The organism is Pseudoduganella ginsengisoli, from assembly GCF_009720865.1.
Lineage (GTDB): Bacteria > Pseudomonadota > Gammaproteobacteria > Burkholderiales > Burkholderiaceae_D > Rugamonas > Rugamonas ginsengisoli.
Window position 1 is genome coordinate 57,672 of the sequence record NZ_WNLA01000016.1, and the last position, 57,303, is coordinate 114,974.

General features: G+C 60.6%; 50 protein-coding genes and 1 pseudogene (2 of these 51 running past the window's edge). 24 read left to right on the forward strand and 27 right to left on the reverse strand.

The window, feature by feature from the left end:
- From xdhB to GM668_RS20930, 6 genes and pseudogenes are all read right to left on the reverse strand, one after another.
- Window positions 1–1,233 carry the 5' portion of a xanthine dehydrogenase molybdopterin binding subunit gene (xdhB, locus tag GM668_RS20905; RefSeq protein ID WP_155440893.1) on the reverse strand. The gene continues 1,119 nt to the left of window position 1, outside the view, so 1,233 of the gene's 2,352 nt are visible here — the first part of the coding sequence; its start codon is at window positions 1,231–1,233; its stop codon lies beyond the left edge, outside the window.
- Between the two features lie 10 nt (window positions 1,234–1,243).
- Complete coding sequence (gene xdhA, locus GM668_RS20910) at window positions 1,244–2,728, reverse strand: xanthine dehydrogenase small subunit (RefSeq protein WP_155440894.1); 1,485 nt, start codon at window positions 2,726–2,728, stop codon at window positions 1,244–1,246.
- 49 nt (window positions 2,729–2,777) lie between these two features.
- Entirely contained in the window at window positions 2,778–4,079 is a 1,302-nt protein-coding gene (locus GM668_RS20915) for an NCS2 family permease (RefSeq protein WP_155440895.1), read from the reverse strand.
- A gap of 191 nt (window positions 4,080–4,270) precedes the next feature.
- Window positions 4,271–5,503: pseudogene (locus GM668_RS20920) on the reverse strand (allantoate amidohydrolase); the annotation flags it as partial.
- Between the two features lie 198 nt (window positions 5,504–5,701).
- Window positions 5,702–8,479: a carboxypeptidase-like regulatory domain-containing protein gene (locus GM668_RS20925; protein ID WP_155440897.1), complete on the reverse strand. Its 2,778-nt coding sequence runs from the start codon at window positions 8,477–8,479 to the stop codon at window positions 5,702–5,704.
- Window positions 8,480–8,629: 150 nt separating this feature from the next.
- A complete protein-coding gene (locus tag GM668_RS20930; RefSeq protein WP_155440898.1) occupies window positions 8,630–9,565 on the reverse strand; it encodes a LysR family transcriptional regulator in 936 nt (311 codons plus the stop codon).
- 321 nt (window positions 9,566–9,886) lie between these two features.
- Here GM668_RS20930 and GM668_RS20935 point away from each other — a divergent pair, with 321 nt between their 5' ends.
- The 6 genes from GM668_RS20935 to GM668_RS20960 all read left to right on the forward strand — a co-directional run bounded on the left by GM668_RS20935 (window position 9,887) and on the right by GM668_RS20960 (window position 16,052).
- Complete coding sequence (locus tag GM668_RS20935; RefSeq protein ID WP_155440899.1) at window positions 9,887–11,158, forward strand: urate hydroxylase PuuD; 1,272 nt, start codon at window positions 9,887–9,889, stop codon at window positions 11,156–11,158.
- 65 nt (window positions 11,159–11,223) lie between these two features.
- Window positions 11,224–12,849 carry an HAL/PAL/TAL family ammonia-lyase gene (locus GM668_RS20940; RefSeq protein WP_155440900.1) on the forward strand — a complete coding sequence of 542 codons (1,626 nt, stop codon included), beginning with the start codon at window positions 11,224–11,226 and terminating at the stop codon, window positions 12,847–12,849.
- 108 nt (window positions 12,850–12,957) lie between these two features.
- Window positions 12,958–13,713 (forward strand): substrate-binding periplasmic protein, encoded by a 756-nt coding sequence (locus GM668_RS20945; protein WP_155440901.1) that lies wholly within the window; start codon window positions 12,958–12,960, stop codon window positions 13,711–13,713.
- Between the two features lie 120 nt (window positions 13,714–13,833).
- Complete coding sequence (locus GM668_RS20950; protein ID WP_155440902.1) at window positions 13,834–15,267, forward strand: GGDEF domain-containing protein; 1,434 nt, start codon at window positions 13,834–13,836, stop codon at window positions 15,265–15,267.
- Between the two features lie 57 nt (window positions 15,268–15,324).
- Complete coding sequence (locus GM668_RS20955; protein ID WP_155440903.1) at window positions 15,325–15,777, forward strand: hypothetical protein; 453 nt, start codon at window positions 15,325–15,327, stop codon at window positions 15,775–15,777.
- A gap of 20 nt (window positions 15,778–15,797) precedes the next feature.
- On the forward strand, window positions 15,798–16,052 hold the full coding sequence (locus GM668_RS20960; protein WP_229499626.1) for a hypothetical protein: 255 nt from the start codon (window positions 15,798–15,800) through the stop codon (window positions 16,050–16,052).
- 20 nt (window positions 16,053–16,072) lie between these two features.
- Here GM668_RS20960 and GM668_RS20965 read toward each other — a convergent pair whose 3' ends face one another.
- From GM668_RS20965 to GM668_RS20975, 3 genes are read right to left on the reverse strand one after another with little or no spacing between them, the layout of a single operon-like run.
- A complete protein-coding gene (locus GM668_RS20965) occupies window positions 16,073–16,534 on the reverse strand; it encodes a YaiI/YqxD family protein (RefSeq protein ID WP_155440904.1) in 462 nt (153 codons plus the stop codon).
- Window positions 16,535–16,587: 53 nt separating this feature from the next.
- Window positions 16,588–17,391 carry an alpha/beta hydrolase gene (locus GM668_RS20970; RefSeq protein ID WP_155440905.1) on the reverse strand — a complete coding sequence of 268 codons (804 nt, stop codon included), beginning with the start codon at window positions 17,389–17,391 and terminating at the stop codon, window positions 16,588–16,590.
- Entirely contained in the window at window positions 17,343–17,948 is a 606-nt protein-coding gene (locus tag GM668_RS20975; RefSeq protein ID WP_155440906.1) for a YdeI/OmpD-associated family protein, read from the reverse strand. Before GM668_RS20975 ends, GM668_RS20970 begins: the two co-directional genes overlap by 49 nt.
- 116 nt (window positions 17,949–18,064) lie before the next feature.
- Here GM668_RS20975 and GM668_RS20980 point away from each other — a divergent pair, with 116 nt between their 5' ends.
- Window positions 18,065–18,820, forward strand: coding sequence for a substrate-binding periplasmic protein (locus GM668_RS20980; RefSeq protein ID WP_170305741.1), 756 nt, complete (start codon window positions 18,065–18,067; stop codon window positions 18,818–18,820).
- Window positions 18,821–18,883: 63 nt separating this feature from the next.
- Here GM668_RS20980 and GM668_RS20985 read toward each other — a convergent pair whose 3' ends face one another.
- Window positions 18,884–19,714 (reverse strand): outer envelope protein, encoded by an 831-nt coding sequence (locus tag GM668_RS20985; protein ID WP_371868744.1) that lies wholly within the window; start codon window positions 19,712–19,714, stop codon window positions 18,884–18,886.
- A 201-nt stretch (window positions 19,715–19,915) separates the two neighbouring features.
- Between GM668_RS20985 and uraH the strand changes: the two genes are divergently transcribed.
- Window positions 19,916–20,269, forward strand: a complete 354-nt coding sequence (gene uraH / locus GM668_RS20990; RefSeq protein ID WP_155440908.1) for a hydroxyisourate hydrolase — start codon at window positions 19,916–19,918, stop codon at window positions 20,267–20,269.
- Between the two features lie 50 nt (window positions 20,270–20,319).
- On the opposite strand, the gene purF is transcribed toward uraH, so the two are convergent.
- Window positions 20,320–21,708: an amidophosphoribosyltransferase gene (purF, locus tag GM668_RS20995; RefSeq protein ID WP_155440909.1), complete on the reverse strand. Its 1,389-nt coding sequence runs from the start codon at window positions 21,706–21,708 to the stop codon at window positions 20,320–20,322.
- A gap of 186 nt (window positions 21,709–21,894) precedes the next feature.
- Between purF and guaD the strand changes: the two genes are divergently transcribed.
- A complete protein-coding gene (guaD, locus tag GM668_RS21000; protein WP_155440910.1) occupies window positions 21,895–23,214 on the forward strand; it encodes a guanine deaminase in 1,320 nt (439 codons plus the stop codon).
- A gap of 118 nt (window positions 23,215–23,332) precedes the next feature.
- Window positions 23,333–24,097 (forward strand): alpha/beta fold hydrolase, encoded by a 765-nt coding sequence (locus tag GM668_RS21005; protein WP_155440911.1) that lies wholly within the window; start codon window positions 23,333–23,335, stop codon window positions 24,095–24,097.
- 138 nt (window positions 24,098–24,235) lie between these two features.
- Here GM668_RS21005 and GM668_RS21010 read toward each other — a convergent pair whose 3' ends face one another.
- Window positions 24,236–24,793: a DUF1003 domain-containing protein gene (locus GM668_RS21010; protein WP_155440912.1), complete on the reverse strand. Its 558-nt coding sequence runs from the start codon at window positions 24,791–24,793 to the stop codon at window positions 24,236–24,238.
- Between the two features lie 151 nt (window positions 24,794–24,944).
- Between GM668_RS21010 and GM668_RS21015 the strand changes: the two genes are divergently transcribed.
- The 5 genes from GM668_RS21015 to GM668_RS21035 all read left to right on the forward strand — a co-directional run bounded on the left by GM668_RS21015 (window position 24,945) and on the right by GM668_RS21035 (window position 30,311).
- Entirely contained in the window at window positions 24,945–27,608 is a 2,664-nt protein-coding gene (locus GM668_RS21015) for a bifunctional acetate--CoA ligase family protein/GNAT family N-acetyltransferase (RefSeq protein ID WP_155440913.1), read from the forward strand.
- 117 nt (window positions 27,609–27,725) lie between these two features.
- Window positions 27,726–28,778: a zinc-dependent alcohol dehydrogenase family protein gene (locus GM668_RS21020; protein WP_155440914.1), complete on the forward strand. Its 1,053-nt coding sequence runs from the start codon at window positions 27,726–27,728 to the stop codon at window positions 28,776–28,778.
- A complete protein-coding gene (locus GM668_RS21025; RefSeq protein WP_155440915.1) occupies window positions 28,775–29,179 on the forward strand; it encodes a carboxypeptidase regulatory-like domain-containing protein in 405 nt (134 codons plus the stop codon). Before GM668_RS21020 ends, GM668_RS21025 begins: the two co-directional genes overlap by 4 nt.
- Window positions 29,180–29,256: 77 nt before the next feature.
- Complete coding sequence (locus tag GM668_RS21030; protein WP_155440916.1) at window positions 29,257–29,706, forward strand: Hsp20/alpha crystallin family protein; 450 nt, start codon at window positions 29,257–29,259, stop codon at window positions 29,704–29,706.
- An 8-nt stretch (window positions 29,707–29,714) separates the two neighbouring features.
- Window positions 29,715–30,311 carry an NAD(P)H-dependent oxidoreductase gene (locus GM668_RS21035; RefSeq protein ID WP_170305742.1) on the forward strand — a complete coding sequence of 199 codons (597 nt, stop codon included), beginning with the start codon at window positions 29,715–29,717 and terminating at the stop codon, window positions 30,309–30,311.
- Between the two features lie 12 nt (window positions 30,312–30,323).
- Here the strand turns inward: GM668_RS21035 and GM668_RS21040 are convergent, their stop codons facing one another.
- The 5 genes from GM668_RS21040 to gcl form a co-directional block, all read right to left on the reverse strand.
- Window positions 30,324–32,492 carry a putative bifunctional diguanylate cyclase/phosphodiesterase gene (locus tag GM668_RS21040; RefSeq protein WP_155440918.1) on the reverse strand — a complete coding sequence of 723 codons (2,169 nt, stop codon included), beginning with the start codon at window positions 32,490–32,492 and terminating at the stop codon, window positions 30,324–30,326.
- A 151-nt stretch (window positions 32,493–32,643) separates the two neighbouring features.
- Window positions 32,644–34,074, reverse strand: a complete 1,431-nt coding sequence (gene pyk / locus GM668_RS21045) for a pyruvate kinase (protein WP_155440919.1) — start codon at window positions 34,072–34,074, stop codon at window positions 32,644–32,646.
- A 51-nt stretch (window positions 34,075–34,125) separates the two neighbouring features.
- Window positions 34,126–35,088, reverse strand: a complete 963-nt coding sequence (gene glxR / locus GM668_RS21050; protein WP_155440920.1) for a 2-hydroxy-3-oxopropionate reductase — start codon at window positions 35,086–35,088, stop codon at window positions 34,126–34,128.
- 62 nt (window positions 35,089–35,150) lie between these two features.
- Window positions 35,151–35,930 (reverse strand): hydroxypyruvate isomerase, encoded by a 780-nt coding sequence (gene hyi / locus GM668_RS21055; protein WP_155440921.1) that lies wholly within the window; start codon window positions 35,928–35,930, stop codon window positions 35,151–35,153.
- A gap of 71 nt (window positions 35,931–36,001) precedes the next feature.
- Window positions 36,002–37,744 (reverse strand): glyoxylate carboligase, encoded by a 1,743-nt coding sequence (gene gcl, locus GM668_RS21060; protein WP_155440922.1) that lies wholly within the window; start codon window positions 37,742–37,744, stop codon window positions 36,002–36,004.
- Between the two features lie 131 nt (window positions 37,745–37,875).
- Between gcl and GM668_RS21065 the strand changes: the two genes are divergently transcribed.
- Window positions 37,876–38,787 (forward strand): LysR family transcriptional regulator, encoded by a 912-nt coding sequence (locus GM668_RS21065; protein ID WP_155440923.1) that lies wholly within the window; start codon window positions 37,876–37,878, stop codon window positions 38,785–38,787.
- A gap of 97 nt (window positions 38,788–38,884) precedes the next feature.
- Window positions 38,885–40,795 carry a methyl-accepting chemotaxis protein gene (locus tag GM668_RS21070; RefSeq protein WP_155440924.1) on the forward strand — a complete coding sequence of 637 codons (1,911 nt, stop codon included), beginning with the start codon at window positions 38,885–38,887 and terminating at the stop codon, window positions 40,793–40,795.
- Between the two features lie 17 nt (window positions 40,796–40,812).
- Here the strand turns inward: GM668_RS21070 and GM668_RS21075 are convergent, their stop codons facing one another.
- On the reverse strand, window positions 40,813–41,247 hold the full coding sequence (locus tag GM668_RS21075; protein WP_155440925.1) for a helix-turn-helix domain-containing protein: 435 nt from the start codon (window positions 41,245–41,247) through the stop codon (window positions 40,813–40,815).
- Between the two features lie 79 nt (window positions 41,248–41,326).
- Here GM668_RS21075 and GM668_RS21080 point away from each other — a divergent pair, with 79 nt between their 5' ends.
- Genes GM668_RS21080 through GM668_RS21090 form a run of 3 tightly spaced genes read left to right on the forward strand, consistent with a single transcriptional unit; the run spans window position 41,327 to window position 42,616 of the window.
- On the forward strand, window positions 41,327–41,803 hold the full coding sequence (locus GM668_RS21080) for a DUF2938 domain-containing protein (RefSeq protein WP_155440926.1): 477 nt from the start codon (window positions 41,327–41,329) through the stop codon (window positions 41,801–41,803).
- Between the two features lie 19 nt (window positions 41,804–41,822).
- The gene (locus GM668_RS21085; protein ID WP_155440927.1) at window positions 41,823–42,392 is read left to right on the forward strand and encodes a flavodoxin family protein; all 570 of its coding nucleotides are present in this window, start codon (window positions 41,823–41,825) and stop codon (window positions 42,390–42,392) included.
- The gene (locus GM668_RS21090) at window positions 42,389–42,616 is read left to right on the forward strand and encodes a DUF2798 domain-containing protein (protein ID WP_155440928.1); all 228 of its coding nucleotides are present in this window, start codon (window positions 42,389–42,391) and stop codon (window positions 42,614–42,616) included. The genes GM668_RS21085 and GM668_RS21090 overlap by 4 nt, the downstream gene beginning before the upstream one ends.
- A gap of 60 nt (window positions 42,617–42,676) precedes the next feature.
- On the opposite strand, the gene GM668_RS21095 is transcribed toward GM668_RS21090, so the two are convergent.
- Window positions 42,677–43,360, reverse strand: a complete 684-nt coding sequence (locus GM668_RS21095; protein WP_155440929.1) for a hypothetical protein — start codon at window positions 43,358–43,360, stop codon at window positions 42,677–42,679.
- Between the two features lie 388 nt (window positions 43,361–43,748).
- Here GM668_RS21095 and GM668_RS21100 point away from each other — a divergent pair, with 388 nt between their 5' ends.
- Window positions 43,749–45,428, forward strand: coding sequence for a tetratricopeptide repeat-containing serine protease family protein (locus GM668_RS21100; protein WP_155440930.1), 1,680 nt, complete (start codon window positions 43,749–43,751; stop codon window positions 45,426–45,428).
- Window positions 45,429–45,615: 187 nt separating this feature from the next.
- On the opposite strand, the gene GM668_RS21105 is transcribed toward GM668_RS21100, so the two are convergent.
- The 4 genes from GM668_RS21105 to GM668_RS21120 are packed head-to-tail and all read right to left on the reverse strand — an operon-like array spanning window position 45,616 to window position 49,277.
- The gene (locus tag GM668_RS21105; RefSeq protein ID WP_371868745.1) at window positions 45,616–46,884 is read right to left on the reverse strand and encodes an FAD-dependent oxidoreductase; all 1,269 of its coding nucleotides are present in this window, start codon (window positions 46,882–46,884) and stop codon (window positions 45,616–45,618) included.
- The gene (locus tag GM668_RS21110) at window positions 46,881–47,141 is read right to left on the reverse strand and encodes a 2Fe-2S iron-sulfur cluster-binding protein (RefSeq protein ID WP_170305745.1); all 261 of its coding nucleotides are present in this window, start codon (window positions 47,139–47,141) and stop codon (window positions 46,881–46,883) included. Before GM668_RS21110 ends, GM668_RS21105 begins: the two co-directional genes overlap by 4 nt.
- Window positions 47,142–47,197: 56 nt before the next feature.
- A complete protein-coding gene (locus GM668_RS21115) occupies window positions 47,198–48,343 on the reverse strand; it encodes an NAD(P)/FAD-dependent oxidoreductase (protein ID WP_308506836.1) in 1,146 nt (381 codons plus the stop codon).
- A gap of 4 nt (window positions 48,344–48,347) precedes the next feature.
- A complete protein-coding gene (locus GM668_RS21120) occupies window positions 48,348–49,277 on the reverse strand; it encodes a 4-hydroxyproline epimerase (protein ID WP_155440934.1) in 930 nt (309 codons plus the stop codon).
- 115 nt (window positions 49,278–49,392) lie between these two features.
- Here GM668_RS21120 and GM668_RS21125 point away from each other — a divergent pair, with 115 nt between their 5' ends.
- Window positions 49,393–50,118, forward strand: a complete 726-nt coding sequence (locus tag GM668_RS21125) for an AraC family transcriptional regulator (protein ID WP_229499630.1) — start codon at window positions 49,393–49,395, stop codon at window positions 50,116–50,118.
- A 56-nt stretch (window positions 50,119–50,174) separates the two neighbouring features.
- Here GM668_RS21125 and GM668_RS21130 read toward each other — a convergent pair whose 3' ends face one another.
- From GM668_RS21130 to GM668_RS21140, 3 genes are read right to left on the reverse strand one after another with little or no spacing between them, the layout of a single operon-like run.
- A complete protein-coding gene (locus tag GM668_RS21130; RefSeq protein ID WP_229499632.1) occupies window positions 50,175–51,146 on the reverse strand; it encodes a hypothetical protein in 972 nt (323 codons plus the stop codon).
- On the reverse strand, window positions 51,143–52,000 hold the full coding sequence (locus GM668_RS21135; protein WP_155440936.1) for an ABC transporter ATP-binding protein: 858 nt from the start codon (window positions 51,998–52,000) through the stop codon (window positions 51,143–51,145). Before GM668_RS21135 ends, GM668_RS21130 begins: the two co-directional genes overlap by 4 nt.
- The gene (locus GM668_RS21140; protein ID WP_155440937.1) at window positions 51,997–52,368 is read right to left on the reverse strand and encodes a GntR family transcriptional regulator; all 372 of its coding nucleotides are present in this window, start codon (window positions 52,366–52,368) and stop codon (window positions 51,997–51,999) included. The genes GM668_RS21135 and GM668_RS21140 overlap by 4 nt, the downstream gene beginning before the upstream one ends.
- A gap of 120 nt (window positions 52,369–52,488) precedes the next feature.
- Between GM668_RS21140 and GM668_RS21145 the strand changes: the two genes are divergently transcribed.
- Window positions 52,489–55,893 (forward strand): DUF4214 domain-containing protein, encoded by a 3,405-nt coding sequence (locus GM668_RS21145; RefSeq protein ID WP_155440938.1) that lies wholly within the window; start codon window positions 52,489–52,491, stop codon window positions 55,891–55,893.
- A gap of 66 nt (window positions 55,894–55,959) precedes the next feature.
- Here the strand turns inward: GM668_RS21145 and GM668_RS21150 are convergent, their stop codons facing one another.
- A complete protein-coding gene (locus GM668_RS21150) occupies window positions 55,960–56,718 on the reverse strand; it encodes a DUF72 domain-containing protein (protein WP_229499634.1) in 759 nt (252 codons plus the stop codon).
- Window positions 56,719–56,808: 90 nt separating this feature from the next.
- On the opposite strand from GM668_RS21150, the gene GM668_RS21155 reads away from it, so the two are divergent.
- On the forward strand, window positions 56,809–57,303 hold the 5' portion of the coding sequence (locus GM668_RS21155; protein ID WP_155440940.1) for a DUF1439 domain-containing protein. It continues 93 nt past the right edge of the window; the window shows 495 of its 588 coding nt (coding positions 1–495); it begins with the start codon at window positions 56,809–56,811; its stop codon lies beyond the right edge, outside the window.

The window sequence follows — 57,303 nt, forward strand, 5'->3', positions numbered from 1 at the left end:
GACCTTCTGGCCATATTGCGTAACGTTGCGGCCTTCTTCGTCGTTGCGGCCGTAGAAGTTCACCTTGCGTACGTCCAGCTGGTCCATGCCCAGATTGCGGGCGATTTCATCGACGATGTATTCGATGCAGATCGCACCCTGCGGGCCGCCGAAGCCGCGGAATGCGGTGTTCGACTGGGTGTTGGTCTTGCCGGCCATGGCGCGGATGTCCACGTCCGACAGGTAGTAGGTATTGTCGAAGTGGCAGACCGCGCGGGTGGCTACGGGCGCCGACAGGTCGGCCGAGAAACCGGCGCGCGATACCATTTCCACTTTCGCGGCGGTGATCAGGCCATTGTCGTCGTAACCGATTTCATACTCGTAGTAGAAGCAGTGGCGCTTACCCGTGACCATCATGTCGTCGTCTCGGTCGGCGCGCAGTTTCACCGGCTTGCGCAGCTTGGCGGCGGCAACCGCCGCGCAGGCAGCCCACAGCGCCGATTGCGACTCTTTGCCGCCAAAACCGCCACCCATGCGGCGGCATTCCACTTGCACGGCGTGCGACGGGTAGTGCAGCGCGTGGGCCACCACGTGCTGCATTTCAGTCGGGTGCTGGGTCGAGCAATACACGTGCATGCCATTGCCTTCTTTTGGCAGCGCGTACGAAATCTGGCCTTCCAGGTAAAACTGTTCCTGGCCGCCCACGTGCAAGGTGCCTTTCAGGAAGTTCTTCGACTTCTTGAATGCTTCGGCCGCATTGCCGCGCTCCAGGCGCATCGGCGGCACCACGAACGATTGCGCGTCGCGCGCCGCTTCCGGCGTCAGGATGGCCGGCAATTCTTCCCACTGGATTTCCGCCTTGCGGGCAGCGTGGCGGGCCTGGTCGTGCGTTTTGGCGATGACGACGAACATCGGCTGGCCCACGTATTCAACCTTTTCCTCGGCCAAAATCGGGTCGTCATGGATGATCGGGCCGCAATCGTTGGTACCGGGGATATCCTTGTACGTCAGCACGTCAACCACACCTGGCATGGCGCGCACCGGGTCCAGGTTCATCGAAATAATGCGCGCGTGCGCTTTCGGCGACGTGCCCAGCGCGGCGTGCAAGGTGCCTTGCGCTTCAGGGATGTCGTCGGTGTAAGTGGCTTCGCCCAGCACGTGCAGGATGGCCGATTCGTGCGGGTGGTTTTGTCCAACTTCAGCCCAGCCCTTCGCTGCGCCGATGGTCATGAAGGCTTCGGATTTGCTGTTCATGAATGGCTCCTTAAGCGAATGCGAAAGCGTTGACGGAAGATGCTGGCAGGGCGCCGTCAGGACGGGTCTCCAGCCAGAAGCGCTGCACCAGGTTTTGCGCGGTTTTCATGCGGTATTCGCTTGTTGCGCGCATGTCGGTCAGCGGCGTGTAGTCGGTTGCCAGTGCTGCGTGGGCTGCCTTCATCGTGGCTTCATTCCATGGCTTGCCTTCGATGGCGGCTTCCGCGTTCGGCGCGCGCTTGGACGTGGCGGCCATGCCACCATAAGCGATGCGCACGTTGCGCGCAATGCCGTTGTCCAGTTCCAGCGAAAACGCTGCGGCCACGGCGGAAATATCCTGGTCGTAGCGCTTCGACAGTTTCCACGTGCGGAATTGCTGGTTTGCCTTTGGCAGCGGGATACGCACAGCTTCCACGAATTCGCCCGGCTGCCAATCCTTCTTCATGTAATCCAGGTAGAAGTCTTGCAGCAGCATCGAGCGGCGGCCTTGCGAGCCATTCAGCACGATTTCCGCGCCCAGCACAATCATCCATGGGGCCGAGTCGCCGATCGGCGAGCCGTTGGCAACGGAGCCGCCCAAGGTGCCGGTCGAGCGGATCGGCTGCGACGCGAAGCGCTGCCACAGTTCGTGCAGCGATGCATCCTTGTAGTGTTCCAGTACAGCTTTGTACGCGTCATCCAGCGACACGCCGGCGCCGATTTCCAGCATGCCATCGACGATGCCCAGGTTGTGCAATTCCTTGACCATGCGCACGTAGATCACGTTGCCCAGGTTGCGCATTTGCTTGGTGACCCACAGGCCCACGTCGGTGGAGCCGGCCAAAATGGTGGCGGTCGGCTGTTCAGCGCGCAGTTGCGCCAGTTCCGCCAGGGTGCGCGGCGCATAGAACGTTTGGCCGCTATGGGTGTAGCTGAACATTTTGTCTCGTTGAATTTCTTGCAGGGCGGCTGCCAGCGCTGCCTTGTCGAAGTCCACTTTCGGCAATTCCAGCATGCGCTGGGCCGAATCGAGGATAGGACGGTAGCCGGTGCAGCGGCACAGGTTGCCGGACAGGGTTTCATTGATGGTCTTGCGGCACACCGGCTCGGTTTGGCCTTCCTGTTTCAGGTACAGGCTCCACAGCGACATGGCAAAGCCTGGCGTGCAGAAACCGCACTGCGAACCGTGACATTCCACCAGCGCTTCCTGCACCGGGTGCAGGCTGCCGTCTTTTTGCTTCAGGTCTTCCACCGTGAAGACGGCTTTGCCGTCCAAGGTTGGAACGAACTGGATGCACGAGTTCACGTTGCGCATTTCCAGTTCGCCGTTGACCAGGGAACCGATCACCACGGTGCAGGCGCCGCAGTCACCCTCGGCACAGCCTTCCTTGGTGCCGGTGCAGTGGTGGTCTTCGCGCAGGTGCTGCAACAGCGTGCGGGTTGGGGCGACGTCCGTCACTTCATGGACTTTGCCCTGATAGAAGAACCGAATCGGTTGAGACTGCTCTTGGGACATTTTCTAGACTCCTCTATTAATTTTTATATCGGACAATCGCTAATGATGATCAGCCGGGTAAGTAAATTGTTTTGAACAGGAAAATACCCGCAATTCCCCACAGCATATAGCTGACTTCACGATGTTTGCCAGTCAAGAGTTTCAAACCAGCGTAGCTGATGAAACCGAGGGCCAGGCCATTGGCAATCGAGTAAGTGAAAGGCATCACCAGCGCGGTCACAACGGCCGGGATACTTTCTGTGGTTTCCGCCCAGTTAATCTCCGTCAGCTCGCGCAGCATCAGGCAGGCAACGAAGAACAGGGCAGGGGCGGTTGCATAAGCCGGCACGACGCCGGCCAGGGGAGCAATGAACAGCGACAGCAGGAACAGGGCGGCAATCGTCACAGCCGTCAGGCCCGTGCGGCCACCAGCCTGCACGCCTGCTGCGCTTTCAATGAATGCCGTGGTGGACGACGTACCCATCATGGAACCGGCAATAATGGCGCCGGAATCGGCCAGCAGGGCCTTGTTCATGGCGGGCGGCATTTTGCCGTCTTTCATCAGGCCGGCGCGCTGCGCCACGCCCATCAGGGTGCCGGTGGCGTCAAACAGTTCAACCAGGAAAAACACCAGCACCACATTCAGCAAACCATGCGACACGGCCGACACAATGTCCAGTTTCAGGGCGGTGGCGGCAATCGATGGCGGGGCCGACACGATGCCGTGGAATTCGTTACCGGCAAAGAAGAACGACAGCACGGTGACGGTCATAATGCCGATCAAAAGGGCGCCGGTGACGCGCAGGCGGTCCAGCGCGACGATCACCATGAAGCCGACGATGGCCAGCACGGGCGCAGGTTTGTGCAAGTCGCCCATGGTGACGAAGGTGGCGGGGCTGGACACGACGATGCCGGCGTTTTTCAGTGAAATCAGCGCCAGGAACAAGCCCACGCCGGCAGGAATGGCCGTGCGCAGCGATGGCGGGATCGCATTCATGATTTTTTCACGGATGCGCAGCAGCGATACCAGCAAGAAGCAGCAGCCGGAGATGAACACGGCGCCCAGCGCCGCTTCCCATGCGAAGCCCATGCCTTTCACGACGCCATAGGCGAAATATGCATTCAAACCCATGCCCGGCGCCAGGCCGATAGGGAAATTCGCATACAAGCCCATAATCAGGGTGCCGATGGCGGCTGCCACGCAGGTGGCGACGAAGACGGCGTCTTTCGGCATGCCCGCATCGCCGAGGATGGACGGGTTGACGAAGATGATGTACGCCATCGTCAGGAAGGTGGTAAAGCCTGCCAGCACTTCGGTGCGCACGCAGGTAGAGTTCGCACTAAGCTTGAAGTAGTTATCCAGGAAGTTCATTTCGCGTCTCTCCGCTCGCTCACATTGGTATCGCGCAGTCTTTATATGCTGCGTTATATGTACTGTCGCTGATGGGCTGCGTCGCTGCTTATGAGAAAGGGCATACCCTTTATTGATTATTCCGTATATTCCTGGGTGGCCGGCTCGGCTGGTGATGATAGTTTGGCACTCCGGGTGGCTGGACGGGCCGGTTTGGGCTTGAAATGGCGGAGGAAATCCAGCAGGATGCGGGCCGCGATATCGGCATCTTGCGGGGACAGGGTTTCAAGCGGATTATGGCTGATACCGCCATTGCCACAGCGGGTAAACAGCATGGCGACGTCCGTGACGCGCGACATCAGCATGGCGTCGTGGCCGGCGCCGGAAGCCAGCTGGAACGGCGCGACACCGGCCCGTTCCACGGCGCTGGACAGCTGCGCCATCAGCCATGGCGCGCACGGGGCGCAGCCCGCTTCGGCCACCTGTTCAACGGTGTATTCGATGTGGCGCAATTGACACACTGTTTCAATTTTTGCCATGATGTCGGCCACGGCCGCGTCGCGGGCCGCGTTATTGGCGGCGCGGATGTCGAGCGAGAAGTGGCAGGCGCCGGGGATTACGTTGACGGAGCCATTCGGTACGTGCAGCTGGCCGGCCGTGCCGACCAAGGACGATTCCTGGTCTTGTGCGCAGCGCTGTTCCACGTATAACAGGATTTCCGCAGCGGCCGTGGCGGCATCTTTGCGCAGCGCCATCGGTGTCGTTCCGGCGTGGCTGGCCACGCCTTTGAATTCCACCTGGAAGCGGCGGCTGCCTGCAATCGAGCTGACGATACCGACCGGTAAGCCTTTGTCGAGCAGCACGGGGCCTTGTTCTATATGCACTTCCACATAGCCGAGCAAGTCGGATGGGTCGCGTGCGATGGCGTCGATCGAGCTGAGATCCTGGCCCGCTTCGGCGAGCACGTCGCGCAGCAGGATGCCGTCGCGGTCCTTTAACTCCAATAACTCCGGGTCGAACTGGCCGATGACGGCGGACGAACCGAGGAACGTGCTCTTGAAGCGCACGCCTTCTTCTTCGGCAAAGGCAATGACTTCCAGGTGGAAGGGCAGGGAAATACCTTTGTCATTCATGTGTTTGACGACTGCAATGGCGGTCAGGATGCCCTGGCGGCCGTCATATTTGCCGCCGTTGCGCACCGTGTCGTAGTGCGAACCCGTGATCAAGGTACGGGCTTGCGGATCCGTCGACAGGAAGCGGCCCACCACATTGCCGACTGCGTCGATATGCGCATGCATGCCCGCTTCGCGCATCCACTGCGCGAGATGGATCGCAGTCGCGCGGTGCGTGGCTGTCATGTACGTGCACGTCAAACCGTGTTGATCTTCGCTGAGCGTACCCAGTTGCTCAGCCCATGCCACGATCGTGGCGCCCAATGCATTCTGTTGCGGGGTGTTCAGTTGCTTCAGCGTCGTCATCGTACGGGTTCCGGTGGTGATGATGCGAATCGATCATAGAGGGCCGCAACGCCGGACTTATATGGTCATGACGATATGTGATGGTGGGGGAGGTGTATAGTCGGCGCCGGGCCGAAAATTGACAACGCCAGCCCGCAGGCTGGCGTTGATATGCGCTGTGGCGCGCTATTTGCCGGACACTTCGAAATGCATCAGCTCGACGAATTCATAGTATTTGCCGAAGCCGGCTTTATCGGCGAGGAACATGTTCCTGATCCCCCATTGGCCGGGCACGGACCCGACCGGCAAGGTGGCAATGGCTTCATAGCGCCGCCATGCTTTTGGATCGCCCTTGAACGGCGTCGTGCTGTAGTCGAAGCCGGACAGGAAGCTGCCGGGATTGGCCGGATCGACCATCAGGTAAAACGGGAATATCTGTCCTTGCGGGTTTTGCAGGTTCAGGTACAGGTTGGCGAAGCCCGAACCATCGTCGCGGACATAGAAGGCCACTTTTACGATGGTTTCTCCGTTCGGGGCGGATGGTTGCGTCGGGGTGGCGGAAACCGTCATACGGTTCAAGTCCAGTTCCGGCGCTTCCCCGCCATCGGCCTCCTGGTTAACGATATTGACGCCGACCGGCTGTTCGCCGCTGGCCGCATCGGGGAAATTCATGTCCAGGCGGTTTTCCCCCGCATCATCCATAACGATCCGCATCACACCGAAGCGGCCGCTCTTGTAGAAAGAAGGGACGGTAAACGTGGCGGTGGCGGTACGTGTCGCCGGGTCGTAGCCGCCGCCATCAAGATAGACCCTGCTGTCTAACGTATCGATATTGGCCAGTTGCGCGAACGGCCCCATGATGGCCAGTGGGTGCGGCAGCATTTTCCAGGTGGCTGTGACACGGTGCTGCAGATGGCCATCCACCAGCACCGGCGTAGCGGTGATTTTCATCGAACCGGGCTCGTATTTAGGGGCGCCGGGCGATTGCTCGGGATTGTTGATGTAAATGGCGCCATTGCCCAGTTCGTCGGCGCCCAGGTAGCGGACATTGCCCGCCACGTCGACGCAATTCCCCCGGGTTAGCTGCCAATAACCGCGTTCGGCATACTTTGAAAAATTCAATTCGGCAGTCAGCACGGTCTTGTTGACATTGGAGCCATTTCGCCGCGTCCCGTCGTCCAGCGTGGGCCAGAAGTACAGGTTTTTGCGGTGCTCCCAATTGCCGGACGGCGCCGTCAGCTCGACCATGCATTGGGTGGCGCCCGGCGATGGGTCGCTATCGCTGAACAATTCAATTGAGGCAGTCGCTGTTTTATCGGCGGCCGGCGCACCGGTGACGTTGATCTTCAATTGCTTGACCAAGCCGGGCGCATAGTAATCAGGGCGCAGGTTCAAGACGTCAAACGTGAGATCCTTGCGGATCACGGAGACGAAACGGTCGCCGAGGAAAATGCGTTCCTTCAGGTAATTGAATTTGTCGATGGCGCGTGATTGCAGCAATTCCGGCGTAATGACATAACTGGACACGGACTCGGCCATATCCTCTTCCGGATTGGTATCGTGGCCATACGCGGAAACGAATTGCGTGGTCTGGGTCGTGCGCCATTTGGTAGCGTCTTGCGGGTCGCGGGTCCAGCCGCCCAGTTTGATCCAGTCATCCTTCTGTTTGGCGGAAAACACATTGGCCCACAGGAAGTGCGTCTTTTCATGCAGGATGATGCGCTGCGGCGAGACGCTTTGCGATTCAGCCAGCGCCTGGTCGGTGAATTCAATGTAGCCGGCAGCAGGATAGGCTTGCGCAATGATGCGCCGGTCGACCGGATTGGTGTAGCCATAGCCGCGGCGCACTACATATTTCAGGCCGTCGATCTTGTGGAAGGTGTCCGGCATTTCTTCCATGGCATTGATCAGCCGGACAAGTTCGTCCGGCTTGAAGGGGGCAAATTTGTCGGCGTTCTCCTTCGTCGTATAGGCCGTCAACCGGCTGTAATCATCGATCCGCGTGCTGACGCCAAAGCGCTGGTTCAGCACTTGTTCGGCCGCGTCGGCATCGGTGCCGTCCTGGGTGGCAAAGCGCACCAGCGCATGGTGCAGGCGCTTGGAAAAGTAGCGGCCCTGCACGCCGTCAAGCGTGACCAGCCTTGGCGTGGCATAGACAAACGCAGCGGTCGATAGCACGACAGCGTCGCCGCCCGGCTTGCGGTCAATACGGATATCGCCATCGATATACTGGTCCGTCAACTCCCATTTTGAAATGCGGAAAGGCGGTGCGGTATACGCCTGGCCCAGGTAGCGGGTGGGAATGGTGCCTAAGGTCGTCAGCAGGCGCGCCGCATATTCCTGGTTCCATTTGACCCCTTTGTCGCTGAGCGTGACATTGTAGGAAAACAGCAAGTTTGCGCCTGCGCTGTAATTCGGTGCAGGCACTGGTTCATCAAGGTATTTGATGACCGGTGCAGCGTTAATTTGCGGCACCCCGGTCTCTTGCGCACCCGTCACGTTATTCCACACGAACTGGAACGAGCCGGCGTCGGCAGTGGTGGCGGAAAATACCAGTGTATTGCGCTGGCTGGGCAGCGTGGACAGCGTTGACTTGCGGGCGCTGACGAGGATGGATTGCGGCGGGCTGAGCTGGTAGCCCTCGGCTTCGACTTTGACGAATGCCGCGCCATAAGGCACGCCGGTAAACTGGAACCGGCCCTGCGGGTCAGTTTCCGTTGTCATCAGCAACTTCGCCTGGTCGCTCAAGACCACGGTGGCGATGACGCCATTCAAGCCGCGGACTTCCCCCTTGACGGTTTCATTGCCGACGGGCTGTTCTGCGCCGGGCGCCACATCCAGGCCGCCCTGGCGGGCGCGCGGCTGGCTATCTGTGTTGCTGTCGCCTCCGCAAGCGCTCAGTAACGCTGCGACGGCGCACGCGACGAAAAAACGGCTGGAAGTGCAGGGCGTGAATGTTGGCATTGCATTCCCTTACGTGGGCCTGGCGGCTGGTTGTCAAATAGGCTGCTCTATTTGGCAAGTATTGACCGTAAAGAAATTCACGTCAACAAATATTCTCCGCGGAAACATTTCACGTGCCCGGGGGCGCCGTGGGGGCTCAGCGGGGCGTTGTTATTTCGCCAGCAACCGCGCCGCCGTGCTGACCTGCGCGCGCAGCCACTTGTGCTCCGTCGCATGGTGCGCACGCTCGTGCCACAGTTGATAGAAGCGCAGCGGCGGGAATTTCACCGGCACCTTGTATGACTTCAAGCCCAGGGTATTTTCATAGAAATTCGCAAACTGCTGGCCGGCTGTCAGCACCAGGTCGGTTTGCGCCACGATGTAGGGCAGCATGCGGAAGTGCGCGGATTCCACGACGATGTTGCGTTCCATGTTTTGCTGCTCCAGGAAGGCATCGATGTTGCCATGGTAGCCAGGCAAAATCAGCGCCGGCGCCGCGTGCGGCAGGGTCAGATAATCTTCCACCGTCATGCCATCTTTCGGCGTGCGGCGTGCATACGCGCTGTTGGCGCGCATCAGGCACACGATCGGATCGTCGAACAGTTTCGAGATATGCAAGTGGTGGGGCGGCTCGTCCCAGTTGGCAATCACGAGGTCCAGCTCGCCATCGGACAGCAGGCGCACATAGTCCGCGTCCGGGCCCAGTGCGTGGATTACGAGGCGGCTTTTTGGCGATTCACGGCGCACGCGGGCAATGACTTCCGTGAAGAATTGCGTATTCATATAGTCCGGCGCCGCGATGCGGAAAGTGCGCGCTTCTTCCTGCGGCACGAACGCGGTTTTCGGGCTGAACAGGGCTTCCGTTTCATCCAGGATGCGCTTGGCCGGCTTCAACAGGCTTTCACCATGCTGGGTCGGCACCATGCCGCGGCCGCCGCGCACCAGCAGCGGATCACCCGTCAATTCGCGCAATTTACGCAGCGACGCGGAGATCGACGGCTGCGGTTGATTCAGTTTCAAGGCTACGCGCGAGACATTCTTTTCGCACAACAGCAGGTACAAGATACGTATGAGGTGAAGGTCCAGGTGTTCTGGCAAGCGTGACATGTGTCTCTCCTGAGGTCGGTTATTTTCACTTATGCATAACAGGTTCGCACATTCCTGCGAGGAAGACCTATAACGGCAAACGTATGCAAGTTATATGGATCAGTGCAGGACTCACGCGGGCAGGAACCGATATCGTTGCACCATCCCGGAAAGAGAGGAGACACCTTCCGAGCCCGGGTGCAAGTCGATGGCTGCTGCACATGAGCAGTGGCCATCACGGTCGTAGGGGCGGCAGTAGCACGACTGTATCGGAGGCGTTAAGCCTCATTCATCTGAAGGCCCAAAAGAGGCAGATGAACAAGACTAAGAATGGAATAACTCATGGAAGCTTTATTCGGATCGTATGGGGTGGAGTGGCTGAACCTGCTGGTACGCTGGCTGCATTTGATTACCGGCATCGCGTGGATCGGCGCTTCGTTTTACTTCGTCTGGCTGGACAACTCGATCCGGCCACCTAAGCCAGGCAGCGAGCTGGCGAAAAAAGGCGTGAGCGGCGAATTGTGGGCCGTGCACGGTGGCGGCTTCTATAACCCGCAGAAATACCTGGTTGCCCCTGGCGAACTGCCGGAAGACTTGCACTGGTTTAAATGGGAAGCGTATGCGACCTGGCTGACCGGTTTCGCGATGCTGTTCATCGTGTACTACTTCAACGCTTCGGCGATGATGATCGACAAGAACGTTGCAGAACTGACTTCGCTGCAAGCCGTTGGCGTTGGCATCGGCACCCTGCTGGGCGGCTGGCTGGTCTACGACACGCTGTGCAAAACCAAGCTGTCGGAAAACCCTGCCGTGCTGGGCACCGTGCTGTACGTGCTGATCGTCGGTATGGCTTATGTGCTGACCCACACACTGTCGGGCCGCGCTGCTTACATCCACGTTGGCGCCATGATCGGTACCATGATGGTGGGTAACGTGTTGTTCGTGATTATTCCTGGCCAGCGCAAACTGGTGCAAGCGATGGAAAAAGGCCAGTCGCCTGATCCAATCTACGGCAAGCGCGCCAAAGTGCGTTCCGTGCACAACAACTACTTCACGTTGCCAGTGCTGTTGATCATGATCAGCAACCACTATGCGATGACCTACACCCACGCTTACTCGTGGCTGGTACTGGCTGCCATCATGGCTGCCGGCGTCCTGATCCGTCACTTCTTCAACCTGCGTCACGCCGGTAAAGTGTCGATCGGCTTCCCGGCTGCAGGCGCAGCGCTGCTGGTGGCAGTGGCAGTTGCCATCGCTCCTGCACCGCGCAAGCCGGCTGCTGCTCCGGTAGCTGCCGCCGCCACGGCGGATGAACACGGCCACGAAGGCGCTGCTCCCGCAGCAGGTGCTGCCGGCGCCGCCGACCTGGCTTCGGTACAGGCTGTCGTGACCCAGCGCTGCGTGGCTTGCCACTCGGCGAACCCGACCCAGCCTGGTTTCGCTTCGGCGCCTGGCGGCGTGGTGCTGGACACCCCTGAACAGACCAAGCAGCAAGCTGCGAAAGTGTTCCAGCGCGCAGTCCAGAACAAGGACATGCCACTGGCGAACATGACCCAGATGACCGATGCGGAACGTACGCTGATCGGTACCTGGTTCGAAGCAGGCGCGAACTGATCTCGTTAAGCAAGTCAGCGCCTCGCTTTAGCGGGGCGTTGTTCCTCTGACACCAAGGAAATAACATGACTGAAAAAGTGATTATTGACGGCTTCACCCTGACCGCTGAGCAAGTGCTCGCGGTGGCACGCGGCAACGCGAAGGTGGAACTGGCCGCATCGTCGCGCGCAGCATTGAAGGAAAGCCGCGACTACATTGAATCGACGTGGATGCACGATGAAGCGCCGATGATGTACAGCTTCAACACTGGCGTGGGCCTGTTGAAAGACACCCGCATCAAGGTCGAACACATTGAACTGTTCCAGACGCAGCTGATCAAGGCCCACTCCGGCGGTATTGGCGAGCCCTTCTCGGAAGAAGTATCGCGCGCCACCATGCTGCTGCGCGCCAACGCGTTTGCGTCCAACTATTCCGCGCCGCGCGTGGAAGTGGTGGACCGCCTGCTGGCCTTCATCAATGCCGGCATCCACCCGATCATGCCGCAAAAGGGTTCCGTGGGCGCATCGGGCGACCTGGCGCCGCTGGCTTACCTGGGCGCAGCCATTGCCGGCTTCGATGAAGCGGAAGTGATGTACAAGGGCCAGAAGATGTCGGCGGCCGAAGCCATCACCAAGGCTGAAGTAGGCCCGGTCAAGTTCGACCTGAAAGCCAAAGACGCTTCCGCACTGATCAATGGTTGCACAGCATCGCTGGCTGTGGCCGTGATGGCTGCTGAAGATGCGCGCAACCTGCTGTCTGACGCGTGCGTGTCACTGGGCCTGACCCTGGAAGCCATGCGTGCCGAGATGGCTGGTTTCGACCCGCGTATCCAGCAAGCCCGTCCGCATCCAGGCCAGATCAAGACTGCCGCCACCGTGCGCAAGCTGCTCAAAGGTTCGACCCGCACCACGCACGAAGCGCGCGCCATCCAGTTCCCGGACGAACTGCGCCGCACCGATATCGAATACACACCGCGTATCCAGGACGTGTACTCGCTGCGCTGCACGCCGCAAGTGTATGGCCCCGTGTTCGATGCGCTGGACTACATCGACAACATCGTGAAAAACGAAATCAACTCGGCCACCGACAACCCGCTGATCTTCGGCAAGGATGGCGGCGGCTTCGAGATCATTTCGGGCGGTAACTTCCACGGCCAATATTTGGCGCAAGCGATGGACTTGCTGGCAATGGCGATTACCGATCTGGGTTCGATCGTCGAGCGCCGTATCGCGCGCCTGATCGACCCAACCTTGTCGTGGGGCTTGCCGCGCAACCTGATGTCCGGCCTGCGCGGCGTGAACACTGGTTATCCAGTGATCCAGTGCTCGATGTCGTCGCTGGTGATGGAAAACCGCACGCTGTCGATGCCGGGCTCGGTGGATTCGATCCCGTCGAAAGCCAACTCGGAAGACCACATTTCCAACTCGACGTGGTGCGCCCGCAAAGCCCACACCATCGTGCAAAACACGCAATACATCGTGGGCGTGGAAATGCTGCTGGCAGCCCAGGGCTTGACCATGACGGAACACTTGCTGCCAGGCTTCGTGCTGGGCGAGGGCACGCAAGCCGCTTACGAAGAAATCCGCAAGCAAATTCCTGCGTGCCTGGATGGCGACCGCTGGTTCCACAACGACGTGCAAGTGGCGCACTCGTTCATTACCACCGGTTCCGTGCGCAAGGCTGTCATCGCGAAAATCGGCGAATTCGTATAATCGAGTTGGTTTGTATATGACAAAAACCCCGGGCGACCGGGGTTTTTTCTTTTCGCACCGGATAACTGTGGCTAGAATTAAAGCGGAGCGACTTGGGGGGGCAACAACATGAACATGCATCGCGCATTGATTGGACTGGTGATGGCGTGGCTATGCCTTATTCCAGCCCATGCCCAGCAAGTTGTGAAAGTCGGTGGCTATGATTTCCCACCATTTGTCGATAAGACCGCCGGCAGCACGAGCCTGACACTGGACTTGATCGCTGCAATGAATGCATTTCAAAAAAAGTATGTATTTGAATTTGTTGAAACGTCTTCCAAGCGCCGCTTTATCCATTTCGATGAAAAGAAATATGACTTGATATTTTTTGAGTCGGCGGAGTGGGGCTGGCAAGGCAGGGACGTGGATGCGTCGGATGTGATCATACAGGGTGGCGCGATTTACATCACGCGCGCCGATAAATCCAAAGACCAGCACTACTTCGATGATTTTAAAGGGAAATCTATTTGGGGCATACTGGGCTATCACTATGGCTTCGCGAATTTCAACCCAGACCCGGAGTTCTTGAGGAAGCATTTCAACGCCCATATGACGACGTCCCAGGATGGGCTGATCGAAGCGGCAGTCTCCGGCCGCGCGGACATTTCTGTCGTCGTCAAGGAGTATTTACAGATTTATCTCTTCAATCATCCCGGCGTGGAAAAGAAAATCCTTATATCAAAGAAATTCGATGCCGTGAATTTGTATACGATACTGCTACGCAAAGGCATCAGCCCCGACGTTGGCGAAATCAATAAAATGCTGTCCGATATGGACAATGCAGGTGTCTTGAAAAAACTGTGGGGTAAATACAAGTTGAAATAGTCTTGCGGGCTGCTGTGATGTTGCCCTGCCGGCACGCTGTAAGTGTTTCCCTATGTCTGCGTATCTTCCTCGATAGTATCCTTATGATAGTAACGAGGTAAATATAATCGGGGAGAGGGCATGGGCACGCCGCAGCGCGAGCAGGCATTTTTATCGACGCTACCTGCGAGCCCACGGGCCCAGCGGCTGGCATGGGCGGTCGTCGGTCTATCGGTGGCCGTGTTTGCCGCACTGACGCCTTTCGCCAAAGTCCAGCTGGAACGGATTTGGGCCTTTATTCCGGTGTACGAATCCGCGCTGATTATCAGTGACTTGATCACAGCCACGCTGCTGTTCGGGCAATTCCATTCCTTCCGCATGCGCTCGCTGTTTGTACTGGCGGCGGGCTACCTGTTTTGCGGCTTGATTGCCATTGTCCATATGCTGACTTATCCGGGGGTGTTCAGCGCCACAGGATTGCTGGGGGCGGGGCCGCAGACGACGGCCTGGCTGTATATGTTCTGGCATGGCGGTTTTCCCCTGTTTGTGATTGCCTATGCGCTGCTCAAGCGCCGCGAATCGGAACAGGCGCCACTGGCGCGGGGCTGGCTGCTGACACTGGTACTGTCCACCGTTCCATTGCTGGTGGCGGGGCTGGTGGTGTTGGTCACGCTGGGCCAGCATCTGCTGCCGGACATCATGGTGGGGAACCGTTATTCGCCTGCCATGATCAAGGTGATTGCCACGGTCTGGCTGTTGAGCGTGGCGGCGCTGATTGTGCTGTGGCGCTGCGGCGTCAAGGCAGTGCTGGATATGTGGCTGATGGTGGTCATGTGTGCGTGGCTGGTGGATATTGCGCTGTCGGCGATGCTCAATGGCGGGCGCTTTGACCTGGGCTTTTATGCGGGCCGCGTGTTTGGCTTGCTGGCGGCCAGCTTTGTATTGCTGGTGCTGCTGCTGGAAAGCGGCTTGATGTATGCGCACTTGCTGGACATGATGGAAGTGCTGCGGCGGCTGACGTCAACCGACGCCTTGACGGAGATTGCCAACCGGCGCGCGTTTGACCAGGAACTGGAACGCGAGTGGCGCCGCGCCATGCGGGCCAATTCGCCGCTGGCATTGCTGATGATCGACGTCGATTGCTTCAAGCGCTACAACGATACGCGCGGGCATCCGGCGGGCGACGCGTGCTTGCGCGCCGTGGCCCAGGCACTGGCTGGCGCCACGCGGCGTGCCGGCGACTTGGTGGCGCGCTATGGCGGCGAAGAATTCGTTGTGCTGCTGCCGCAAACCACGGCGGCGGATGCGGAACGGCTTGCGCAGCGCATGTGCGATGCCGTGCTGGCGCTTGGCTTGCCGCACGGGGCGTCGCTGGCGGGGCCGAATGTGACGGTCAGCATCGGCGTCGGGAGTGTGGTCCCTGCGTGGAGCGGTTCCGCGCCGGACAGCCGCGACGACGCGGCGCCGGGGGCGCAATTGGTGGAAGCGGCGGATCATGCGCTGTACCAGGCCAAGGAGGCAGGACGCAACCGCTATGCGACGTCCGTGCCGCAGACGGTGATGCATGCGGCGTGATTGCAATTACGGATGACAAGCCATATGATGGCCGCTTGTTAATTTTGAAAGTATTTCATGCGTCATTTGTTAGCAGCTGCGGCCCTGCTGCTGTCGTCCGTTGCTTACGCTGGACCATTCGATCATTTGGCGAAGTCGGGTGAGGATTTAGGCTATCCGATGCAATTGCATGTCGAATTGGTGATCACTGACCGGGTGGCTGCGCAAAATTTCAACAAGACTGTCAACCAGCCCGGGCCTGGGCCGAAGTTCGGCATCTCCCGGACCGACCACTGGGGAACCCGGCCGGCGCCGAATCAGCCGCCGACGGGATTGTTCCCCACGTACCCGGCAGGGCAAGGGCCCGAATCCACGGAATGGACTTTCAAGTCGTTGCAATATGACGTGGCGTCCGAAGCGCAGATGCGCGCTGAAATAGAGCGTTTGAATGCGCTGGACTTGAGCAAGGTGAATACACATAAAGTCACGGCGTCGCGCACGGTGGTGGGATGGCCGGCAATACCGCATTGAAGTATCAGGAGGTAACACGCATGATGAATTCGATTTTTTCCGCATCGGTTTTCGATGCAACGGTAATCGTGGATGGCCACGAATTATTCAAAGGGCAGGGCGCAGCAACAGGCTGGGCCGAGAAACTGTCGCGCGAACTGGAAGTGCCGGTGTCCGTGCGCAAGATCCGCACGGGGTGGGCGCTGTGCGGCACCGTGGATGGGGAAGAGTGTGTTTGGGGCGTGTATGGGCAGCGCTTGAAGCGGCTGGATATTGACGCCGGCAGCGCTGCCTGATGAAGCAGGGCGAACAGCCTTCAACTGCCGGACTGCCGCTTCCTTCGCGCCAGCTCCCGGTCCAGCGCATTGGCAAAATTCTGCCGGTCGCCCTGGCTGAACGCGGCAGGACCGCCGGTATCGACTCCCGCGCCGCGCAATTCTTCCATGAAGCTGCGCATGGTCAATTGCTGGGCAATGGTGTCTTTGGTGTACCACTCGCCGCGCGGATTGAGCGGCAGGCCGCCTTTTTCCAACACCAGCGCGGCCAATGGAATGTCGGCCGTCACCACGATATCGCCTGCGCAGACCCGCTCAACGATTTCAGCGTCAGCCGCATCCGCGCCAGCCGGAACCTGGAGTGCGCGAATAAAGCGCGAGCCCGGCACGCGGATCAATTGGTTGGCGACCAGCGTGACGTGGAGCTGTACGCGTTCAGCGACGCGGAACAGGATGTCTTTGATTACGGCGGGGCAGGCGTCCGCATCAACCCAGATGTGCATGGGATTCTCAGTGCAGTTGGTCAGGGATGTGATGATACAGCAAGCGGGTGGCGTCAATTTTCGCGCAGCATGGCCACGTATTGGCCATCGATGCCGATGGTATTGTGGCCCGTGCCTCTGACGACTTTCAATGCCGCCAGGCCCGGCTTGAAATGCGCCAGCAGCTGGTCTGTACTGGCGCGGGGAATCACTTCATCATGTTCCGCCGCGATCAGCGTGGTGGGTGCATTGACCTTGACCGCATGCCGCCACGATTCGTATTTATCGCTTAACAGCCAGTTCACCGGCACATACGGAAATTGACGGGCTGCGATTTCCAGCACGCTGCTGTATGGCGTAACCAGCACCAGCCGTTCCACCGGATGCTTGGCCGCGATTTGAATCGCAATGCCGCTGCCCAGGCTGCGGCCGACGACGGTAATGCGGCGGTGGTTGCTGCGCATATGATCGAACAGCATTTGCGCATCGGCCACCAGCGCACGTTCAGACGGTTTGCCGCCGCTGGCGCCATAACCGCGGTAATGCATCAGATATAAGGCGCGGCCGGGAAAGGCTGCCGCCAGTTCCGGCAGGCTGGCGTCGACATCTTCCGCATTGCCGCCAAAGTACAGCACGGCGTCGTCCGCCTGCCGGGCATGGACGGAGACGTGGATATCAACGCCATCGGCGTCGAGCATCAATGCCGTGGCCAGATCCGTCGCGGTGGTGGGCGGCGGAAAATAAATATAAGAGCGCTGTGTGAAGTACAGCAGCAGGCACAGCCCCGCATAGGCCACTGCCAACAGCAATGCGGCACGCAACCCCAGTGTCAGCACTTTTCGTATTTCCAGTTGCGCGACTTGCCCTCGGCGATCCATGCCAGCGCCTGTTCCATGCGGCGCTGGCGCGTGGCCTCAGTCTTGGCTTCTTCCAGCCATTCCACGTAATCGCGCTTTTTGCTGGTGCTGAAGGCCGTAAAGTGTTCCAGTGCGGCTGGCGTTTGTTCCAGCTGCGCAATGAAGTAATCGGGCACCGTCAATGCCCGCGGCGCGGCGGCCTTGGCGCGGGCCGGGGCTTTCACGCCTTCATCGTTGAGCTGCATGGCTTTCTTGATGTACGACGCCAGCGTACGCTTGGGTGGCAAATCCTTGACGGACGTGATGCGGCCAAACTGGCCCATGGCTTCCTTGCCCTTGTCGTCTTCCGCAGCAATCAGCAATTCACCCTTCCAGAACCCGAATGCGCAATGCGCCTTGAATGACGCCATGCTGCACAACATGCCCTTGTACTGGAAATGGGGAAAGCTCCATTTCATGGTTTCTTCCACGTCAGGGCACGTGTCATGCACCACTGCGCGAATATGTTCCAGGATGGGCTGCGCAAATTCTGCCGAAGCAGCGATGTATGCGTCAACGCGGGGATCCAATGTCGGCATGGCGGCTTTCCAATGAGGAGTGTATTTGCAGAAATATACTGAAGCGTTTTCCTGACGTCCAGAGCGGTTACAAGGCTGTAACTTATAATGCCCGCAAATCCTGCTATAAAGATGCAATGCTGTCTCGCCGCCACACTCTTATATTTTTTGCATCGCTGTGCGCTGCCGGCGCCGCGCCGGCAGAAGAAGTCATCACGCTGAGCAATGGCGAGTGGCTGCCGTATATGTCGGAGCATGCGCCGCACTACGGCCCGGTTTCCCGCATTGTCAAGGAAGCGTTTGCGCTGGAAGGCGTGACGGTCCGCTACGTGTTCCGCCCATGGAACCGCGCCTATGCTGAAGCGGCTGCCGGCCAGGCGGACGGTTCGATTGTCTGGAGCAAAGGCTTGCCCGGCACGGCGCGCGCCAGTGATTTTCTTTACAGCGACACGGTATTTGAAGGCCAGTCTGTATTCTTCCATTTGAAGCGGAAGCCGTTTGACTGGAACAGCTTTGCTGACTTGTCCAAAGTGTCGGTCGGCGGCACGGCCGGTTACGAATACCAGTTTGAACGCTTGCCCGGCATCCATATCGACCGGGCTCCCAATGATGAACTCAGCTTCCGCAAATTGCTGGCTGGCCGCTTCGATATTTTTCCTGCCAATGCCGACAGCGGCTGGATGATCTTACGCAGCCGCTTCACGCCGGACGAAGTGGCGCAGGTGACCGTGCACGCCATGCCTTACGCGAGCACGCAATACCACCTGATCATGCCGCGCAAACTGAAAAGCAGCGCCCGCTACGTGAAGCTGTTCAATCAAGGATTGCTGCGCCTGAAGGCGAGCGGCAAGTACCAGGAGTATATGGAAGAACTGAAGCGCCCAGCCCAATAAAAAAAGGCCCGGTTGCCCGGGCCCAAAGTTCACACACTTGATTCAGAAAGCCTGGATGGAGGCTTAGAAGTGGTACTCGACGCGTACCATCGGGGTTTTCGCGAAGGCGCCGTTGCCTGCGAAGCCCTTGGCGTTGTTGCCGAACTTGTTGCGCCAGTATTGGTATTCGAAACCGGCTTTCAGGCTGCCAGGTTTCATGCTCAGCGATGGGCTCAGGTCATACATGACTTGGGCGTCGATATTGGTTTCCGGCTTGGTGCCGCCGCCGAATTCATCCTTGCCTTTGGATGCGATGTAGTTGGCAAAGCCTTCGAACGAGAAGCCATGGCCCAGCGGGATGCCCCACGATGCGCTCAGCATTGCGTGCGTGTCGTACGAGTAGCGGCTCTTTACGCCGACTGGCTTGTTGCTTTCCCACAGAGCAAGCAGGCTCACGTTCAGGAAGCCTGGCACATCCAGCATCAGCGTAGGGCCGGCAACCAGCATGTGCTTTTTCGAAGCGTAGCCTGGGTCGTTCTTGGTGTTCCAGTCGAAGCCGGCGGTCACGCCAACGCCGCGTACCGGGCCGAATTTCATCGGGGCGCCGCTGATGGCGCCAATGTCGAACGTGTGGCGGTACAGGACATAGGCTTCCTGCGCCTGGGCGTCAACGCCATCGGACTCCAGGAAGTCTACGTTGAAGAAGTCGGTGCCGTACTTGTTGCCGCTGGCGTGGGTCACATTGACGATGTTCTTTTCAATGTCTTTCGGGTTGAACGGCTCGGCGAACTTGGTGCCGTAGCGGTAGCCGATCGAAGTATCGGACCAGTCGGCGGCGTTTGCCTGTTGCATACCCGTTGCGAAAGCCATCGCTGCGATAGTGCCGGTGGCTGCTACTCGTAAAGCCTTGTGCATCTTACGTCTCCCTTGATTGATCTAGGTATTAGCTGGTCACTTGATGTGACTCACTGCGTCTTGGAAGCCCGATTATGTCCGTCTGTCTCATGGTTGTTATGGCTTCGCACGTATATCTGACAGTGCTCTGCCGTATATGATTTTCACACCGGCCTCCAAACGGCACCTTTACATTCAACCGAAAAGAAAGCGAGACACTATATGGGCAAGCTGAGTACCCACGTTTTGGACATCACGCAGGGCAAGCCTGGCGCAGGCGTGCAAGTTAAGCTGTACCGCGTGAACGGCGTGGAAAAAGTGTTGGTCAAAACCGACACCACCAACGCCGACGGCCGTTGCGACGTGCCGCTGCTGCAAGGCGATGAAGTCAAAGCAGGCAAATACGAACTGGTGTTCGGCGCCGGCGACTACTTCGCAGGCCAGGGCGTGAACCTGCCATCGCCGCGCTTCATCGATGAAGTGGTGATTGCCTTCGGTATCGCCGACCCGAACGCCAACTACCACGTACCAATCGTCGTATCGCCATGGGCGTACTCGACCTACCGCGGCAGCTGATCTGCTTGCAGATTGAATGAAAACGGGGCGCTGCATGCGCCCCGTATTTTTTAAGCGAAGCAGGAAATTTCCAGCTCGCGCAAGGCCGGATTGGCGCCCGCAATGGCCGCCTTCAGCGCCTTCAAATCCTGGAACACCAGCGCGTCGGCCGTCACGTTGGCGCGCATCTCGTCGTGCGTCGCGCCCATGCTGGCGGGCTTCCTGCGTGCAGGCCAGTCCACACCATACACTTTCGGATGCAGCACGGGCGGCGCCGTTGAAGCCAGCGCCACGAACGCGGCGCCGGCCTGCCGCGCCAATTGCACGATTTCACGCGTGCTGGCGGCATCGACTATCGCATCTTCCACCAGCAAGATGCGCTTGCCGTGGAATTCCGTGCCGATGGCATTGACGCGCTGCGACACAGGCTTGCGCACGATGTCTGACTGCGGCAAGTCAAACGTGCGGCCCGGATAGCGGTTCTGGATAAAGCCTTCGCGGTAGTCCAGCTTCAGTTTCAATGCCAGCTGGATCGCGGCGGGGCGGGAGATGTCGTCGAACGGCATCACGACATCGATGGCGCCGACGTCAAGCTGCGCGCGCACCTGTTCCGCCAGCAGTTCCCCCAGCTTTAAGCGCGCCGCATAGACGGACGCGCCATCGATAACGGAATCGGGCCGCGCCAGGCTGACAAATTCAAATGCGGACGGTCGCGCGCCCTGTTGCACGGACAATTGGCGCGCATGCAGTTCGCCTGCCAGCGTCACATAAACCGCTTCGCCCGGGGCCACGTCGCGCACGTAGCTAAAGCCCATGCCTTCCAGCGCCACGGATTCGCTGGCAAACATGTATTCATTGCCGTCAATCGCCGTGCGCACGCCAAGGCACAGCGGGCGGATGCCTTGCGGGTCGCGGAACGCGAGGATGCCGTGTCCGGCCACCTGCGCCACGGCCGCATATGAACCTTGCACGCGGCGCTGCAGGCACGCCACGGCGGTGAACAGCATGGCGGGCGACAGCGATTCGCCCTGGCTGGCCGCATGCACTTCATGGGCCAGCACATTGAGCAGTACTTCCGCGTCGGAAGGGGTATTGATATGGCGCCGTCCTGTCACCGATAATTCGCGGCGCAATGCATCGCCATTGGCCACCTGGCCGTTGTGGGCCAGGGTAATGCCATAGGGTGCATTGACGTAGAACGGCTGCGCTTCTTCATCGCATGACGGGCCGTACGCGGCGCAACTGCAATGGCCGATGCCGGCGCATCCGCGCAGGGTGCGCATGTGGCGGGTTCGGAATACATCGGTGACAAGACCGTTCGCCTTGTGCATGGCGAAAACGCTGTCATTGTCTGTGGAGATGCCTGCCGCCTGCTGGCCGCGGTGCTGCAGCAAGAGCAGTGCATCGTAGAGAATTTGATTAGCAGGGGCGTGCGCAAGCACGCCGACAATGCCACACATGGCCGGACTCCTGGATTATTACAATGAGAAGGTACAGTGCGCCGTGGCGGACAGGGTAGGGCTGGAATTAGATAATGGGCATAGTTGTGCTCATATGAGCGGATGAATCATAGGTGATAACTTCTTATGGCATGTGGTGACAGGCTCGCCTGGCCATGCCGACCGACCCACCTAACACAAATAATCATGACCATTCAACAACAAGAGACGACCATCAAGGCTTTCCGCGCCAGCATTCTGCACTTCACTGCGGATCCTGCGTTCAATGACAATGCGTACAGCTGGTTCGAAGACGGCCTGCTGGTCGTCGACGGCGACCGCATCAAGGTGGCCGGAGACTATGACAAACTGAAAGACACGCTGCCGGACGGTACGCAAGTGCGCGATTACCGAGGCAAGGTCATCATGCCGGGCTTTATCGATACGCACATCCACTATCCGCAGACCGACATGATCGCGTCGCCGGCGCCTGGCTTGCTGCCCTGGCTGGACACGTACACGTTCCCGACCGAGCGCCAGTTCAAGGATCCGGAACACGCACGCGGCGTGGCTGATTTCTTCCTGGATGAACTGACCCGTTGCGGCACCACGACCGCAATGGTGTTCTGCACCGTGCATCCGGAATCCGTCGATGCGTTCTTTTCAGCCAGCGAAGAGCGCAACCTGCGCATGATCGCCGGTAAAGTCATGATGGACCGCCACTGCCCTGACTTCCTGCAAGACACGGCGGAATCGGGCGCCCGTGAAAGCGAAGAATTGATCAACCGCTGGCACAACAAGGGCCGTAACCTGTACGCGCTGACGCCGCGTTTCGCGCCAACGTCCACCGAGGCGCAAATGCAGCTGTGCGGCGAACTGGCGCAGAAATATTCCGACGTGTTCCTGCAAACCCACGTGGCGGAAAACACGGATGAAGTGGCATGGGTGAAATCGCTGTACCCGAACGCCCGCTCCTACCTGGACGTGTATGACCACTACGGCATGCTGCGCCCACGCTCGATGTACGCGCACTGCGTGTGGCTGGACGACGAAGACCGTGCCCGCATGGCCGCCACCGGCGCCGCCGTGTCGATGTGCGCCACGTCGAACCTGTTCCTAGGCAGCGGCCTGTTCAACTTCGCGGAAGCGGACAAGCACAAGGTTACGCTGTCGCTGGCAACGGACGTGGGCGGCGGCACGTCGTTCTCGATGCTGCAAACGATGAATGAAACGTACAAAGTGGCGCGCATGGGCGGCACATACATGCCGGCGCTGCGCATGTTCTACCTGGCCACGCTGGGTGGCGCCCGCTCGCTGCAGCTGGAAGGCACGATCGGCAACTTCGCGGCCGGCGCGGAAGCCGACTTCGTCGTGCTGGACCCGAAAGCCACGCCGCTGCTGGAGCGCCGCACCACGCGTACCAACAGCCTGGAAGAATTGCTGTTTGCACTGGCGCTGCTGGGCGACGACCGTACCGTTGCCGCCACCTATGCAGCCGGCAAGCAGGTACACCAGCGCGGCGAGTAACCGTTATACCACCCGCCAGCTGAAACGGCAGGGTTTGCTAGCTGTCCGAAAGCCAGATGCCGCCAACGCGCTGAAATGGTAAAAATGCTAAGCTCCGATTTTTTTTCAGGGGCGGTGCATGAAGCATTTACCGGCAAGGCAGCACGCGGTCATCGACGGGCAGCAACTGGCGTATGGTGTGGCGGGGCACGGTGGTCCTGCCATTGTCTTGATCAATGGCGCAGGCGGCCCGATGGAAGGGTGGTTCCGCTTATTCCCCGACGTCGCGCAACTGGCGCAGGTTTTCATGTATGACCGTCCCGGCGTTGGCGCCAGCGGCAAGCCGGTGGCGCCGCAAACTGCGGAACTGGGTGTGCGCCAGCTGCGCGCACTGTTGAACCAGGCTGGCGTACCCGGGCCGTACCTGCTGGTGGCGCATTCATTCGGCGGCTTGTATGCGAACTTGTTTGCGCGCCTGCATCCGCAAGATGCCGCCGGCGTGCTGTTTATTGAAGCGGCAGCGCCGGAAGATGTGGGGGCAATGAAAGCGCACGCCGGCCCGGTCACCCGCATGTTGAATGGATTGCTGAATGTATTCGTGAAGCAGGACGCCAATGGCGAAGTGGCCAACGAAACGCAATCCGTCGGGCAAATCCACGCCGCCCCCCCGTTCCCCGTTATCCCCCTCACCGTGTTGTCCGGCGCGAAAACACCGCCTGGCTGGGCGGCTTCCCCTGCCGCGCTGGCGGCGCGCGAACGCAGCCAGCAGGGCCTGGCGGCATTGTCGCCGCTGGGACGGCGCATCAAGGCACAGGGCAGTGGCCACTTCCCGCAAATGTCGGAACCGAAGGCCGTCGTTGATGCGATTGCCGCATTGCTGGAGAGCGCGCGGCAGCGCGTCTGACGCGGTGCCAGGCACCAGGCGGATTTGCAACTTTAGTATGGGTATAGCGTTACCGCCTTGCCTCGCACCGGTTAGCAGCCGTCAGCAAGCATGCCGTGCGGGAAGCGGCGCCCACCATCCACCGTCGCCGCCGGATGGTCAGGCAGCCGGCCCTTGCTGCGCCAGCCTGCGCAGCAATTCCAGCTGGTCGTGCTGCATGGACACCAGTTCTGCCCACTGCTTTTCACGCAGTACATCGATCTTTTGATGCAGCAGCATGATTTCCAGTTCCGCCTTCAGATTCACTTCGTAGTCGTGTTCCGCATTGTCGCGGTCTTTTTGGCCTTGCCGGTTTTGCGACATCAGCAGCACCGGCGCCTGCACGGCCGCCAGCATGGACAGCATCAGGTTCAACAGGATGTACGGAAAAGGGTCGAATGGCTGCTGTCCGATGCGTGTCAGCAGGAAGGAATTGACGGCAGTCCAGCCCACCATCACGGTACTGAACACGGCGATAAACGCCCATGAACCGCCAAAGCGCGCCACCGCGTCGGCAGCACGCTCACCCAGGCTCAATTGTTCTTCCTGCGCGCGTACCGTATTGCGGGCAATATGGCGCCGGCCGGCGGTACGGCGCAGCACATGCTGGCTTAATTCATCGAGGGACTCGTATGGAACGCCCAGCAATTCCCTGGACAAGTCTTCATGGTTTTTCATTGGTTTCCCCTGGCAGATATGCCTGCCATCATAGCGCCAGCGATATAACGAAAGCCAAATTTATTATTAATTTGATCGTGATCAAGTTGTGCGGATGCATTTGGCGTAGTGCGCGGTTACTGTGTTGATGAACGGTATCCTTGGAGCATGTATGACCATCCGCAATCTTCACTATTTCTTTTCACCGAAGTCGGTCGCCGTGATCGGCGCAACGGACCGCGCCGCCAGCGTGGGCGCCACTGTGATGCGCAATGTGCTGCAGGGCGGTTATGAAGGCGAACTGTATCCGGTCAATCCCCATCACGACGAAGTCGCGGGCGTGCCGTGCTACCGGAACCTCGACCGGTTGCCGCAGGCGCCGGAACTGGCCGTGATTTGCACGCCGCCCGCCACGGTGCCGGCGCTGGTGGCGCAACTGGGCGCGCTGGGAACGCGCGCAGTGATCGTCATGACGGCTGGGCTGGATGCGCCGGCAAAGCAGGGCGGCACGACGTTGCGCCAGGCCATGCTGGACGCGGCAAAGCCGCATGTGCTGCGCATCCTGGGACCGAACTGCGTTGGCTTGCTGTCGCCCCGTGCACGCCTGAACGCCAGCTTTGCGCCTGCCCAGGCGCTGCCGGGGCGCATCGCGTTTGTGTCGCAGTCGGGCGCCATGGTGACGGCCATGCTGGACTGGGCCGGCGCGCGCGGCATCGGTTTTTCTTCCTTTGTGTCGCTGGGTGACTGCACCGACGTCGATGTCGGCGACATGCTTGATTACCTGGCCGGCGATCCGGAAACGCAAGCGGTCATGCTGTACCTGGAAGGCGTGGGCGACGCAGCAAAATTCATGACAGCCGCGCGGGCTGCCGCGCGCTGCAAGCCGGTTGTGGTGTTAAAGGCAGGCAGTGCGCCGGAGGGGGCGCGGGCCGCGGCCACCCACACCGGCGCACTGGCAGGCGCGGACCTGGTATGCGACGCGGCCATCCGCCGCGCCGGCATGCTGCGCGTGCATACAGCCGAAGCGCTGTTCGAGGCGGCGGAAACGCTGGCGCGCACACGGCCGCTGCGCGGCGAGCGGCTGGGCATCATTACCAATGGCGGCGGGCTGGGCGTTCTGGCTGCCGATGCGCTGGCGGCAGGAGGCGGCAAGCTGGCCGTGCCGGGACCGGACTTGCTGGCGCGCCTCAGCGCGGGCCTGCCTGCCACGTGGTCGCACGCCAATCCGGTCGATATCATCGGCGATGCGCCTGCCGAGCGCTATGCTCACGCGCTGCAAGCCATGCTCGATAGCGATGATACGGATGCGGTCTTGATGCTGCATGCGCCGACGGCCATTGTGCCGAGTGTGGAAATTGCCCGCCTGGTGGCGCCGATGGCGCGCAGCGCCGGCAAGCCGGTCCTGTTTTGCTGGATGGGCGGCGTGTCGGTTGCCGCGGCGCGTGGCGTCTGTGGCGGGGCGGGCCTGCCGGTCTTCGACACGCCGGAAACCGCAGTGGACGCCTTCCTGCAGCAAGTGGGCTATGCGCGCAACCAGCGCCTGTTGATGGAAGCGCCGCCGGCCATGCATGGCTCCGAAGTCGATGCCGCCACGGCGCGCGCGCTGGTGCGGCGGCTGCTGGCCGAAGGCACGGAAGTCGTGCCGGAAGCGGAAGCCAAGGCGATCCTGGCGGCGTATGGCATCCCCGCGGTGGAAACCCGCATTGCCCACAATGTGGATGAAGCGCTGGCGGCGGCGCAGGCAATTGGTTATCCGGTCGCCGTCAAACTGCGCTCACCGGACGTGACGCACAAGTCCGACGTGGGCGGCGTGGTGCTGGATGTGGCGGGGCCGCAGGCGCTGCGGGTTGCGCTGGACGCCATCGCCAGCCGGCTGGCGCGGCAATTGCCGCACGCGCGTCTTGACGGCTATACCGTGCAAGCCATGGTGCAGCGCCCGGCCGCGCGCGAACTGTTTGCCGGCATTGCCACCGATCCGGTGTTCGGGCCGGTGGTGCTGTTTGGCCATGGCGGCATTGCAGTGGAAGCCATTGGCGACCGTGCCGTGGCGTTGCCGCCTTTGAACCGCGTGCTGGCGGGTGACCTGGTCAGCCGCACGCAGGTGGCCAAGCTGCTGGGGCAGGTACGCCAATGGCCGCCTGCAGACCTCGATGCGCTGTGCGATGCGCTGGTGCGGGTGGGGCAATTGGCAGCCGATATTCCAGAAATCGCCGAGATGGATATCAACCCGCTGTTGGCCGATGCGGACGGCGTGCTGGCGCTCGATGCCCGCATCCGCCTGGACGCGGCACGCGGCGGCAAGCTGGCGATCACGCCCTATCCACGGTACCTGGCGCGGCGCCACCAGTGGCAGGGCGAAACCATTGAGATACGGCCGATCCGCCCCGAAGACGGCGCGGCGCACCTGGCGTTTTTCCGCGCGCTCACGGCGGAAGACGTGCATTACAGGATGTTCACGTCGGTCGCATCGCTGTCGCCGTCGCAGTTGGCGCGCTTTACACAAATCGATTACGCCCGCGAGATGGCGCTGGTGGCCGTGGCGGAACGCGGCGGCGTGGCCCAAACCCTGGGCGTGGCGCGCGTGGTGGCGGACCCCGACCATATGGAAGGCGAGTTTGCCGTCATCGTGCGTTCCGACCTGAAAGGGCAGGGCCTGGGCCGGTTGCTGATGGAGCGCCTGATCGACTACGCGCGCGCCAGCGGCCTGCAAGTGCTGACGGGCATGACGCTGCCTGACAATGAACGCTTGCTGGCGCTGGCGCGCGCGCTGGGATTTAAAGCCAGTCCTGTGCAGGATGGCGCGGTGCAGTTGCGGTTGCAACTGCAAGCCCGCTAACAGGCTGCGAGGTGCCGATAAATTCATCAATGATTTGACGCCGGTCAAATTGTGCTACTGACTTGGCGGCACGGTGGGACTACCTTGGATGACATACCAGCCATCAGGGAGGCCACCATGCAAGCACTAGTCTATGAAGGTCCAGGACGTCCCATATTGAAAGACAAACCAATGCCGCAACTGGCGGCGCCTTCCGACGCCATCATCCGCATCACGCACACGACAATTTGCGGCACCGATTTGCACATATTGAAGGGCGACGTGGCGGACTGCCTGCCAGGCACGACACTGGGCCATGAAGGCGTCGGCATTGTTGAACAGGTGGGCGACGCGGTCCGCAATTTCCGCGCCGGCGACCACGTGTTAATTTCCTGCATCACGTCGTGCGGCACTTGTGAAAACTGCCGCAAAGGCATGTACTCGCATTGCGCCAGCGGCGGCTGGCTCCTGGGGCACCGCATCGATGGCACGCAGGCGGAATATGTAAGAATTCCGCACGCCGACACCAGCCTGCATCACATACCGGATGGGGCGCACGAAGAAGCGCTGGTCATGCTGAGCGATATTTTGCCGACGGGTTTCGAATGCGGCGTCTTGAATGGCAAGATCCAGCCGGGCGGTACGGTCGCCATCGTCGGCGCAGGACCGATTGGCCTGGCGGCGCTGATGACAGCGCAATTCTTTGCCCCGGCTGACATCATCATGGTGGACGTCGATGAACACCGGCTGGCGGTCAGCCGCCGGTTCGGCGCCACGCACACGGTGCGGGCGGTGGGGCGTGCGGCGGAAATGGCGGTGCTGGAACTGACTGGCGGGCGCGGCGTCGATACCGCCATTGAAGCAGTCGGCATTGCCGCCACGTTTGAGCTGTGCACGGCCATCATTGCCGCTGGCGGGACCGTGGCCAACGTCGGTGTCCATGGCGGCAAGGCCGAACTGGATCTCGCGCGGCTGTGGTCGCACAACATCACGATCACCACGCGGCTGGTCGATACAGCCGTGATCCCGCAATTGCTGAAGGCCGTGCAATCGAAGCGCATCGACCCCTCCACTTTGATTACCCACCGCTATACGCTGGAAGAAATCGGCGATGCCTATGCCACGTTCGGCGACGCCGCCCGGACGGGCGCACTGAAAGTCATCATTACGCCGCAGGGAGCGCCGGCATGACTATCCTGACTATGGCGGGCATGCTGGCGGCAGCCGGCGCCGGCCTGCTGGCTGCCTCCATGCACGCCGGCGCTGCCGGTGTGGTCTATGCCAGCGGAGGCATCGGTGTCGAGGAGCGCGCTGTACTGGAGTCGGCGCGCAGTGAATTCAACTTGCGCATGACGTTTGCCAGCAAGGGCAGCGGTGAATACCGTGCCGATGTCAACGTGGAAATCCGCGCCATCCAGGCGCCCGGCAACCCAGTCGTACTCAAGGCCGATAACACGGGACCGCTGTTTTATGCCAGTTTGCCCCCGGGCCGGTATGAAGTCAAAGCGCAGTCCGGAGGGCAGCAGCAGGCAAGGCACGTGGTGCTGCCGCAGCGCGGTGCACTGCAGGCGTATTTCTATTGGAGCGACTAATCGAGTAACTAAGCGGGTGGCCGCGTGCCGGGCGCGGACTCCCTTCCCATGACCAGACCGGCGTACAGGAGGAAAAAATGTCTAATCAACTGATGAATATCGACCCGTTTAGCGATCTGGCACGCTTCGATCCATTTCGCGGTCTGGATGAGCTATTCCGTGACGTGCGCACGATGCCGATGCGCTGGGATGCCGAGGCAGGACAACCGATCAAGCTGGACGTCAGCGAAAACGAGCAGGCGTACACCGTGAAGGCGGAAATTCCCGGTGTGAAAAAAGAAGACATCAAAATCGACGTGGCGGGCAATCGTGTCACCATCAGTGCGCAAATGCAGCGCGAGACGGAAGACAAGAAAGACGGCACGGTGATCCGCCGTGAACGCTTCGTTGGGCAGCAGTACCGCAGTTTCGCGTTGGCCCAGGACGTTGATGACGCCAAGGCCGAGGCCCGCTATGAAGCCGGCATATTGGAACTGAAATTGCCGAAGAAGGCTCCCGGCGGCAGCCGCAAAGTGACGGTCAGCTGAGGCGCCTTGTGAACAGCCACACGCAGCGCATCGTCATCATTGAAGGCCACCCGGACCCGGGCGCACGCCATTTTTGCCATGCGCTGGCTGATGCTTACCAGGCCGGTGCGCTGGAGGCGGGACATGCCGTTACCCGGTTTGACGCTGCGCGGCTGGATTTTCCGCTGCTGCGCAGCCAGCACGATTGGGAGCATGGGGCAACGCCCGCAGCCCTGGTCCCGCTGCAGCAAGCCATTGCGGACGCGAGCCACGTGGTCCTGGTATTCCCGCTGTGGCTGGGCGATATGCCGGCCTTGGTCAAAGCGCTGCTGGAACAGGTGGCGCGTCCCGGCTTTGCATTCAAGGGAGAGGGCGGCAATCCTTTTGCCCACAAGGCGCTGGCGGGGCGCAGTGCGCGCGTGGTGGTGACCATGGGCATGCCCGCCGAGGTTTACCGCTGGTATTTCATGGCCCATGCAGTGCGCTCGCTGGAACGCAACATCCTCGGCTTTGTCGGCATTGCTCCCGTGCGCCGTACGCTGATCGGCATGGTGGGTAATCTCGATGCCGGCCGCGCACAGCGCTGGCTGGCGCGCATGCGCGCGCTGGGGGCATCCGGGCAATAACGCTGGCCGCCGTTACTGCATGGTTCCCAGCAGTGCGGCAATGGCGCCGGCCGGAACGGGTTTGCTATACAAATAGCCCTGCGCATATTCGCACCGCAGCGACATCAGGAAATTGCGCTGCTCGTCCGTTTCCACTCCTTCCGCCACGACGGACAATTGCATGCTGTGCGCCAGCGCCGCCACGGCGGTGGCTATCGCCGCGTCATTCGCATCGCCGGGAATGCCGCAGATAAAGGAACGGTCAATTTTCAGCACGTCGATGGGGAACCGCTTCAGGTAAGCGAGGCTGGAATAGCCGGTGCCGAAATCATCGATGGCCAGGCGTACCCCCATGCCGCTGAGATGCTGCAGGGTTTCTTCGGCAGTGTCGGCACGCTCCATTAACACGCTTTCCGTGATTTCCAGTTCCACGTCGCCCGCCTCGCAGCCGGTATCGTGCAGCGCCTGCGCCACCATGGCAGTCAGGCCGGACATGCGGAACTGGCGGGCCGACAGGTTGACCGCCATGCGCAAGGCAGGCAGTCCGGCCTGCCGCCACGCTACTTGCTGCGCGCAGGCGGTGCGCAAGACCCATTCGCCGATGGGCACGATCAAGCCGGTTTCTTCCGCGATGGGAATGAACACATCCGGCCCGATCATGTCGCGGCCATGGGGACGCCAGCGCAGCAAGGCTTCCACACCGGCCATGGCGCCCGTGCGCAGATCGTATTGGGGCTGGTACAGCATCACCAGTTCGTGCCGTTCAATGGCATGGCGCAGCGCGTTTTCCAGCGTCAGCCGGTCCAGCGTACGGGCATTCATTTCCGGCGAATAGTACTGGTAATTGCAGCGCCCCAGCGCCTTGGCCTGATACATGGCGGCATCGGCATTTTTCAGCAATTCTTTGGCGTCGCTGCCATCCTGGGGGAATACGCTGACGCCGATGCTGCACGACAGCGCCACCTCGTGGCCGTGAATCAGCATGGGGCGCGACAGCGTGTCGAGGATGTGGCGCGACAGGGTGGCGGCCGGTGTCTCATCATGCAAATCCGAGATGAACACGACGAATTCGTCGCCGCCCAGCCGCGCCACCGTATCGGTTTCACGCACCACGCGCTGCAGGCGCCGGCCCACTTCGATCAATACGCGGTCGCCGGCATCGTGACCCAGGCTGTCATTGATGGTCTTGAAGCGGTCCAGGTCAAGGAACAGGATGGCTGCGGCGCGCTGCTGGCGGCGTGCGCCGGCCAGCGTATGCTGCAGCCTGATCAGCAACAGGCTGCGGTTGGCCAGGCCGGTCAGCGCATCGTAATTAGCCATCCGCACCAAGTCTTCTTCGAAGCGCTTGCGCTGGGCAATGTCTTCAATGACAGTGACGGTGCCGATGTCTCCATCAGCCAGCTGCATCGGAGCCACGCTGGCCTTGACCCAGACGTTTTCGCCATCGCGGCGGCGGAACAGGAATTCGTGCGCGGTGCCGCTGGCTGACGCCGGGTTTTTTCCCGTCGGCGCGACCAGGTCGTCGCGCCGGTGCAGCAACAAATCCTCTTCCGCATAGCCGGAAATGTCCACCATGGCCTGGTTCACGGTGCGCACTTGTCCGGCGCTGCCGGCGACGATGATGCCGCATGGCAGACTGCTGATGATTTGTTCCGAATATTCCTTTAGCTCCAGCAACTGCCGGCGGCCGGATTCAATATACGTGTCCAGCGCCAGCGCCATGTCGAAACTGGTGATCTTCGCCAGTGCGGACATGGTGGGAATGAATTGCTGCGGCCGGTCTTCCAGCAAACGCTGGATCAGCGGCGCCAGTTCGTCGAGGTAGGCCCGGTAGGCGCCGATATACCACACGGGTTCCAGCCCGATTTGCTGGTGGACCAGGCCGATACGCAGGCGGTTGTGGACATAGGCGGCATCGATCTGCCCCGCCATCAATTCATCGAAATAGGCCAGATGCGCCCGGTGCAGGCGCGCGGCGACCGCCGCATCCTGTAACTTGCTGTTTAACTGCGGCACGCGGCGCAGGTGGCTGTAAAACGCTTCGATAACCTGGCCCATGTGGGGCCGCAATGCTTGCCGCAGTTCGCGCAATGGCGCCAGGTCGCCAGGGCTGATATCGAAATACGATAGCCGCTGTGCGATGTCGGCATCGGATGGGGTCATGCTGCCGGCCATCTGATCCAGCGAGGCGAGGGTAGACATGCTTCATGACACTGGCGGTTGGCCAGTGGAGAGGTTTTAATGTTGCAAGTCTAGAAGGATGGCAAGGGGGAACGGTTTGATTGAAATCAAATAATCAATAAAAAATATGGCCCGCCGGGACATAGGCTGCCCGGCGGGTGGGAAGCAGCGCTTATTGCGGCCAGATTTCTGCCAAACGCAGCAAGTTGGTGGTGCCCGGCTGGCCGAACGGCGTACCGGCAGCAATCGCAATCTGGTCGCCCGGCTTCACAAAGCCTTCCGCCAGCGCGGTACGGCACGCTGCCGCCACCATTTCATCGACCGTGTACACATTGGTGCTGACGGTGCTGTGCACGCCCCAGGCCAGCGCCAGGCGGCGCGCGGTTTCCTGGTTTGGCGTGATCGACACGATCGGCACCAGCGGGCGTTCGCGCGACGTGCGCAGCGCGCTGTGGCCGGATGTCGTGTACGCCACGGTGGCGGTGACGCCCATGATCCGGGTCACGTCGCGCAACGCCGAGCTGATGGCGTCGCCCTTGTTGACGTTGAGCGGAGCAGTGGCGTCGCGCTGCGCATCGACCATGGCTGGATACAGCGGGTCGCGCTCCACTTCGGAGATGATGCGGTTCATCATCGCGACGGCTTGTACCGGATACAGGCCGCTGGCCGATTCCGCCGACAGCATGACGGCATCCGCGCCTTCGTAAATGGCGTTCGCCACGTCGGATGCTTCCGCGCGGGTCGGCACCGGTGCGGTGACCATGGATTCCAGCATCTGCGTTGCCACCACCACTGGCTTGCCATGCTTGCGGCACAGGCGCACGATGCGCTTTTGTACGCCAGGCACGCGCTCCGGCGGCAATTCCACACCGAGGTCGCCACGGGCCACCATCACGGCGTCGGACAATTCTATGATGTCTTCCAGGCGCTCCAGCGCTTGCGGTTTTTCCAGCTTGGACAACACGCCGGCGCGGCCTCGCACCAGATCCTTGGCTTCCTGCACGTCTTCCGGACGCTGCACGAATGACAGTGCGATCCAGTCCACGCCCAGTTCCAGCGCAAACGACAAGTCGCGGCGGTCTTTCTCGGTCAAGGCGGGAATCGGCAGCACGGCATCGGGCACGTTGACGCCTTTGCGGTCCGACAGCACGCCCGTGTTGACGACTTGCGTGCGGATGAAGTCATCGCCGCTGTCCAGCACTCTCAAACGCACGCGGCCATCGTCGATCAGCAGCGATTGGCCGGCGCGGACGGCTTCAAACAATTCCGGGTGCGGCAGGCATACGCGCTGTTCATTGCCGGGTTCCGTGTTGCGGTCCAGCGTGAATTCCGCACCTGCCTGCAGTGTGACCTTGCCGCCGGCGAACTGGCCGATGCGCAGTTTCGGGCCTTGCAGGTCGGCCAGGATGGCGATCGGGCGGCCCAGGTCTTTTTCAATGGCGCGCACGATCTCGTGGCGCGCTTTGTGGTCGGCGTGGCTGCCGTGGCTGAAGTTGAAACGGAACACATCCGCGCCTTCTTCGAACAACGCTTGAATGACAGCGCGGTCAAAGCTGGCGGGACCTAAAGTGGCGACTATTTTGGCTTTACGTTCACGGCGCATGATGATTTCTCAAAAAAAAGCGGGGCAGCGCCCCGCTTTTAGTGGCACAAATTAACCTTGTGCGATTTTGTGGTTGGACATCAGTTCGATGGCCTGGCACAGGGCCGAGTGATCCAGGCCCGACAGGCCGTTGGCTGCGCAGGCATTCATCAATTCCTGGGTCGCCGACGTATTAGGCAGCGACACGCCCAGCGCCTTGGCGCCTTGCAGGGCCAGGTTCAAGTCTTTCTGGTGCAGGGCGATACGGAAGCCAGGGTTGAAAGTACGCTTGACCATGCGCTCGCCGTGCACTTCCAGGATACGGGACGAAGCAAAGCCGCCCATCAGCGCTTCACGCACTTTCGCTGGATCCGCGCCGGCTTTCGATGCGAACAGCAGGGCTTCAGCAACGGCCTGGATGTTCAGCGCAACGATGATCTGGTTTGCGACCTTGGTGGTCTGGCCGTCGCCGTTGCCGCCCACCAGCGTGATGTTCTTGCCCATCAGGTCGAACAGTGGCTTGACGGTGTCGAAGGCTTCCTGCGGGCCGCCAACCATAATCGTCAGCGATGCGGCCTTGGCGCCCACTTCGCCGCCGGACACGGGAGCGTCCAGGTAAGCGCACGACTTCTTGTTGATTTTCTTGGCGAATTCCTTGGTCGCGATTGGGGAGATCGACGACATGTCGACCACGATCTTGCCCGGGGTCAGGCCGGCTGCGATGCCTTCTTCCGCGAACAGCACTTCTTCCACGTGCGGGGTGTCCGGCACCATCAGGAAGATGATGTCGGCGCGCTTGGCCACTTCGGCAGCCGACGTGCAGACGGTTGCGCCGCCCTCAACCAGCGATGCCGGCGGGTTTTTCACGTCGTGCAGGTACAGCTTGTGACCGCCGGCTTGCAGGTGGCCAGCCATTGGTGCGCCCATGATGCCCAGGCCGATGAATCCCAGTTTTGCCATGATATTTCTCCTCGAGTTGTTTGATGTAGGGCGGATTAGCGCAGCGTAATCCGCCTGGCGCCGCCAGCGCCGCATGCATGGCGGATTACGCCTTCGGCTAATCCGCCCTACGGTATTGATGACGCGTTTATTTCAGATTACGAAGCCAGCGCCTGACGCCAGCCCAGGCCGTCCACGGTGCCGTTCTTCGGCTTGTATTCGCAGCCAACCCAGCCGTCGTAACCGATGTCGTCCAGGTAGTTCAGCAGGAAGCGGTAGTTGATTTCGCCGGTGCCTGGTTCGAAGCGGCCCGGATTGTCAGCCAGCTGGATATGCTTGATGACGGACAGGTTGTTCTTGATGGTGTTCGCCAGCTCGCCTTCCATGCGCTGCATGTGGTAGATGTCGTACTGCAGGAACAGGTTGTCGGAACCGACTGCTTCGATCAGGTCCAGGCCCTGCTTGGTGCCCGACAGGAAGAAGCCGGGGATGTCAAACGTGTTGATTGGTTCGATCAGCAGAGGGATGCCGGCTGCTTTCAATTCCTTGGCCGCGAACTTCAGGTTGCGCACCAGCGTGTCTTGCGCTTTTTGCTTTTCCACGTTGGCCGGCGGGATGCCGACCAGGCAGTTGATGCGCTGGGTTTTCAGCACTTTTGCATAGCGGATGGCCTGTTCCACGCCTTCTTCGAATTCTTTGACGCGGTCCGGCAGGCACGCGATACCGCGTTCACCGCCTGCCCAGTGGCCGGCCGGCAGGTTGTGCAGCACCATCTCCAGCTGGAACTGGTGCAGTTTTTCAGCCAGTTGCTCCGGCTCGAAATCGTACGGGAACAGGAATTCGACCCCTTTGAAACCGGCGCGCGATGCGGCGCTGAAACGGTCCAGGAAATGCAGTTCATTGAACAGCATGGTCAGATTGGCGGCGAACTTTGGCATGTCGTATATCCTTTTTTTGTAAGTCTGGTGTTGCTTGCGGGAGGCGCACACCTCCCGCACGGCGCTACGGATTACTTCAGGTCGATCACTTCGTTAAATTCCGTGATGTTGTTGATCTCGGTGCCCATCGCGATGTTGGTCACGCGCTCCAGGATCACTTCCACCACCACCGGTACGCTGTACTGGGCCATCAGTTCACGCGCCTTCTCGAACGCTGGAATGATGTCGTCAGGGTTGTGCACGCGGATCGCCTTGCAGCCCAGACCTTCCACGACAGCGACGTGGTCAACGCCGTAGCCGTTCAGTTCAGGCGAGTTGACGTTTTCAAACGCCAGCTGCACGCAGTAGTCCATGTCGAAGCCGCGCTGGGATTGACGGATCAGGCCCAGGTACGAGTTGTTCACCAGCACGTGGATGTATGGCAGCTTGAATTGCGCGCCCACAGCCAGTTCTTCGATCAGGAACTGGAAGTCGTAGTCGCCGGAAATTGCGACGATGTCGGTCTTCGGATCGGCAGTCCGCACGCCCAGCGCTGCAGGGATGGTCCAGCCCAGCGGACCGGCCTGGCCGCAGTTGATCCAGTTGCGTGGCTCGTACACGTGCAGGAATTGCGCGGCAGCGATTTGCGACAGGCCGATCGCGGACACGTAGCGGGTGTTGCGGCCGAAGTACTTGTTCATCTCTTCGTACACGCGCAGCGGCTTCACCGGCACGGTGTCGTAGTCGGTCTTGCGCAGCATGGTGCGCTTGCGTTCCTGGCACTGGTGTACCCAGCCGGTGCGGTCTTTCAGCTTGCCGGCGGCTTTCCATTCTTTCGCCACTTCGACGAACAGTTCCAGTGCATAGCCTGCGTCGGAAACGATGCCCAGGTCTGGACCAAACACGCGGCCGATCTGGGTTGGCTCGATGTCTACGTGGACAAATTTACGGCCTTCGGTGAACACTTCGACCGAGCCGGTGTGGCGGTTGGCCCAGCGGTTACCGATACCGCACACGAAGTCGGAAGCCAGCACGGTGGCGTTGCCGTAGCGGTGCGACGTTTGCAGGCCGGCCATACCCGCCATCAGCGGGTGGTCGTCAGGAATGGTGCCCCAGCCCATCAGGGTTGGAATCACTGGCACGTTGACGATTTCAGCGAATTCCTGCAGCAGGGCCGATGCGTTGGCGTTGATGATGCCGCCGCCGGCGGTGATCAATGGACGGTCCGCGTCATTCAGCATTTCCAGCGCTTTTTCGATCTGGGCGCGCGAAGCACGTGGCTTGTACACTTCCATCGGGGTGTAGGTGTCTGGATCGAATTCGATCTCGGCTTGCATCACGTCGAATGGCAAGTCGATCAGCACCGGGCCTGGACGGCCGGAGCGCATCAGGTGGAATGCCTGCTGGAAGACGCGCGGCACTTGCGCTGGTTCCAGCACGGTGGTGGCCCACTTGGTGACTGGCTTGGCGATTTCAGCGATGTTGACTGCCTGGAAGTCTTCCTTGTGCAGGCGGGCGCGCGGCGCCTGGCCGGTAATGCACAGGATAGGAATCGAGTCGGCCTGGGCGGAGTACAGACCGGTGATCATGTCGGTGCCGGCAGGACCGGAGGTGCCGATGCAGACGCCGATGTTGCCTGGAGCGGCACGGGTGTAGCCTTCAGCCATGTGGGAAGCGCCTTCAACGTGGCGGCCCAGCACGTGCTTGATGCTACCGTTACGCTTGAGAGCGGCGTACAGCGGGTTGATTGCTGCGCCCGGTACGCCGAAAGCAACGTTGATGCCTTCTTTCTGCATCACGTGGACGGCTGCGTCAGCTGCCTTCATCTTTGCCATGTTTGTTCTCCTGATGTTTGTTGGTTTGTGAACCTGTTGCGGATGTTTTGTATGCTATAGGCAGTGACTTCGCTTGATAAGACGACAAACTATCGTTTTATTCGATACTCCAAGTATGGAATAATGTTGACATGGATAAATTCAAACAAATTGAAGCCTTCGTGGCGGTGGTGGAAAAAGGATCGTTGGCAGCTGCCGCGCTGGTACAAAACATTACGCCGGTGATGCTGGGACGCAGGATTGATGCATTGGAGAAACGTCTTGGCGTCAAGCTGATGCACCGCACCACGCGCCATTTGACGCTGACGGAGCAAGGCAATGTCTTCCTGGACGACTGCCGCAAATTGCTGTCGGATTTCGACATTGCCGAGCGCAATATCGCGGAAGGGCGGCACAAGGCCACGGGCCACCTGATCGTGTCGGCGCCGGCCTCGTTCGGGCGCCAGCATGTTGCACCGCACGCGCCGGCCTTCCTGAAAAAGAACCCGGATGTACAGTTGTCATTCAACCTGACGGACCAGGTGATCGACCTCGTGCGGCAGGGGTATGACCTCGGCATCCGTATCGGCGGCGTCATTGATCCCAGCTTTGTCGCTGTGCGGCTGGCCAAGAACCGGCGTGTGGTCTGCGGTACACCGGATTATTTTGATCGCATGGGCATCCCCCGTACGCTGGACGACTTGGCGCACCACAATTGCCTGGCCTTCAATTTGCAGGGCGGCCAGCAGCGCGGCTGGTACTTCCAGCAGGGCGGCAAACCCGTGACAGTGAAGGTGCAAGGCAACCTCGACTGCAATGATGGCGAACTGCTGCACCGCTGGGCGTGCGAGGGCTTGGGACTGGCTTGGCGCTCGACGTGGGAAATCCAGTCGCAGCTGGCGGAGGGCAGCCTGATCACCGTGCTGGACGACTTCGCGTTGCCAGATTACGACATCATGGCAGTTTATCTACAACAAAGACACCTGCCTGCCAAGATACGTTTCTTTATAGATGAGTTAAAGGCGGTTTACGCGCAACCGGGCTACTGGACCCGGACTAAATGACGCAAAATAAGCGTGTGTATATAAGGGTTCTATGTACACTTGAATAAAGGCCGGCTATCAAGGTACGGCCACTCATAAATAAATCGGGAGTGCTCCAATGGCCTTGCTGCGACGTCTGTCCATCAAGAACAAACTTATGCTTGCCATGGGTTTGTGCTTGTTACTCTTCATTTTTATTTCTTCGTCACTCAGCGTCTACATGACCAGCGAGAACGCGCGGGTCCGCGTGGTCGAGCAGGAATTGCCGGCGCAGATCGGCGAGATCCGCAACGACATCCTGCGCCAGATTAACCAGCCGCTGTCGGTGTCGCAGACGCTGGCCAACGACACCTTCCTGCATGACTGGGAAGATGCGGGACTGCCGGATGAAGGCGCCGACGCATGGAAAAAATATGCAAAGCAGCTGAAATCGAAAAACAACGCTGCCACCGTGTTCTGGGTCTCGCATGCGACGGGCAAATACTTCACGGATGCGGGCTATGACCGCACGCTGTCGAAAGACAAAGCCAGCGACCAGTGGTTTTATGGCTTCCTCAATGGCGGCTTGGCGTACACGCTGGACATCGACAAGGATGTCAGCGCGGACAAATACATGTTGTTCATTAATACCCGCGTGCAGACGGCCGGCGGCAAACTGGCAGTAGCGGGCCTGGGCCTGGCGGTGAATACGCTGGCCGATACCATCCGCAGCTACAAGCTGGGCAAATCCGGCTCCGTGGCGCTGGTGCGTCCCAATGGCGCCTTCCTCGTGCACCGCAATCCCGCGCTGGTCGACGGCAAGCACTTCTTGAAAGATATGCCGGGCTTCAGCGCCGACCTGTCGAAAGACTTATTAGGCGGCCAGAAGTTTGCGCATGGCCGCTACAAGGGCGACAACGGTGCGCAATTCGTTGCGTCGTCGTTTATCCCGGAATTGAATGCGTACGTGATCGCGGAAGTGCCGGAAGCGGAAGTGCTGGGCAATATCGGCCGCTCGGCCATGATTGCCGCGCTGGTGGGCGCCGTGATTGGCGGCGGTATCGGCATGGCCGCCATCTTCTTTGTCGCCAGCGCGATTGCCGCACCGGTGTCGCATGCGGCGGAAATGCTGACGGAAATTGCCAGCGGCGAAGGCGACTTGAGCCGCCGCATGCCGGTGGAATCCGAAGATGAAGTAGGCGCGCTGGCCCATGCGTTCAACAAGTTCGTATCGTCGTTGAACAGCACCATGCTGAAAGTGCGCGACAGCACCAATACCATCAGTACCGCGTCGGCGGAAATCGCATCGGGCAACTTTGATTTGTCGGCCCGCACGGAGCACCAGGCATCGAACCTGGAAGAGACGGCAGCGGCGATGGAAGAATTGACGTCCACCGTGAAGCAAAATGCCGCCAATGCGGAAGAAGCCAACAAGCTGGTGGCGGCCACCACCGATGCCGCCGTCAAAGGCGGCCAGGTGGTGGCGGGCGTGGTGGACATGATGGGCCAGATTACGGCCAGCTCGCAGAAAATGTCGGACATCATCGGCGTCATTGATGGCATCGCATTCCAGACCAATATCCTGGCATTGAATGCGGCCGTGGAAGCGGCCCGCGCGGGCGAGCAGGGCAGGGGCTTTGCCGTGGTGGCGTCCGAAGTGCGGTCGCTGGCGCAGCGTTCCGCCGCTGCCGCGAAAGAGATCAAGGAATTGATCGTGGATTCCGTCGGCAAGGTGGAAGCCGGGGGCAAGATGGTCGATACGGCGGGCGTGGCGATGAACGATATCGTGAAATCCGTACAGCACGTGGCGACCTTGATGGTGGAAATCACCACCGCATCGCATGAGCAAAGCGATGGGATCGGCCAGGTGAATCTGTCGATCACGCAGATGGATGACGCGACCCAGCAAAACGCGGCGCTGGTGGAAGAAGCGGCGGCTGCCGCGCAGTCGCTGCAGGAACAGGCGGCGCAGCTGGAACAGGTGATCGGAACGTTTAAGCTTGATACCAGCGGCAGCGGTTCGGGACGAACGGCGCTGGCGCTGCGCTAGGCGCAAGACCATTTAAGTCAATGGCCCGGAAGCTTTGGCACGTCCACATGCTTCCAGCGCCGTTCAATAGCGCCTGACGCTGCCGCCTTCAGCAAACGCTGGAATTTCGGGCACTCAACGTGACTGGGGGCGGGGCAGGCGGCAGCATGGCGCAAGCCTTCGCTCATCGCTTGCAGGCGCTTGACCAGCGCATCAATTTCATCGGCCTTTGCGGCCAGCATTTGCCGGTCGATGTCGGGCTGCCCGTTAGGCAGAAACATCGACCGGATGTCATCGAGCGACAATCCCGCTGACTGGCCCAGCGAAATCAGCGCCAGCTGGTCCAGCACGGTCTTGCCGAACGTGCGCCGTATCCCCTGTCGGCCGCTGGACGCAATCAATCCCTTCTTTTCGTAATAGCGCAATGTCGATGCCGGCACGCCGGTCAGTTTCGCGACTTCCGCGATATCCATGTTAACCCCTTGACTTGAAGTTGACTTCAACTTCTATAGTGGACTCATCGCGTTACAGAGTCAACACGGGAGCACTGTTATGGAAATCGTCAACGTTGTACTGATCGGGATAGGCGCTACCGCTGTCATGGATGCGTGGCTGATGCTGCTAAAGCGGCTGGGCGTCCCCACTTTGAACTTCGCATTCATTGGCCGCTGGGCCGGTCATCTGGTGCGCGGCACGTTTGCCCACGCGGCGATTGCGAAGTCCGCGCCAGTGAAGGGCGAGCTGGCGCTGGGGTGGCTGATGCATTACGCCATCGGTATTGCTTTCTCAGTCTTGCTGGTGCTGGTGCAGGGCTTGCAGTGGACGGCGCATCCCACTTTGCTGCCAGCAGTGGCAGTGGGCCTGGCCACGGTGGCCGCGCCGCTGCTGGTGATGCAGCCCGCCATGGGCGCCGGTATAGCTTCGTCCAAAACCCCCACGCCGCTGAAGAATTGCCTGCGCAGCGTGGCCAATCACACGGTGTTCGGCCTCGGTCTGTATATGGCTGCTTCACTGACCGCCTTGTTTTAACTTTTCAGGAGTCTGCCAAATGAAAAAAATCGCCATTGTTTATCACAGCGCCCACGGGCATACGAAATACATCGCCATGCATATTGCCGAAGGCGTGCTGCGCGCGGCAGGTGTGGAAGCGGACATGCTGAAAGCGGAAGACGCCGCGCAGTCTCCCGCTGCACTTCTTGATTACGACGGCATAATTTTTGGATCGCCCACGTATCTGGGCGGCGTCAGCGGCGTGTTCAAAGGCTTCATGGATGCCACTGGCAAGATGTGGCGCATGCAGCAATTGAAGGGCAAGCTGGCCGCCGGCTTTACCGTGTCGTCGCTGCCGGCAGGGGACAAGCAATCCACGCTGACGTCGATGTTCGTGTTCGCCATGCAGCACGGGATGCTGTGGGTGGGTAACCCGATCTTGCCGGAACAGCATAGCGGCGTGCCGTATGACGAAGCTGCCAATCGGCTTGGTTCGTGGTCTGGCCTGATGGCGCAGGCGGAGCATGGCGCGCCTGCCGATGCGTTTGCGCCGGGCGACATCAAAACGGCTCATCTGTTCGGCGAACATTTTGCGCAGACGCTGCTGCGGCTGGGGAAGCACGAATGATCCCGAAAAAATACGCGCCGCTGCTGTTCAGCTTTATCTTGTCCGGACAAATGTCGCTGCTGATCACCGGCATCTCCACGTTCCGCGCCATGGGCTGGGGACCGGGCTTTTTCGGCCTGTGGCTGGGGGCGTGGCTGATGGCGTGGCTGTTTGCGTTCCCGGCGGTGCTGCTGGTGTCGCCACCTGCGAGGGTGCTCGTCAAGTTGATGACTGGCGGATCTTGAGTCGATAAATCAGACCTGTGTTGCCCGCAACAGGCTGGCTAATTTAGCAGTCCGCGCCGGCTAGCGTCGCTTGCTGCGGGCGGCCTGCCGCTTGCCCGCCTTGCGCTTGCTGGTTTTCCAACTGGGCCGGGGTGCCTTGGCTTTTTCAGAGAATAGCTGCTCTAACTGGAAATACGGAATTTCAATACCCCGTGACGGACGGGTATCGGTGTAGTGCTGCTGATACGGGCCGGCCGGTGGCGCGGGCTGACTTTCCTCTTCGCCTGGTCCATCGGCCTGATTCGGCTCGAACATCCTCGCAGTGACGGCTTGCCGCGCGGCGCGGCAAGCATCGGCGCGCACCCAGTCTTTATAGCCGGGGAAGCGCAGCCAGACTGCCTTCCACGCATTGCGGTTGCCGCTGCCCTGCAAATTCGCAAAGGCTGACGGCGACAGGCTGAATTCACCGTATTTGATGGCTGAGCCTTCCACGACAGCAAAGTAGGACTGGCCGCCGAAGCCGGCGCGCAATACTGTTCCGTCGGGCAGGAAAACTTGTTTCCATTGGTAGCCGTTGGCCGAACCATCGGGTGGGGCTTCCACCTTTGCCGCGTTTTCCGGCTGCGGCTGCATTGCAGCAGCCATCGCATCGCAAATGGCGCCTTCGATTTCCAGGCTGCTCCAGAACAGGCCGGTGTGCTTGCTGAATGCCTCCATCAAATCCACCGGCATGTAGACGGTACGGTTCATGTAGGACGTGGACATGGGATACCTCCTTCTAAAATCCGGTTTTACTAACCAGTACTAACCACCAGGAAGCCGTACGGCTTCACTATATTGGCTGCTAAAACTTAGACCGGCGCAGTAAGGATTAGTTCCCTGGCGCGATAGATTTATTTAGGAAGGGAGAGTGGTGGGTATTAGTGGTTCGTACGTTTTAGTAAATGCCGAAAATGTGGGGAATACCTCCGCCAGCAGGTTTATCGAATCCATTCGTGCATCCGGCCTGCGCTGCGCAAAAAGCAATCATTGAGCAGATTCAAGTCTTGCGCTCATTTCCTATTGCCTGCTGGAAAACCTCTTCTGCCTGAGAGTATGATGGCCGCTCGAGACGCCATGGTAAGTCGTCTCATCTTTATCGAGAGCCCATGTGATGAAAAAATTCCAATGCGCTTTTTCGTTATTCCTTTCTACCGCGATCCTGGCGCCAGCCGTCGCGCAAGTTGGCGATTTGGCCGCCGCCACCGAAGCCATCAAGAGGCGAGATTACAGCACCGCCATCAAATTACTGCAGCCGCTGGCCGACAATGGCCAACCAGCCGCCATGGCGCTGCTGGGCAAGTTGCACCTGTATGGACAGGGCACGATCAAGGATGAGTCGATCGCCGTCAGGCTGTTCAAAAAGGCGACTGAGGCTGGCTCTGCGGAAGGAACATACCTGCTTGCGCAACAAATTTATTTGGGAAACGGGTTGGAAAAGGACGAAGCCCGGGCGGTGAGCCTGTACCTGAGAGCCGCTCAACTTGGCAACGCCGATGCCAAGTTTTGGTACGGCCTGAGCTTGTACCGCGGCCTTGGTGGACTGCAGAAGGACCCGCCTGCGTCGCTGGCCTGGTTCCGCCAGGCTGCTGAACAAGGGCAAGCCCTGGCCCAAAGCTGGCTCGGCGGATTCTATGACCATGGCGATTTGGTCGAAAAGAATCCCTACGAAGCAATCAACTGGTATCGCAAGGCTGCCTTGCAGTTCGAGCCTCAGGCACAACGCAATCTCGGCGTCGCGTATGCGCGAGGGATAGGCGTGAGCCGGGACGACGCCGAAGCGTTCAAATGGCTGCATAGTGCGGCCTACTTGCGAGACTCCCTTGCCCAGGATTGGGTTGGCGCTTTTTATGAAAACGGACGATACGTCTTGCCTGACCTGGCGCTGGCGTATATGTGGTACGCCCTATCTGTGGCGCACGACGGCAGGAATAAATTGGCCAAGGCCGCAATAGAGCGGGTGACGGCCAAGCTTACTCCGGCTCAATTGGCGGAGGCTCAAAGCAAGCTCAAGCAATGGCCCGTCAACGCGGAGCTACTGAAGGCGGTAAACGACACTGGCGCCATAAAATTGCTGGACAGTTCGGCGCCGGAGCAGCCAACTGGTACAGCAGGGACCACAGCCAGCGCCGCGCGCGAGCCCATAGCCGCCGTCAACAAGAGTGGCACCGGTTTCGTCATCGGCACCTTGCCAAGTTTTGTCGTGACTAACTTCCACGTGGTCAAGGGGTGCAGAGCGATTAAGGTGATGCCATCTGGCTTGCCGGCCGTGGTGCAGGCCAAAGATGAACGCAATGATTTGGCCCTGCTTAGCGTTGCCAATTTGCGTGCTCCCTCGTTGAAACTGCGCTCTGGGCGCACTATCCGGCCAGGTGACGAGTTAGTCACGCTTGGTTATCCGTTATCGGGGCTGCTGGCGGCAGGAGCTAGCGTCAGTACTGGTACCCTGACCAATTTGGGCGGGTTGGGTAACGACACCAGCCTTTTCCAAATCTCGGTGCCGACTCAGCCAGGCAATAGCGGAGGACCCGTGCTCGATCATTATGGACAAGTGGTCGGTGTCGTGGTGTCGCAAATTAATGCGGTGTCAATCAGCCAAGTGACCGGCGTTATTCCGCAAAACATTAATTTCGCGATCAACGCAAGTACCTTGTCATCCTTCCTTGACGCATCGAATGTGGATTTTGGCACGACGCAATTGCAACAAGATGCCAAGGCCAAGCGCATGGAGGCTGCAGACGTCGGCGTGCTTGGCCGGCGCTCGACTGTCAAGATCGAATGCAACGTTAATTGAGTGGTGTGTGCTGCTCTCGCTAACCATTCCTACAAAGTAAAAAAAACGCAGCGCACACCAAGCAGTGGGGGAATCCACTTGGCCTGCGCTGCGCAAACAGCAAAAGTACTGACTCACTACACAGAACTACAAGTACAACAGAGGGTCTTGCTTGGTACTACGGGTACTACAGGTACTACGTGCACTGCTAAAAAATGATGCTGTCGACACGCGCCGGCGACAGCGGCACGCGCACCGCGCCTGGCCGCCAGCCATACAGCGCGCCGGTGGCGCCGCCACAGATGCGGCCCTGGCAAGGTCCCATGCCGCAGCGGGTCTGCAACTTCGCGCTGCGCCACGTGGTGTGGCAGCGCAAGTCGCCGTGCGTCACGTCTTCGCAGCGGCAAACAATCGTGTTGTCATCGGCCAGTTTCAAAATCGCAGGCTTCAGCGCAAAGGCGCGGGCCAGGCGGGTGGCAAAAGCGCGCCAGTGCGTGCGTTCCGCAAAATGGGTTTGCGCCTCATCGAATTTCCCGGCTGCCGCCAATCCTGCGATGCGTCCTTCCACCAGCGCCTTGTCTACGCCGCCCACGCCGGTGCCTTCGCCGGCCACATACACATTGGCCACATTGGTCTGCTGCCACGCATCGGCTTCTATGGAACCAGATACTGCGCTTGTGGCGCAGCCCAGTGCCAAGGCCAGTTCCGGGTTGGGAACCAGTCCGTAGCCGCATGCGAGGTAATCGCAGGGGATTTCGACTTCACGGCTGCCGGTGCGCACAATCGCGGCACGGACGGCGGAGCCGTTGCTGTTACCGATCGCGGAAGCCACATGGCTGCCGCGCAAATACGGGATGCCGCGCAAGCGCGCCTTTAATTGCAGGGCTTGTGCAATTTTCGCCGGCGTCGCCAGCAAGCCCAGGGCAAAGCGCGCCAGGCTGGCGTTGCCGGCCTGTTCGACGATAGCCTGCACTTGCGCGCCTTTGTCCACCAGCGTGGCGGCGACGGCCAGCAGCAGCGGGCCGGAGCCTGCCACCACGATACGCTTGTCCGCCAAGGGAAAGCCTCCTTTGGCCAATGCCTGCAAGCCGCCGGCCCCGGTCACGCCCGGCAACGTCCAGCCGGGGAAGGGCAGCAGTAATTCACGCGCACCGGTTGCTAAAATCAAGCGCTCATAGCGCAGCTTCATGGCGGCGGCAGGCGTCTGCACTTGCAGCGCGCCGGCTTCCGGCGCATACAGCACGCGCGCCTGCTGGATCAATGTCACATTCGGCGCCGCATGCAATTCGCGCCACAGCAGGCGGGCGCGCTCGTCTTGCTGGTGCTGCGCGCCGCCGCGCCAGATCTGGCCGCCCGATGCCGGGTTGTCGTCCACGATGCCAACCGACAGCAGCGGGTCCGCATGCGCGGCAGCGTGCGCCGCCGCCAGGCCAGCGGGACCTGCGCCGATGACGAGGATGTCGTAAGCGGTTTTCACTTGCGCTGCTCCCACGCTGCCGTGCGCACATCCATGCCCGGCTCGCATACAGTCTGGCACGACAGCTGGTGTGCACGGCCATCAATGGTGACGCGGCATTCCTGGCAAATCCCCATGCCGCATACCGGACCACGCGGCATGCCGGACACGGACGTGCGTGTCGTCACCGCCGCATGGGTATGGGCATGGGCGATGGCGGCAATCACTGTGTAGCCGACCGGCACTGTCACGGCGCGGCCATCGATGAATACAATCACTGCATTGAGATTGGTCTGGGGCGTGATCGCTTCGACCAGTGCTTCTGCGACACCGTTCATTGCACACCTCCGTGCTCATTTTGATGGCTTGCCAGCGCGGCAAAGCGCGCCGGCAGGTAAGGTTCCGCCGCGATGGCGGGACGGTCATTCAACAGTTGCGAGGCCAGCAAATGCGCGGTGGCCAGCGAGGTCGTGATGCCAAGGCCCTCGTGGCCGGTCGCCAGCCACAGGCCGGGACGCCCCGGATGCGGACCGACCAGCGGCAAGCCATCCGGGCTGGCGGCACGCATGCCGGTCCAGCAGCGCAGCAAGTTCAATCCGGCCAGCGCCGGCGTAAAACCGGCAGCATGGCGCAGCATGCGCTTCATCATGGCCGGTTCCACGGACAAGTCTTCCGTGCCAAACTGGCGCGAAGACCCGATCAGGATTTGTCCCGTCGGACGGGGCTGCAAATTAAACGCCACCGATTCGCCGCTGGACGCATGGGCGCTTTTGATATAACCCAGTTCCACCAGCTGGTGGCGGATAAAGCCCGGATAGCGGTCGGTAATGGCAACGTGGCCTTTCTTCGGCACCACCGGCAATTCCGGCAGCAGGGCCGCGCTGCGCGAGCCGCATGCCAGCACGACAGTCGCGGCGCGCAACTCGCGGCCATCGGCCAGCAGGACGCCGCCATCAAGCAGCGCCGATACTTTGCCCATCACCAGCTGCGTGCCGTTGGCCATCGCACGTTCCAGCATGATGCGCGCACTCTTGGGTGGATATACCAGGCCGTCGCCAGACACCAGCAAGCCGCCGGCCAGGCCGGGCCGCAAAGCCGGTTCCCGTTCATACAGGCCGGCCGCGCCCAGCAGGCTGCATTCGATGCCATGGCTGGAAAGGACGTCGCCTTTGGCGCGCGCCGCATCCATTTCCTCGTCATCGGCTGCCACCCAAATGGTGCCGCAGCGGCTGTATTCATGCTTGCCGGGCGCCGTGCCGACAAATTCGCGCCACAGCGACAGCGAATACGACGACAGCGCCAGTTCCGCCGCATTGTCGTCCATCACGACCAGGTGCCCCATGCCGGCAGCCGTGGCGCCGGATCCGATGGCATCCTGTTCGATGATGGTCACCTGTACGCCGCGCGCCGCCAGCGCTTCCGCGCATGCCGCACCAATAATGCCGGCGCCGATGATGAGAACGTCGGTCGTCATCTTCATCGCCTCAGCGGATGCCCCACACCAGCGGGTCGGTCGGATTGAGGATCAGCTTTGCTTCCGCATTGACCCACGCCTGGCCCGTGATAGATGGGATCAGCTGGTCGCCAACGCGGCGGAACGACCCCTCAAAAATACTGCCGACGATGCTTTCCTGGCGCCAGATCTGGCCTTCAATCAGCTTGCCATCGGCCGCCAGGCACGCCAGCTTGGCGCTGGTGCCGGTGCCGCACGGCGAGCGGTCGTATGCGTGGCCGGGGCACAGCACGAAATTGCGGCTGTCCGCTTCCGGCGTATCGGCAAACAATTCGATATGGTCGATTTCCGCGCCATCGTCGCCCGTGATGCCGGCGTTGCTCAAAGCCTGGCGCAGTGCGGACGTGTAAGCGGTCAGCGGGCCGGCGTTCGATACCAGCAAGGTCTGGCCATGATTGGCTGCCAGGAAGAACCAGTTGCCGCCCCACGCGACGTCGCCCGTCACCGGGCCATAGCCCGGCACGTTTACCGCCACGTTGTGCCGGGTGCGGCGTGCCGGTACATTTTCCACCGTGACTTTGCCATCCACGTGCAATTCCGCTTCCACCACGCCCACCGGCGTATCGATGCGGTGCTTGCCGGGGCCGATTTTGCCCATGTAGGCCAGCGATGCCACCAGGCCGATGGTGCCGTGGCCGCACATGCCGAGGTAGCCGACATTGTTGAAGAAGATGACGCCTGCCGCGCAACCCGGCGCATGCGGTTCGCACAGCAGTGCGCCCACCAGCACGTCCGAGCCGCGTGGTTCGCACACGACTGCGGAGCGGAAGTGGTCGTGGTCGCGGCGCAGCCGCTCCAGCCGTTCAGACAGTGGGCCCTGGCCCAGGTCCGGGCCGCCTTCGGTGACGAGACGGGTAGGCTCGCCGCCGGTATGGGAATCAATGATCGAGATAGTTTTCATGATGGATGAGATTCTAGGCTTGTAAGATGCTTCCGTCTTGCGGCCGATGCGCACTGGAAATGACGAAATCAGCACAATTGAATTTTATCGTCACAGTATGTGCGAGAATCAGTATATGGATACTTTTGATAAATTGCGGATTTCCGATGTGTTCTTTTCTGAACACTTGTTCGACGCGCTGCCCGACGTGGTTTTTTTCGTCAAGGACGCGCACGGACGTTATGTGGTGGTGAACCACACATTGGTGAAGCGCTGCGGCGTGAAAACCAAGGAAGCGCTGCTGGGCAAGACGTCGGCGGAAGTGTTTGCCCATCCATACGGGCATAATTACCTGGCGCAGGATTTGGCGGTACTGGCGGGGAAGGGGGATTTGGATGACCAGCTGGAATTGCACTTGTACCCGAACCGCGACCCGGGCTGGTGCCTGACGCGCAAGATGCCGCTGCGCGACGCCGGCGGCCAGATCATCGGTCTGGCCGGCATTTCACGCGACCTGGCGATGGAAGACTCGAAGAATACTGCATACCACAAGGTGGCCGATGCAGTGCGCAAGATCCAGGAACATTTCGATGAACCGCTGCTGTTGCCGGATCTGGCCGCCATTGCCAATATGTCGGTGGCCCAGCTGGAGCGGTATTTCTTGCGGATTTACCAGCTGACGCCGCGCCAGGTCATCATCAAGACCCGGCTGGAAGCGGCGTCGCGCATGCTGGCGGGGGACAGCAGTGTGGCGGAGATTGCAGTGGCGTGCGGGTACAGCGATCACAGCGCGTTCACGCGGCAGTTCCGCGCGACGGTTGGGGTGACGCCCACGCAATACCGCCAGATGCTGAAAGACTGACGGCCCGAAATCGTCATTCCCGCGACCGGCGGCGCCCCCGCGGGGATGATGAGCAATCAAATTTCTTCGCGGTTGCGGCGCATCCACACCGCGCCCGCAATCATCGCAATCCCCGCCGCCGCGCCGATCCACGCGACGGGCGACGACAGCGACATCCAAGAATCGGCCAGCAGTTCCGTCGCCCCCAGACGGCCTTCATCACCATGCAGCGATGCAGGCCGCACGTACATGAACCACGACCCCGGCGCTACGCCCGTCAGCAGCCGCGCCAGGATATTGTGGAAGAACCACCCGATATTCCAGTCCAGCGCGAAAATCTTGTTGGTCCACGCCACCAGCACGCCGGCGCCCAGCGGTACGCCCACAGCCCACAGGAACACCTTGGAGCGCGCCCAGCTCGACACCAGCAACAGCCAGCCCACCGTCGGCAGCGCCCACAGCATGTACACCGGCAGCACGCCCGCCATGCGCAGCGGCGCCAGGTAAAACTCGCTCGTCGTGAACAAGGTGCCAAATAGCTGTATGCCCTGGAAGGTGGCCGCCGTGCAAACCAGCAGGATCACAGCCAGCGACAGCGCCGTTGCCGCCAGCATGGTAATCACGGGCGTCACCAGCAGCGCCACGGCGGCTTTCGACAGCACCGTCATGCTGTCCGATACCGGCAGCGATTTCCAGAACAGCAGGCTGCGGTCGCGGCGGTCGTCATACAGCGCACCGAGGCAATAGAAGAACACGAGGATGCCCAGTTCCAGGTACAGCGGGGCGCCGATTGCCACATACAGTTCCGATGCGGCGCGGGCAAATTCCTGCTTGGCGCCAGGCCGCAGCATGTGTTCAACCAGATGGTCCTTCATATGCACGGCCTGGCCGTCCAGCGTCACGGTGAGGTTGTGGCCCATCAGCAGGCCCCCGAGCACCAAAGCCGTGATGATCAGCGCCACCACGGCCGGCGCCCACATCACCATGCCTTTGTGTTCCCACACTTCGCGCCGCAGCAGCCACTGCATGGTTGTCAGGTTCGATTTCATTGGTAAGTCCCCTTCATCGTTGCGACAAACAAGTCCGCCACGCTGGGCGTACGGATTTCGCCGAATTTTTCCAGCTGGGTGCGCGACGCCCCGTCAAACAGCATCACGGCCTTGCCGAATACGCTGCGCTGCGTCAGCGGCGCCAGCGCATTGGCCGCATTGATGAACTGCGGCTCGACCATGACTTCCGTATAGCGGTCGCCGATTTCCTCCATCGACGCCGCCAGCGTGATCTTGCCTTCGCGGATGAACAGCAAATCCGTCAACAGGTTTTCCACTTCTTCGATCTGGTGCGTCGTGATGATGATGGTGCGGTTTTCATCGAAATAATCTTCCAGCAAGTGCTGGTAAAACTGCTTGCGGTACAGGATGTCCAGCCCCAGCGTGGGTTCATCGAGCACCAGCAGCCTGGCGTCGATGGCCATCACCAGCGCCAGGTGCAGCTGCACGATCATGCCCTTGGACATGGCTTTGACCTTCATCTGCGGTTCGAGCTTGGTGTTGGCCAGGTAGCGTTCCGCTTTGGCGCGGTTGAAGCGCGGATGCACGCCGGCCACGAAGTCCACGGCATCCTTGACCTTCAGCCAGCGCGGCAAGATCGCCACGTCGGCAATGAAGCACACGTCGCGCATCAATTCATCGCGGTGGGTGCGCGGGTCCAGCCCCAGCACGGACAGTTCGCCTTCGAACGGCGTCAAACCCAGCATGGCTTTCAAGGTCGTGGTCTTGCCCGAGCCATTCGGGCCGATCAAGCCGACAATGCGGCCCGGCTGCACGTCGAAGGTGGCGTGGTCGAGCGCCACGTGCTTGCCATAGCGCTTGGTCAAATTGCGGGCGGTGATCAGGGCGCTCATGCTGGCGCTCCCGGCTGCGCGGCGGGGCCATTCGTGCGCAGCAATTGTTCCAGGTCCAGTCCGAGGCGGCGAATACGTTCCAGCATGGCAGGCCATTCTTCGCTGAGGAAGCGGTCACGTTCGCTGGCCAGCAGTTTTTCCGGTGCTCCTTCCGTTACGTACATACCTAATCCCCTACGTTTTTCCACCAGCGCATCGTCGACCAATTCCTGGTACGCCTTCGATACCGTGATGGGATTCAATTGAAAATCAGCCGCGATCTGGCGCACCGAGGGCAGGGCGTCGCCCGGCTTCAACAAGCCGTCCAGCATCATGCCGACGACCCGCTCCTTGAGCTGGCGATAAATCGGCGTGTTGTCATTCCACATACATGGGTCCTCCACTGGTGATGTGATGAAGTGGTGTTGTAGTGAACTATAACACCAGTTCTGAAAAAGACAAATCTTTTGCTACACTGGCCGACTTTTTGCAATTTACCAACTTTTACCGTGGCTACACAGACTGACGATTTCGCAAACAATACCGGCACCACTGGCAAGCTGACCCTGGACATCGCCACCACCGGCAACTTCGAGGGACCTGAAGACAGTGACTGGTTTGCAGTCGACTTGCAGGCGGGTGTCCGCTATGTCTTCATGATCCAGTCGCCGGGATACGACTATTCGGCAAACGAAAGGATCTCGCTGTCGCTGAAGGATGCGAGCGGCGCGCCAGCCGGCGAGACGGTGAAGGGCGCGATCGGCACGCTGCCGGCGATCGACTTCACTGCGCCCGCCAGCGGCACGTATTACCTGGCCGCCGATGAGAAATATTTAAGCGTCCCGTTCGGCAGCTACTCCCTGCTGGCAGTGCGCCACCCCGGTTCAGATGACTATGCGGCCAGCACGGCGACCACCGGCAAGCTGGCGGCCGACGGCACGGTCAGCGGCGTCTTCAATCTCGTTGGCGACCGCGACTGGGTCAAATTCCATGCGGTGCCCACCAGCCATTACAGTTTCAGCCACACCGGCGGCGTGACTCCCGCCACGGCGCGCATATTCGATGCCGGCGGCAAACTGGCGCAGCAATATTCGTATTCGTTCGATGTGGCGGCGGAAGGCGACTATTACCTGGAAGTGCTGGGGCTCAATACGGGTGCTTACACGATGGCGCTCAAAGAGTGGAAAGATGACTTCCCCAATACCGATGCGGGGGCGGGTGTGGTGGCGGCTGGCGGCAGTGGGGTACATGCCGCCATTGATTACCAGACGGACCAGGACCGGTTCCAGGTCAGCCTCGAAGCGGGGAAATACTATACGATCGCCGTCGGCGACCAGAATTATCCGATGCCTGCGGAAATTATCAGTCCGTCCGGTAAAGAAGTGGGCAGTATCGGGCTCAACACGCGCGCCGATGGCGTCACGCTGCTGGCGGCGGAGAGCGGCACGTATTACATCAACGTGCATTTGCCGATGATGACCACCTACATCAAGGAAGCGCAGCCGTATGACGTCAAAGTCAGCGCCGGCGCGCTTGACGACATCGGCGACACGGCGGCCACCGCCGCACCGATGCAAGTCGGCGTTGCCGCCCGGGGCGTGCTGCAATCGACCGGCGAGAAGGATATGTTCAACGTGCCGCTGCAGGCCGGCGTCACCTATTCGTTTGCGGCGGACGGCGTCGCTTCCGGCGGGCGCTGGGTGCAATTCGATATCAGCGGCGCCGATGGCAAGCTGCTGGGCCACGTAGGTAATTTTGACACCGGCATCTATACGTTCACGCCAAGCCGCAGTGGCGAGTATTACGCAACAGTGTATGCGGGAGGGTATGGTGCGACATCCAATTATGCGTACACGGTCAATGTGGCGCGCGCGGCTGACGACGTGGGCGCCAATGCCGGCAGCGCTGCCAGCCTGGCCATAGGCGCCACGCTGTCCGGCACGCTGGAGGCCGGCGGCGGAGACCGGGACTGGTATGCCGTCAATCTGACGGCAGGCGCCACGTACTGGTTCGGCGCCAAGTCCGTGGCAATGAGTCAAAGCCACTCCGGCCAATTGCGCCTGCTCGACGCCGGCGGCAATGAATTGCGGACGACGCAAAGTTCAACCTCTGGCGCGTTTGCCGATACGTTGCCGTTTGCACCATCGGCCAGCGGCACCTATTACGTCGAAGTGTCGTCGCCCAGCCGCGCCACGGGAACGTATACCATCAGCGCCAGCGTGGGCGCCGCCGATGATGCGGGCGATACGCCGCAAACGGCGGTTGCACTGACGCCGGGAACGCCGTTGAGCGGCAAGCTCGAAGTCGCTGTCGACAAGGATATGTATAAAATTTCCGGTGTCGCTGGCATGGCCTATACAGTGGTGCTGGAAAGTGCCGGCAACAATACGCCCAAGCTGCAGATGACCAATGGCGCAGGCCAGGACATTCCGTTCAAATCGCTGTATTGGGGCGGTACGAACCCCGACCACCTGCTGGTGACGGCGCCTGCCGATGGCGACATCTACGTGACCTTGAGCCAATCCTATGGCGATGGCGCGTTGCCCTATAAGCTGTCTGCCCAAGCGTATGCGGTGGATGACTTCAGTGCCGACAAGAACACGGTGGGCTTGCTGGCGCCAGGCGCCGGCGTCAAAGGGGCGCTGGCGCATCCCGCTGACAGCGATTGGCTGCGTACCACGCTGGAAGCGGGCAAGACCTATGCATTTCAGCTGCTGGGCGCGGCCAGCAATGGCGGCACGCTTTCCACTTCGCGCCAATATCCGCTGTCCGTGGTGGGCGAAGGGTATACATGGACCGGCGCTGCGGCCGATGCGATCACGAATGCCATTGAAACCCGCATGATGTTTACGCCGGCGAAAACAGGCGACTACTTTGTGCGCGTCGGCAGTGACGACAACTTTTATGGAAAAAACATCAGCATGGGTACTTACACGGTACGTGTGCTGCAAACCAGCGGCGACAAGGCTGCTCCGGTCGTGGTGGCCCAATCGCACTTGCCCGATGCGAAGGACGTCGCGCTGACGGACACCCGCTTCGCGCTGACCTTCAATGAACCTGTCGCCATCGACAAGAGCGGTATCAAGATCAGCGACAGCCAGGGCAAGGTCGTGCCGCCGGGGTATGACTCAGTGGGCCAGGCGCCCTATGTCAACGACAGTACCGTGGTGCTGAAATCCTATGGGACGTGGAAGCCGGGCGCCACCTATACTGTGACGATACCCCGCGATGCGATTGCCGACCTGGCCGGCAACCCCTACACGGGACCGGAAACGTTCCGCTTCACGACGGTAGCGGCAGTGACGGCAGGCACGCCGGCGGCGGATCTGCTGCAGGGTGGCGACGGTGTGACAGCGGTGAAAATCGATGGCGGCGCCGGGATCGACACGGTTTGGTATGGCGGCAGCATGTATTACCACGGCATCAAGCGCGTAGGGACGGAAATCCAGGTTACCTCATACGGTGGCGCCGTCGATGTATACACAGGCGTCGAGCGCGTGATGATGAACGACCAGCTTTATGCCGTCGACATCGATGGCAATGGCGGCCAGGCATACCGGATGTACCAGGCTGCCTTCAACCGGCGGCCGGACAGCGAAGGACTGGGCTACTGGATCGGCCAGCTGGACAAGGGCATGCCGCTGAACGACGTGGCGCGGGGATTTGTCGCCAGCGCGGAATTCAAGAAACTGTATGGGGACGCGCCCAGCGACGACGCATTCGTAACGGCGCTGTACAGCAACGTGCTGCACCGCGCGCCGGACGCTGACGGCTTCCATTACTGGCAAGACGTGCTGCACCATGGCTTGCCGCGCGAAGAAGTGCTGGTATCGTTTGGCGAGTCGGTCGAAAACAAGGCAGCTTTGCTGGAGATCATCGGCAACGGTTTCACGTACACGCCTTATTTGGGCTGAATTCGGCTGAATGCCGGCGGAAATGCCGGAAGCTGCCGCGGGAAGGGGCGGATAACGTGTATCCGGTCACCAGGCCGATTCCGGCGGCGGGGCGGTGACTTCGGCCAAACGCTGCATCAGCGACATGGCGTTCGGCATGGCATGGCCTTCGGCCGTATTGTCGAAGATGCACCATGCATCGTGACCGGCTTTCAGGCGCCCGGCGAGGATGCCGGCAGCCCAGTCGATATCGTCCGGCCCATACGCCGAGTAATACACGCGGGGCGTGCCGTGCAGGCGCAGATACGTGCTTTTCGTCGTGGCGACATGGGCGCCGGGCTGGCCTGCCGGCGGATCGGCTATCACGCGCGTGATGCCGTGTTCGCGCAGCAGGCTGGTGGCCGTATCGGAAAACCACGTGGGATGGCGGCCCTCGCAGGCCACCATGGTGTGGCTGAAGTGGCGCCGCGCCAGCGCAAAAAAGGAACCGGCCGCGACAAAGTCGAACATCAGCGATGGCGGGAATTGCAGCAGCACGCAGCCCAGTTTGGCCTCCAGTCCCGCCACTTCATCGGCAAAGCGCGCCATCGGGGCTTCACCGTCCTGCAGGTGGTGCACGTGCGTCATGGTGCGGGGCGCCTTGACGGAAAAGCGGAACGCCGCTGGCACGCTGGCGGCCCAGCGCGCATAGGTTGCCGTTTGATGGGGGCGGTAAAACGAGGAATTGATTTCCACGCTGTTGAACACGGCCGCATAGCGTTCCAGGTGCGTGCCGCCAAGGGGGAACGCCATGGCCGCCGTTTTGGGTATCGACCAGCCTGCACAGCCTATGTGCGCTACTGCCATCTTGTCTCCTTGCTTCATCCTCGCCTACACTGTACGGCCAATTGCGCGGGCCTGTCGCCCGCATACTTTTTGCCAGCCCGGATTTTACTGATGACTGCTCATTCCCGAAATACCCGCCGCGACCTTTGCGTGCGTTTGCTGAAACTTGCCGCGGTTCCCGCCATGGCCACCATGCTGGTGTCTTGCGCGGGACTGACCGGCCCCCGCAACGTGGAAATTTCGCTGGACAAGCTGCAAAACAACCTGGCCAAACATTTCCCTGTGCGGCACCGCGTGCTGGGCGTGTTTGACGTGCAGATTTCAAGTCCGCAAATCGGCACGCTGCGCGAGAATGACCGCATCTCGCTGTCCGCCGACTTGACCGTATCGCCCATCCTTGTGCGCCAGTCGTGGCGCGGCAGCCTGGGAATTTCCGGCCATCTGGTGGTGGATAACGTGCGTAATGCCGTGTTCCTCAGCGATGCGAAAGTCGAGCGTTTTGCCGTCGATGGCATGGGCGAATCGCAGCAGCGCCAGGTAGCCGGCGCCGCCAACATCCTGGCCGACAAAATGATCCGCGACGTGCCTGTCTACAGTTATAAGCCG

What these genes read in the sequence shown, in the direction of transcription:
- GM668_RS21090 (WP_155440928.1), top strand. Translation starts at nt 42,389, where the DNA reads ATGATCCCGAAAAAATACGCGCCGCTGCTGTTCAGCTTTATCTTGTCC.
- GM668_RS21150 (WP_229499634.1), bottom strand. Translation starts at nt 56,718, where the DNA reads ATGGCAGTAGCGCACATAGGCTGTGCAGGCTGGTCGATACCCAAAACG.
- GM668_RS21085 (WP_155440927.1), top strand. Translation starts at nt 41,823, where the DNA reads ATGAAAAAAATCGCCATTGTTTATCACAGCGCCCACGGGCATACGAAA.
- uraH (WP_155440908.1), top strand. Translation starts at nt 19,916, where the DNA reads ATGGGCAAGCTGAGTACCCACGTTTTGGACATCACGCAGGGCAAGCCT.
- GM668_RS21120 (WP_155440934.1), bottom strand. Translation starts at nt 49,277, where the DNA reads ATGAAAACTATCTCGATCATTGATTCCCATACCGGCGGCGAGCCTACC.
- GM668_RS21015 (WP_155440913.1), top strand. Translation starts at nt 24,945, where the DNA reads ATGACCATCCGCAATCTTCACTATTTCTTTTCACCGAAGTCGGTCGCC.
- GM668_RS21125 (WP_229499630.1), top strand. Translation starts at nt 49,393, where the DNA reads ATGGATACTTTTGATAAATTGCGGATTTCCGATGTGTTCTTTTCTGAA.
- GM668_RS21030 (WP_155440916.1), top strand. Translation starts at nt 29,257, where the DNA reads ATGTCTAATCAACTGATGAATATCGACCCGTTTAGCGATCTGGCACGC.
- GM668_RS21095 (WP_155440929.1), bottom strand. Translation starts at nt 43,360, where the DNA reads ATGTCCACGTCCTACATGAACCGTACCGTCTACATGCCGGTGGATTTG.
- glxR (WP_155440920.1), bottom strand. Translation starts at nt 35,088, where the DNA reads ATGCGGCGCTGGCGGCGCCAGGCGGATTACGCTGCGCTAATCCGCCCT.
- GM668_RS20975 (WP_155440906.1), bottom strand. Translation starts at nt 17,948, where the DNA reads ATGCCGACATTGGATCCCCGCGTTGACGCATACATCGCTGCTTCGGCA.
- GM668_RS20950 (WP_155440902.1), top strand. Translation starts at nt 13,834, where the DNA reads ATGGGCACGCCGCAGCGCGAGCAGGCATTTTTATCGACGCTACCTGCG.
- GM668_RS20935 (WP_155440899.1), top strand. Translation starts at nt 9,887, where the DNA reads ATGGAAGCTTTATTCGGATCGTATGGGGTGGAGTGGCTGAACCTGCTG.
- pyk (WP_155440919.1), bottom strand. Translation starts at nt 34,074, where the DNA reads ATGCGCCGTGAACGTAAAGCCAAAATAGTCGCCACTTTAGGTCCCGCC.
- GM668_RS20915 (WP_155440895.1), bottom strand. Translation starts at nt 4,079, where the DNA reads ATGAACTTCCTGGATAACTACTTCAAGCTTAGTGCGAACTCTACCTGC.
- GM668_RS21010 (WP_155440912.1), bottom strand. Translation starts at nt 24,793, where the DNA reads ATGAAAAACCATGAAGACTTGTCCAGGGAATTGCTGGGCGTTCCATAC.
- hyi (WP_155440921.1), bottom strand. Translation starts at nt 35,930, where the DNA reads ATGCCAAAGTTCGCCGCCAATCTGACCATGCTGTTCAATGAACTGCAT.
- GM668_RS20925 (WP_155440897.1), bottom strand. Translation starts at nt 8,479, where the DNA reads ATGCCAACATTCACGCCCTGCACTTCCAGCCGTTTTTTCGTCGCGTGC.
- GM668_RS21140 (WP_155440937.1), bottom strand. Translation starts at nt 52,368, where the DNA reads ATGTGGAATGACAACACGCCGATTTATCGCCAGCTCAAGGAGCGGGTC.
- GM668_RS21130 (WP_229499632.1), bottom strand. Translation starts at nt 51,146, where the DNA reads ATGAAATCGAACCTGACAACCATGCAGTGGCTGCTGCGGCGCGAAGTG.
- xdhA (WP_155440894.1), bottom strand. Translation starts at nt 2,728, where the DNA reads ATGTCCCAAGAGCAGTCTCAACCGATTCGGTTCTTCTATCAGGGCAAA.
- GM668_RS20955 (WP_155440903.1), top strand. Translation starts at nt 15,325, where the DNA reads ATGCGTCATTTGTTAGCAGCTGCGGCCCTGCTGCTGTCGTCCGTTGCT.
- GM668_RS21020 (WP_155440914.1), top strand. Translation starts at nt 27,726, where the DNA reads ATGCAAGCACTAGTCTATGAAGGTCCAGGACGTCCCATATTGAAAGAC.
- GM668_RS21115 (WP_308506836.1), bottom strand. Translation starts at nt 48,343, where the DNA reads ATGAAGATGACGACCGACGTTCTCATCATCGGCGCCGGCATTATTGGT.
- gcl (WP_155440922.1), bottom strand. Translation starts at nt 37,744, where the DNA reads ATGGCAAAGATGAAGGCAGCTGACGCAGCCGTCCACGTGATGCAGAAA.
- GM668_RS21080 (WP_155440926.1), top strand. Translation starts at nt 41,327, where the DNA reads ATGGAAATCGTCAACGTTGTACTGATCGGGATAGGCGCTACCGCTGTC.
- GM668_RS21075 (WP_155440925.1), bottom strand. Translation starts at nt 41,247, where the DNA reads ATGGATATCGCGGAAGTCGCGAAACTGACCGGCGTGCCGGCATCGACA.
- GM668_RS21005 (WP_155440911.1), top strand. Translation starts at nt 23,333, where the DNA reads ATGAAGCATTTACCGGCAAGGCAGCACGCGGTCATCGACGGGCAGCAA.
- purF (WP_155440909.1), bottom strand. Translation starts at nt 21,708, where the DNA reads ATGTGTGGCATTGTCGGCGTGCTTGCGCACGCCCCTGCTAATCAAATT.
- GM668_RS21070 (WP_155440924.1), top strand. Translation starts at nt 38,885, where the DNA reads ATGGCCTTGCTGCGACGTCTGTCCATCAAGAACAAACTTATGCTTGCC.
- GM668_RS20945 (WP_155440901.1), top strand. Translation starts at nt 12,958, where the DNA reads ATGAACATGCATCGCGCATTGATTGGACTGGTGATGGCGTGGCTATGC.
- GM668_RS21065 (WP_155440923.1), top strand. Translation starts at nt 37,876, where the DNA reads ATGGATAAATTCAAACAAATTGAAGCCTTCGTGGCGGTGGTGGAAAAA.
- guaD (WP_155440910.1), top strand. Translation starts at nt 21,895, where the DNA reads ATGACCATTCAACAACAAGAGACGACCATCAAGGCTTTCCGCGCCAGC.
- GM668_RS20980 (WP_170305741.1), top strand. Translation starts at nt 18,065, where the DNA reads ATGCTGTCTCGCCGCCACACTCTTATATTTTTTGCATCGCTGTGCGCT.
- GM668_RS20940 (WP_155440900.1), top strand. Translation starts at nt 11,224, where the DNA reads ATGACTGAAAAAGTGATTATTGACGGCTTCACCCTGACCGCTGAGCAA.
- GM668_RS20930 (WP_155440898.1), bottom strand. Translation starts at nt 9,565, where the DNA reads ATGTCACGCTTGCCAGAACACCTGGACCTTCACCTCATACGTATCTTG.
- GM668_RS20960 (WP_229499626.1), top strand. Translation starts at nt 15,798, where the DNA reads ATGATGAATTCGATTTTTTCCGCATCGGTTTTCGATGCAACGGTAATC.
- GM668_RS21135 (WP_155440936.1), bottom strand. Translation starts at nt 52,000, where the DNA reads ATGAGCGCCCTGATCACCGCCCGCAATTTGACCAAGCGCTATGGCAAG.
- GM668_RS20965 (WP_155440904.1), bottom strand. Translation starts at nt 16,534, where the DNA reads ATGCACATCTGGGTTGATGCGGACGCCTGCCCCGCCGTAATCAAAGAC.
- GM668_RS21025 (WP_155440915.1), top strand. Translation starts at nt 28,775, where the DNA reads ATGACTATCCTGACTATGGCGGGCATGCTGGCGGCAGCCGGCGCCGGC.
- GM668_RS21040 (WP_155440918.1), bottom strand. Translation starts at nt 32,492, where the DNA reads ATGTCTACCCTCGCCTCGCTGGATCAGATGGCCGGCAGCATGACCCCA.
- GM668_RS20970 (WP_155440905.1), bottom strand. Translation starts at nt 17,391, where the DNA reads ATGGATCGCCGAGGGCAAGTCGCGCAACTGGAAATACGAAAAGTGCTG.
- GM668_RS21100 (WP_155440930.1), top strand. Translation starts at nt 43,749, where the DNA reads ATGAAAAAATTCCAATGCGCTTTTTCGTTATTCCTTTCTACCGCGATC.
- GM668_RS20985 (WP_371868744.1), bottom strand. Translation starts at nt 19,714, where the DNA reads ATGCACAAGGCTTTACGAGTAGCAGCCACCGGCACTATCGCAGCGATG.